The sequence below is a fragment of the Acinetobacter sp. NIPH 1852 genome (assembly GCF_022549455.1).
In the GTDB taxonomy this organism is placed as follows: domain Bacteria; phylum Pseudomonadota; class Gammaproteobacteria; order Pseudomonadales; family Moraxellaceae; genus Acinetobacter.
On record NZ_JAKZGG010000009.1, the window covers coordinates 1 to 57,671 of the forward strand.

Sequence of the window (57,671 nt, forward strand, 5' to 3'; positions counted from 1 at the left end):
CTTCGAGTAATTTCTACCATCTAATCAATGAAAATAATTTCGATCGATTAACCAGTAAAAATCCACACAAGTTGTTCTTCTTCAATTCTTAATGATCTTCTCGATGATTCGTCACCATCAAGCTAGGTCGGCTATATTACTCTTAATCTCTTAAAAGTCAACAGGCAATTTAGATATTTTTAAAACTTATTCTCAAACACAAGATTTAAATCTTTCAATCCAAACCCTTGTTTCTCAACCAGTTTTTATCTGCATCACCGCCGATGGATGTGCATTCTACAGCATTTCTAACTCCACACAACCCTTTTTTTTAACTTATTGTGACGAGTGTCTATTTCTTGCACAAATAAGGCTGAAAATGTGGGATTTGATCTAATATTTGCTCTGTTTTACTCTTTTCTTGCCAATGCAAAGGACGGCAATCAATATATTCACAATACCCCGTGCCTTCGTATGATTCATTTTTCCAAATTAACTGATAGTGAAAACTTCCCACATAACCTGCGGCTAAACCAAATTTATAATCGCCTCGACTTTGTGCTTTCAGGTGAAAAGTAACTTGATTATTTTCCTGACATTGCCAAATAAACTCTCGCGCCAAATACATATCACGCCCATTTGGTGTTTGGATTTTAGGATAAACCCGTGTTACATCAAAAATAACGTGCTGATCATAAAGTATGGTCTGTTGTTGGTCGTGCTGGATTTCAATTCTTGAAAAAATGATGTTATTCCATTGATTCCTTAACTCAGACAGTATGATTTGAAGATCTGAACGAATTTGAATAATTTGATAAGTAAAAAAATGAAAGGCGATAAATGGCAAATAAACTGCTCTGGCATGCTTCAGAATACCTTGTGCTTCTATTTGATATTTTTGTTCTTTATAGGTAATTTCACCTTCACACTGGCACCTTGCATACCAATAGTCAGCGACACCCCATTGCAAAGCCGAATGATTTTCGATTTCAGTGTAGGTATTTACTTTTAACTGACAACTTAATTCTTCATCAAATCGTTTAAAATAATAATTGGGTGATTCGACTTGGATATCGTCAATATCAAGAAATTGATAGCGATCAATTTCAAATTGGCATTGCTCTTTGGCACTATAACTTTTGAGATGTCCAACTGTTGCTACACTGCTGCTCACTAATACCGTTGCCGTATCAATCGCTGTTGTGGTGATCGCACTGGCGTTATAGCAAATCGGAATACGTGGCTGACCAATTAAACTAATGAAATTCAGATAATGAAAAGGTGCAGGCAGATTCGGCAGAATCAACGCCTGATAAACGATTTTAAATAAACCTTTGGGCGGATAGAAAGTTAAAGCATCTGACTTATTGAGGTTCAGTTGCTTTAATTGATTGTTACTCATCAACATTGGCATACTGAACCTCCCGATTTTAAGTTGTTATTTTTGAGTCATTCTTTTTCGCAAATAAAGTCGTTACAAACCCTGAGAGCACATATAGGATACATACAATCAAGATACCTACTGGAATGTTGTACGTGATCGCAGCAAAAATCAAGACTACAGGCAACATCACGACAAATGGTACGCGTTTACGATCCATTTGTTTAAATGAGTAATACTTGATATTTGAAATCATCAACAACCCAATCCCTACCATAACGACAGAGTTAATAACTTGAATCACAATATCTTTTAAATCAAAAATAAATGGATAATCACGTCCGACCCAAACCAGTGAAATCACAGTGACCGCAGCAAGTGGGCTAGCGATACCAATAAAGTAACGTTTATCCACCACACCAATTTGCACATTGAAACGTGCCAAGCGGAATGCCGCACATGCGGTATAGATAAAGCAACACGCTAAACCAATACGTCCTAAATCATGTAAGCTCCAGCTATACATTAAGATTGCAGGTGCAACCCCAAAAGCCAGCAGATCAGATAATGAATCATATTGTTCGCCGAAGGCACTCTGTGCACCAATCGCACGCGCCACTCGACCATCTAACCCATCAAGCAATGCAGCGAGGAAAATCGCATAGATCGCTTGATTAAAGTTTCCATTCATACTCGCAATGATTGAGTAAAAACCAGATAGAAGCGCCGCTGTTGTAATTAGGTTTGGCCATAGGTAAATACCACGACGTTTTACTTTTTGCCCTTCGTGCGTATGCTCTTCTTCTTCCACTTCAAATGTAATGCGATCAAAAGAACGCCCATCTTTATTTGAATCAGAATCAGGTTTAGGAGAATTTGTCATTATTTTCAATTCCTCGACAATATTTTGACGTCGGCGGGTTACTCACCCACCAACCAACGTACTGCAGCATGACCACCATTTTCACTCATACGCAAATGTGGAAATAACCATTGTAAAGCCTGATCAGCGTCTTCTGAGAATTTCCACGGCGGGTTAATCACCAGTAAGCCACAACCATTTAATCCCACTGGCGTATCATCAGGCCATACACAAATTTCGCAGACCAATTGACGACGGATCCCAGTTTTAAACATTTTCTTTTCAAAACGGTCGATCATGGCACGATCTTTAATTGGATACCAAACCGCAAATACACCTGTTGGCCACTTGCTATGCGCGACTTGTAAAAGTTCAACCAATTGCGGAAAGTCTTTACGCTCTAATTCGTATGGTGGATCGATCATCACCAATCCACGCTTTTCTTTAGGGGGAATAACCCCAAATAAGCCTTCATAAGCATCACGCTCATGTAAGCCCATGCGTTTATCATGAATATGATGACGTAACTCGGCAAATACATCGCGCTGCATTTCAAATACAGTCGCTTTATCAATATCTCGCATTGCCTGTAAAGCAAACCAAGGTGAACCCGGGTAACTCCCCTTACCTTCCTGCTCGCGTATCTTGCCAACTAATTTTAAAAACTCCTGAATAGACTCAGGTGCTTGGCGCTTTTCCATCTCGCTTAATTGCACTAAACGATGAATTCCTGTGAGGAACTCGCCTGATTTTTGTGATGGTGCAAGTGATAAATTATATTTACCCGCCCCACCATGGGTGTCGATATACCGATATGGTTTATCTTTAGCATTTAAACGAGTAAGCAGTTGAAGCAAAAGTACATGCTTCATAACATCGGCAAAGTTACCTGCATGGAAATGGTGACGGTAATTCATGTTGACAATTATTCCTCAATTCAAAGGATAGTTTATCATGAAAATAAAGGCTATTCTTTAACGTTGATGTGATCATCTAAAATTGTGCTGTAATCAAATGAATGTTAACTGGAACTGTATGCAATTCACCTCGCTTCCTACATCTTGGAATATTGATCAAATTTTAGATGATTTAAATACGTCTGGATTTGCTTTGGTGGACGATGTATACCCACATGAATATGTGCGAGATCTGGTTCAAGAATGTAGTTCAAATTTGGAAGCATTTCGAGCAGCAGGTATACAAAATGGTGTCGTCAGCCATATTCGAAGTGATCACATTTTGTGGATTGATGATCAACTCCCAATTGCTGAAAAGCATATCAACACTTTAGAAAACTTATCGCAGGCATTGAATCAAGCATTCTATTTGGGGATTAAAGAAGTCGAAGCTCATTTTGCTTGTTATAACGCAGGTGAGTTTTACGCATTGCATCGCGACAATCCTCAACAAAAGAATGATCGTATGATTTCAACCGTTTTTTACTTACACGAAAGCTGGCAAGAAGATTGGGGTGGTCAGTTACGACTCCAAGATAAAAATGATCAGTGGCACATCATCCAACCTGTATCAAACCGCCTTGTCATCTTCCAAAGTGATTTATTACATGAAGTGTTGCGGTCAAAGCAACAGCGCTTATCCATTACAGCGTGGCTACGGAGTAGTAATTCGATTTGGAATGGATAGCCCCGCTGAAATACACACGTAAAGTAAGGTTGTGAAGTTTATGGTATATCAACCTTTAAATTGCGACAAATAGCCTTATATATCTAAGCATAACTGACGATTTTGGATCAATGAATGACGAATGAAACCAAAGATGTAATTGCTCGTATTGGTGAAACAGATCAACTCTATCTATCGAGTGACACACCAGAGCTGGCTTTAGAGCGTGCTGACTTGCGCTTGCAATTGGTCATGCTGAGCCATATTCGTCAGGAACAAGTGCATTTTTTACAAGAAGCCATTGTCCTGCTTGAACAGGCACGTATTGCAAATGATGAAATGTCCCTGAGCTTGTATTTGAATTTGTCTTTATATTTAGCCAAAGCATATATGATGTACTTTGAACTGACCAAAGAGCAGCGCTTTGCTTTAATTACCCAGCAAATTTTAAAACCTTTGGCACATAACCATCATGTGGATATTTATTTCTTTTTGGCCTATGCCTCAACCGCTAAAAAAGAAAATGCTTTAACTCAACACTGGTTGAAAAAATATGTGTCATGTATCGACTATGATTTAGCGTTATTACAAGAACATTCAGCATTTAAGTTAATCCGTCAGGAAGACTGGTTTAAAGCTCTCATACGAAATAAAGCTCACTAGGGTCTGTTGACATTTCACCTTACGAGCTACAGCTCTCATTGCGACAGTGGACATTTTTTAGATGGTACAAGGCATGTTTTGCGAAATTTAGTCATTCTAAATGATGAGAAACACTGTTTCGCAAGATAACGCAGTATGAGGAACAACGTTCCGCAAGTAAAATGTCCCTGTCCCATAGGGTTATGGCTAAAACTTCCCCAAACTTCGTTATGAAACTTGACAAGGGGATCGCCATTGCCTGCGCTTCATGCCTTGTTTGAGTCGTTTTTGCCTATAACGCAATGCATGGCTGAAATGTCAACAGACCCTAATCATGTGAGCTTTGTTTTTTGATTTTTTAATGTGTACTATCAAGGTGTAGTTGTTGATTCAGTTCATCAATCACGATCGCCCACTCATCATCTTTATCAATATGACTTTTTAAGAAATCTCTTTGTCCTGCACTCCAAAACTCAGCTTCATGCAGTCTTTGTCCAGCACTGAGTTGATGCGTTTGGACAAAACGTTCAATTGCGGCTTCATCAGCGCCAAGTCCTAGCTGTTCAAACAATAATTCTAATGTCGGTTGTTGCTCAAACATTTTTCTTCTCCTTTAATCTTCTATATCCAATTTAACAACAAACAAGAAGTCGTTGCAGAAAAGACATTTATTTTCTTGTTGCTTTTTGTGTTTATCATTTTTAACGCATAAAAAAACGCCTTCAAATGAAGGCGTTCTCAAACTTATCTAAAAATAGATAAATTATTTTAACATGTCAGCAATTGCCGCACGTTCATCTTCAAGTTCTTGAAGTGTGATGTTCATACGCTCACGGCTGAATTCATCAATTTCAAGACCTTCAACACGTGTGTATTCGCCATTTTCACAAGTTACTGGCACACCGTACATTACGCCTTCTGGAATACCATAAGAACCGTCAGATGGGATACCCATAGTTACCCATTTGCCGTTTGTACCCAACGCCCAGTCACGCATATGATCGATTGCAGCATTAGCAGCTGAAGCAGCTGAAGACAAACCACGTGCTTCGATGATCGCAGCACCACGTTTACCAACTGTTGGAAGGAATGTATCTTTATTCCATTCTGCATCGTTGATTTTGTCTTTTAAGCTTTCGCCATTTGCAGTTGCAAAACGGTAGTCGGCATACATTGTTGGAGAGTGGTTACCCCAAACTGTTAATTTTTCAATATCAGAAACTGCAACACCCGCTTTTTGAGCAATTTGAGTCAACGCACGGTTGTGGTCAAGACGTAGCATTGCTGTAAAGTTTTTCGCTGGAAGATCTGGAGCAGATTTCATTGCGATATAAGCATTGGTGTTTGCAGGGTTACCCACAACCAATACTTTAACATCACGGCTCGCAACTTCGTTTAGTGCTTGACCTTGACCAATGAAGATTTCACCGTTGACTTTTAACAAGTCAGCACGTTCCATACCTGGACCACGTGGACGAGAACCAACTAACAAAGCATAGTCTGCATCTTTGAATGCAACTTTAGGATCATCAGTCCCGATCATGCCTGCCAATAATGGGAAAGCACAGTCATCAAGTTCCATCATCACGCCTTTAAGCGCTTGTTGAGCTTTCTCAAAAGGAACTTCAAGCAATTGTAAAATTACAGGTTGATCTTTACCTAGCATTTCACCGCTTGCAATACGGAATAATAAGCTATAACCAATTTGACCTGCAGCGCCTGTAACGGCAACACGAACGGGTTGCTTCATGTGATATTCTCCAATGAGGTGCGTTAGCACGATTGAGTTCAGTTGTGACTCAATCGAATTATCATAAACGGCAAAGATTGTACTCTAAAGCAGCATCTTATGCATGTAAAAGAGAATGATTTCAACAAAAGTCTGATAGAAAATACAAATCAAGCCAGTCAAAAAGTTAATAACTGCCTTTAATCGTAAATTCATTTGGGCATCCTGTCACAACATGGCTAGCACATTGTTTATATTGCCCATTTTTCTGATAACAGACGCGTATTTCCGTTAAAATCGAATCTGATTTTGAGGATTGACAGCTAAAGCGAATACCATTCGCTGGTAAGGATGGATTTAATTTGGTGAATTGCTGTCTAAGACTTTCTTTCTGAACCGCAATTGTATTTGGACTGGTTAGATCTGCTGGAACTTTTAAGCGCTCTGCAAAGTTAATAATCGTCCTAAAATATTGACTGGCATTCATCGGAACGCAGCCCCCTACACTCTGCCAAAGCTGTACACGTTCATTTTCGTTTGGCATCACACGTGCAACCACGGTTGCTTGCAGCGGTGAAAACTGAGCAGATGATTTCGTTTCACAATTACGATTTACAGGAACTTCTGGAAGTAGACTTGAAATTGTAAGCGAATACCCCTCTAGACATTTACGTTGTTTTTGTTTTGAAGAATCTAAGGCACAAACAGCAGGCGTCATTTGCACATGCAAGATATAGCCAGCAATATTCGGGCGATCTGCTGCATACAATGGCGTGCCAAATGACAAGATGATGCAACAGAGCAATGCCTGCCCCAATTTTGTCAACCGCCTTTCAAGTAAATCTATCGATTTCATCAAATGCCAAAACTTCATGATTTCAAATTAAACATCCAATTGTATTTTTAAGGGGTATTGCGTACAGGAATCGCCCCCATCCTTTTTTCTAGGGATTGAGGACCCTGTCCAAGCACCACACCATAATGTGTTGCATTGGTCATGACATGTTTAACGTAGTCACGTGTCTCCAATAATGGAATGCTTTCTGTGTATTGATCCGCAGCAATGGTTTGACCATCAGGTTGCCAACGTCGCGCACGATTCGGACCTGCGTTATAACCTGCTGTTGCCAGCACTGCATTCCCACTCAGTTGCCCTTGAATCATAGAAAGATAATAGGTGCCGTAACGAATGTTGGTATTCATTTCACTTAATGCTGCGGGGTTATAGGTTTCACCCATTTGACGCGCAATTAACTTCGCTGTATTTGGCATGATTTGCATTAAGCCACCTGCGCCAACATGCGAGCGAGCTGAAGTGACAAAACGACTTTCTTGACGCATCAGACCATAAGCCCAAGCAGGATCAACGCCAGCATTGTAGCTATGACTGCTCACATTACTACGATGCGGGGTAGTATAACGATAGGTATCATTATGTTTCGATGTGGTTCGATCAGCCGCATAAATCGCTCGATCATACCAACCCATATCATGTGCGCGTTTTGCCGCTGCCAATAATAGGCCATCATCTTGTTGCAAATAGGCTTGTCGAACAGCCCAATTCCATTCTCTATTGGTATACGTTGCAGGTGCATTGACATCTCTTAATGTAAATGCTCGCTTAAAATGAATATTTTGGTTGAGTCGTTGAATATCTTGTGAACTTGGTTGTTCATCGTATGGCTTATGATTATACCGTTCGCCTAAACGATCTTTGGCAAGTAAATTATGATAGTCATCACCAGCTTGAGCCAGTCTACGATAAATCTGCTGGGCTGCTTGTTTAGATGCTGCATCTGAACGTTGCTCAGACGCTCGAGCCAGCCAATATTGCCAACGATCTTCTTGCTTCTGGGTTACCGACATCGCATCAATCGCACGAATCAGACTTTCCCATGAACCAAATCGAATCGACTGACGCGCATAAATTTCCGCTTCTTCAGGACTAAATGGATAACCATAACTTTGATCGAAAGCATTCAGCACGCTACGATTAAAACCATTTTTCATGACCGTAGTACCGCCGACATAGCCCACTGTACGATACAAATACTGTTGTACTGCAGGTGGCGTGTCTTGAACAGCACGTGGAAGATTGGCCAATGCATTGGTTAGGTCATTATCCGCAAGCCGCCCGATAGCGAAAATGAGATAAGCATAATCAGCATCATTGCTTTTGGTCGCACTCCATAAATACTCTAATGGATTGGCTTGAATCTGATTGAACTGTGCTAAAGATAAACTCAATCCAAGTGCTTGTGCAGTTGCGATAGCTGGCCCTGACTGCCCTGCACGTAACTGTCCCCACAATCTTTGCTGACGATCTTGTGCGGTCATTAATGGACTAGAAAGCATCATTCGACCTAAACCATTGCATGATTCAGGTTGAGAATTTGTGGTCAACCAAATGTCTTTATATTCAGCAAAAACTAAACTGTCTCCAGTTCTCGCTCTGACTTGCGCGATGGCACAGCTTTCTGCTTGGTCAGGATTGGTCACATAACTTAATACGGGTTTAGCTTCAGCAAAACTCGCAAGTTTAACTTTTTCCTCAACATAATCTGCTGCCAACTTTTCTGCCATCGCAGATTGCGGATAGCGTTGAGCAAAACTAATAACGGCAGATGCAGGCTGAAAACCAAGATTGGTATTTAATTTCCAGTATTCTGGATAATAGCCCAATACATCATTTTGCATTTGCTCTTGAAATTGATCGAGCATCGCAATGTTACTGGCATTGGCGGCACGTAAAGCATCATTAAACTGTGCATCTAAAGCATAGACGGATGAACACGCTAGCAAGCCACCCATTGCGATAAAACGGCGGAAGTTGTTCTTGTTGTTCACTTTATTACTTTCCATCGTTATAAAATCACCTTGCTTTTTCATCGTCATCAATCAATATGCCCAATTCACCCAACGGTGATAGTGTAATAAGTCTAGCTTTCCTCTATTGTTGTGTTATGTAACTTACTGATTCATATTCATTAACGCTTATACAATTTTCATCACAAACTGTCTTTTTTTGTCAGTTTTTTATTCTCTCCGCACATACAAAAATACTGCTATAATCCGCGCTTTGTTCAAACTCACCTTGTTCAGGAGCCTGCATGACGGTTCAAACATTCATTCCAAGTGCTTTAAAAGCTGCCTCAGAAAACACTGTTACCCAGCCAATGCACACCACTGATGTTTCAATTAAAAAACTTTATATTGAAACGCAAGGGTGTCAGATGAATGAGTATGACAGTCACCGTATGGCAGATTTACTCGGCGATTCACACGGTTATGTACTGACCACTGATCCCAAAGAAGCTGACATTTTACTGATGAACACTTGTTCTATTCGTGAAAAAGCTCAAGAAAAGGTTTTTAGCGGATTGGGACGTTGGCGCAAACTCAAAGAACAGAATCCAGATCTCGTGATTGGTGTTGGTGGCTGTGTTGCATCGCAAGAAGGCGACAACATTCAGAAACGCGCACCTTATGTCGATATGGTCTTTGGTCCACAGACCCTCCATCGGTTACCGCAAATGCTTGATCAGCATCAGGCCCAAATCGAAAAACCGAAAAAAGATAAAATTAAACTGGTTGATATTTCTTTCCCAGATATTGAAAAGTTCGACTTTCTACCAGAACCACGCGTGGAAGGCTTTAAAGCTTTCGTGTCGATCATGGAAGGTTGTTCTAAATACTGTTCATTTTGTGTCGTTCCTTATACTCGTGGTGAAGAAGTTTCTCGCCCACTGGATGATGTCTTGGCGGAAATTGCAGGACTCGCAGAAAAAGGTGTACGTGAGATCAGCTTGCTTGGTCAAAATGTCAATGGTTATCGTGGTGAAACATTTGAGGGTGATATCTGTACGTTCCCAGAACTACTTCGCCTAGTGGCTGAAATCCCTGGAATTGGACGTTTGCGTTATACCACCTCTCACCCACTTGAATTTTCTGATGAACTGATTCAATGCTACCGCGACTTACCACAAATGGTGTCGCATTTGCATTTACCTGTACAAAGCGGTTCAAACGATGTACTCCAAGCCATGAAACGTAATCACACCATTGATGTGTATATTGATAAAATCGCCAAACTCCGTAAAGTCCGTCCAGATATGCACTTATCCAGTGACTTTATTATTGGTTTCCCAGGTGAAACTGATGCGCACTTTGCTGAAACCTTACAGTTTATTAAAGACTTAGATTTTGACCACTCTTATAGTTTTGTGTATTCAAAACGTCCGGGCACACCTGCTTCTGACCTCGCTGATGACACACCTGATCAAGTGAAAAAAGATCGTTTAGCACAAGTGCAGCAAGTGATTAAAAAATCGAGCATAGATAAAACCGATGCCATGCTGGGTAAAATCGAACGTGTGCTGATTGAAAAAGTATCTGATAAAGATCCAAATGTATTAATGGGAACAGCTGACAATACTCGTTTGGTTGCCTTTATCGGTGATGCAACTTGGGTTGGACGTTTCGCAGAAATTGAGATTACTGAAATTAAAACTTTAAATTTAGTTTATGGTGAACTCTTGAATCTTGAACCTGACGTGGCGTAATGTAGAGGCATTCTCATAAGTCAATAAGAGGGTTTCTCTTGACTGCAGCGATTCGACGTACAGTAACGTTCCCTGAGATTTCAATGGAACGCTTAAAAAGCATGCTCGGTGCGTATAACGGGCATTTAAAACAAATCGAACAACGTTTAGATGTCAAAATTACTCACCGAGGCGATGCTTTCTACCTCGACGGTGAGATTGAAACGGTCGAACGAGCCGAAGCATTATTGCAACGGCTCTATGCGGAGTCTGAAACATCACAACAAGTCAGTGCTGATTTACTCCATCTTATGATCCAATCCTCCCAAACCGACCGAGACTTCGAATTGGTCGGTGAAGGAGTAGATCAAGATGAGACCCCCTTAGATGTCTATTTCCAGACCCGTAAAGGCCGAATTAATCCTCGCGGCACAAACCAAAAACGCTATGTGCAACGTATCCTACAAAGTGATATTTCGTTCGGTATTGGTCCAGCAGGTACAGGTAAAACTTACCTAGCTGTTGCTGCTGCCGTCGATATGCTTGAACGTAATGAAATCCAACGTATCTTATTGGTTCGTCCTGCTGTCGAAGCAGGTGAGAAACTTGGTTTTTTACCCGGTGATTTAACCCAAAAAATTGATCCATATTTACGCCCACTTTATGACGCTTTATATGAAATGCTTGGCTTCGAGAAAGTCGCCAAACTGATCGAGCGTCAAGTGATTGAGGTTGCCCCGCTTGCTTATATGCGTGGTCGTACCTTAAATCACTCTTTTGTGATTTTAGATGAAGCGCAAAACACCACGCCTGAACAAATGAAGATGTTCCTCACTCGTTTAGGCTTTGGTTCTCGTGCTGTAATTACGGGTGATGTCACGCAAGTCGATTTGCCGCGTGGTCAGCAATCTGGTTTAGCACAAGCTTTGCGTGTCCTAGAAAATGTACATGAAATCCATATCACACGTTTCCACTCTCGTGATGTGGTTCGTCATCAATTGGTACAAAAGATTGTTGAAGCTTACGAAGGCTGGGACAGTGAGCAACAGCGTTTATCCGCTGAAGCCCGTGCCGAACGTAAAGCCAAACAAGAAGCGCTGATTGCAGAGAATGACTCCGCAGCAGATGCACAACACATTTAAGAAAAACCTCACCCCTGCTTTATAACAGTGGGGGTGAGGACGATTAATTAAGGATCTATTTTTGAAAATCAATCTAAGTCTTCAACAAGACTTTCAAACGGCTGAACTCCCCCTAAAACGTGGTCAAATCAAAAAACAGCTCGAAACAGCATTACGTCATGTTGGTTTCGAGGTTGACTGCGAAATAGGCATTGCTTGTGTTGATATTGCTGAAAGCCATGAGCTGAATTTGCAATATCGTGAAAAAGACAAACCGACCAATGTACTGTCTTTTCCAAGTGATATCCCAGAAGAAATGCTTAACCTACTGGATGCAGAGCCTCTGGGTGATTTGGTTATTTGTATTCCTGTGGTTTTACAAGAAGCCACTGAGCAACAAAAAACACCGAACCAACATTTCACTCACCTACTTGTTCATGGTGTTTTACATTTATTGGGTTACGATCACGAAACCAATGAAACAGATGCTGAAGAAATGGAAGCTTTGGAAATCGCGATTCTTAAAAAGCTCGGGGTTGCAAACCCATACCAAGCCGATGAGATCTGAGTAAAGTATCTATGTATATCGTCATTTTTAAAGCCACGATTAAACAACTTGATGCAACTTATTCAGAAATGGCGCAAAAGCTAAGAAATAAAGCTTTAACGGAATTTAACTGTGTAAAGTTTGAAGCATGTAGTGAAAATGGCTTTGAAATTGCGCTTTCATACTGGAATTGCTTGGAAGATATAAAGCTCTGGCAACAAGATGCAGAACATCAAGTTGCTCAGCATCTAGGTAAAGCAAAGTGGTATCAAAGCTTTAGTGTTGAGATCTGCAAAGTAGAACGCTCATACTCAGCTTAAAATGGATTGTGGATAATGAATAACTTATCCACATACACAATAAAAAACGGCTTTCATTAAGCCGTTTTTTTTATTTCATCCGATATTTAGAACTGATAACGTAGCGTTAAGGTTGCATTACGTGGCGCGCCATGAGTGATTTGCCCATACGCTGGAAATACACCGTAATAATCTTTATCAAATACATTATTGATATTTAATTGGGCTGAGAAGTCTTTATTGATTTTATATTTAGCCATTAAATTAACTAAAGCATATGAGCCTTGCACTATCTTAGGATCTGCACCAGCAGGGAGATTCTTTGCAACAAGATAAGTATCACTCTGCCAATTAATACCACCACCAATACTTAACGCATCCCATTTATTTGGAAGTTGGTAAGTGGTATAGGTTTGAATCAATTTACGCGGTAATTCCGTGTTGATATCGTCTCCTTTTGCATCGGAAGCCTCATACTGACTATATCCTGCTGTTAGATTCCAATTCGGTGTGATCTGACCACTAATCTCAAGCTCAAAACCTTTGCTTTCAGCACCTTTTGCAGCACGGTAATATGTTTCTAAAACCTTTGTTTCACCTATCTTTCGCTCTATCTGCCCCGCAGCCTGTGCCAAATTATCCTGTTTAATATTAAAAATCGCCACAGTCCCATTTAACCGATGATCAAACCATGATGATTTCAAACCAATTTCAGTACTATTACCTTTAATCGGATCAAGGTAGTTATCACTAAAATCTTTTTGACTTTGTGGTTGAAAGATACTGGTATAGCTGGCATAAGCTGAATAGTTTGGATTGATATCATAAATTATTCCGGCATAAGGAATAAACTCATGATCGTGCTTAATACTGCTATTTTTTAAAGTCAGCTTTTTCTCATAATCTGTAACACGCCCCCCCACAATGAGTTTAAGTGGATCAAGTAAAGATAATTGTGCTGCAGCAAAAACTGCATTTTGCTTTACTGTGTATTTTTCTGAAGGTGCCCAATCCCCCCATATTGGCTCAACCAGAGACGTATTCCAACGATATATACTTTCTATAGGTTGTGTCATAGTGCCTGTGCGACCAAGTGCGGTAAAATCTTGATTTGAATATTGATAGCCTGCGACAACCTTATGATCTCGACCAAATAAATCAAATCGACCATCAATCTGCAATGCAAGATTGTCTTGATCAACATTTACATCGTAGGAACCCGCAAAACCAGATAAACCCAAGCCTGTTTGCCGATTCGGATAACCTGAGACATAAAACAGTTTAGAATCGGCTTCTCGTTTACCATGCGCATAAGAAAGCTTTACATTCCAGTTGTCATTAATTTGTTGCGTAAGGTCCGCAAACCAATTTGTATATTTAACCTGCCAACGCGTCCAATCTTGACTTGTTGTCGTTTTTTTCGATAGGTTTGTACGTGTGCCATCACTAAAATAAACAGGTAAGCCGCCCCACATTGGTCCACGCGGGTCATCTTCTTGATAACTTACTCCGACGGATAGCAAAGTAGAATCTGTTAAATCAGCTTCGCCTGTAAGTAATAAGCTTAAACGTTCTTTACTTAACAGATCAGTAAAACTATCCCCTTCCTCATATTTTGCAACTGCTCGCCCACGCAATGTTCCAGAATCATTTAAACTATTTGCAATATCGCCCATGACACTATAATTGTTCCAACTGCCACCACTCACTTCAATATTGGCAGCAGGAACTTTACTCGTTGCACGTTTACGTACCATATTAATTGCAGCTGATGGATTCCCCGTACCAGTCGTTAAACCGGTTGCACCACGGACAACATCAATATGATCATAAGCCGCTGTACTAGCGAAAATCTCACCCGAAGACCAAGGCAAGCTATACGTTGTCGGAATACCATCAATAATATAATTATCTACAACGAAGCCACGAGAATATATCCCACCACGATTGGTCTCATAACGATTTACAGTCAGACCTGTAACATTTTCAGCTACATCAACCAGTGTAGTTAAGCCTTGATCTTGCATACGTTGCTGAGTGATGACAGATACTGATTGAGGAATTTCTTTTAACTTCAAATTCAAAGGTAGTGCTGTCGATGCTGTTTCAGCTGTATAAGATGCAGAAGCTTTATCACCCTCTGCTTTTACTATAATTGTTGGCAACTGAGCACTTTCATTATTTGATTCAGCAAAAGCCAGTGAAGGTAATAACACTGTCGCCATTGCTAGTGCAAGTGGGTGCGCTTTAAAAATGCTTAACGCCGAATATTGATGCATGAAAATATGTCCTTATTAAAGGTATAGAGCACTTGGAGAGATGCATCACCTTCCCCCGAAACTTTAAAGAAGGATGCATTTACGCCCTAAAGGAAATGAACAGAAAATATCATGCAAATGATAATCGTTTTTATTATCAATTCAAGGGTCATCTATCAAAAGTGACTCTTTGTTTTTTTAAGTTTTGGAACGAAATAAAGAATCTATAAGACACAACCTACTTTTTTTAATTAATTTTTTTCATTAGGATTCCTATCAAAAGCACATTTAATTAATGCACTTCAAACTCGGCATCTACGGGATCAAAACGCCATGTACGAATGATACGTAATTCTGAAATCTCTTTCATACCCGCATCAAAAGCACCAAATGGTGCTCCACGACGAACCGAAGCGCGCGCAGCTTCATCCAAAATCGAGTGTCCAGAACTCTCAATTAAACGAATGGCACGAATACCACCCTGCGCATTTAAAATCACCATTAAGCGAACTTCACCCGCTAAACGCTGTTGCTTCGCTGCATCTGGATAATAGCGATTGCCATACAATTCTACCTTTTGGCGGAACTTATCCAAATATGCCGCTGATGCATCTTGTTTGGCCTGAATACCATCAATGGTTTTAATGCGTTGTTTACGGCTGAAATTTTGTTGTCGTTGTAAATATTGCGCTTCTAAGCTTGCCACCATCGCTGCTTTTGCTTGGAACTGACTTTGCAATTCTTCTAAAGCTTTTTTACGCTCACTTTGCTCTGCTTGTTTCTGCCAACTGAGCACTGTCATAAGCACTTTTTCTTCAAATTTTAGCTCTCGCTTTTGTTGTATAGTTTCAAGGCTCTCCAGTTCGTTTTCACCTGCTGTTGCATCAGTTTGCATCGGTGATGGCATATCACTCGACATACGATGGGCTTTGTGAAAGTCACCTGAACCGGTTTGATCAGCTTGCGCTAAAAAATCTGCATCTTTGACTTTTTCTTGACTTAAGCGAACCGAAACCGCGATTTCTTTGGTCGAAGTATCCGATGGAGATGGCATCGCAAACTGAGTCACCAGCACACCGCCATGTAACAGCATCGCTAAAGCAACAGCCCCAACGAAAATTGGGTCTTGCCACCAATGATGAGACAACTCAGTACGAAAATTTATTTTATTCCACATGGTATTTAAGCGACAAAAAGTCGCATCCCCAACGGCACTCACCGTATAAAAACCAAACCAATATTCAAAAGTTAAGAAAAATGTGATCCACTTATGGTTGCAGTGTTTCCATACCTTCATTTTATGAAAATGTAGCAATTAATTTTGCTACACTGCAAGCTACAAATTTAATTTTATTTTTAGGTAGGGTCTGTTGACATCTCACAGATGCTTGCGACAGCGGACATTTTTTGGACGATACAAGGCATGACTTATGAAATTTAGCATTTCTAAATGCGTAAGTCATAACGTAGTAGCGGCAAAAAATGTCCCTGTCCCGAAGGGTTATCGCTAAAACTGCCTCAAACCTCGTTATGAAACTTGACAAGGGGATCACCATTGCCTACGTTTCATGCCTTGTTTGTGTTGTTTTAGCCTATAACGCAATGTATGGCTGAAATGTGAACAGACCCTAAAAAAGATGGCGAATAAACCATTCACTTTCTGGAACAACTTTTATGCAAACGCTACTCTCATCCGTCGTTAAACGTCTACGTAAAGTTTACCAAAAAGCCGAAGAATTCATCGAAGAAGAAAGAGAATTTCCACTTTCACAAGTATTTGTGAATGCAACCATGGAGCGTTACGTCACAGAAAATGTAGAGATCATGCAAGACCTACATGCAGATCTGTATGATGGTTGGCTACGTTTATACACTACATTGGATGTTAAAGGTTTACACACCACACTTTCTGTAGACTTAAAACTGATTCAGATGGAAATGAATCAACATGTACAATTAATGGTGTTTGAGCAAATTAGTAATACCCAAGTCATCGAAGCAAAATTTAAAAATATCTTCCAAAAATGGGGCTTCTATATTGCCATTTGGTACTATCAAAAATTCAAAGAAGAAGATCCTCTAGGCAAGATTTTAGCGCATTTTGAAATTGTGACCGTCAAAGATGATTTGCTATATCTTGATTTAAATCGCTGGTTTGGTAAAAAACCAAGCATTATCGAAACACTCAGTAAAGTTCACGTCAATCGTGCTCGGGTTCGCCCAGCAGAACTCATTGTATGGGGCAATGTCAATCTTGCTGCAATGTTATATCCATCGGATGATGATCGCTTTGATGATGAGGATATAGAAGACACCACGGTGACGCCCATCCTGCAAAAAAACTTAAAGAAAAAATAAGATTCACTCGAAATCAGGCAAGTAACCTCTAGGTTCTTGCCGCCAATAAAACATATAACACCATGATCTATACGAAAATTAACAAGTGCTGAGTAAAAAGCCTGATTTTTTCTTCACAATCTACAGGCATAATAATTATAAATCCTCCTGATAAGCGAGTGATGCATGATGTATTTATTCAAAGGACATCGTATTATGACAAAGAAATTATCGAAAGTTCTTGGTATCACCACCGTAAGCTCCGCTGCAATCTTGTGTGCAAGCTTATCGAGCCATGCTTTGGCAATGACACCCTTCCAAGCAAGCTATCAATTTAGCTACAACAATAAAAACCTAGGTTCAGCTACTCGTACCTTGTCTCAACAAGGCAACAACTGGACTTATCAATTTACAGCGAAAGCGGGTGGCATTGCTTCAGCGTCTGAAACCAGTCAGTTTGGTTTTGTAGACAATAAAATTATTTCTCAGAAATTTAGCCGCAGTAGCAAAATTTTAATCCACAACAATACAATGAGTATTAACTTCAACCCCAGCAGCAAAGTCATCAATACCAAAAAAGATGATAAATCTCGCTCATTTGCATGGCAAGCAGGCGCATTAGATGAACTCAATGCTGAACTGCAAATCCGTGAAGATTTGAAAAATAATACCCTCAGAACCAAATACCAAATCGCCGATGCAAAAGCATTGGATGATCGTCGCTTTGTAAGACAAGGAACCGAAACGATCAAGACCAATTACGGTACCTTTAATACGATTAAAGTCGTGATGCAACACGACAAGCCTGAACGCAATACCGTATTTTGGTTAGCACCACAACTTGACTATCTTCCAGTAAAAATGGCGCACAATGATGGCAAATCATCTTATGGGCTATTATTAACGGGCTATTCAGGTAAATCCAATTAATCGCTAAAGCAACCAGATATCGCAAACTTATGTGAAATATCACCAAACTCTGTAATTTTGGCTTGCAATTTTTTCGATGCTTTCTAAAATATGCCTTTGCTTGAAAAAGCATCCGTTTTAGAGGATTCTCCCGTGTACGCTTTAGAACAGAAAATCTTAAATGAAGGTATCGTTCTATCTGATCAAGTCTTAAAAGTTGATGCTTTCTTAAATCACCAAATCGACCCTGTGCTTATGCAGTTGATTGGTAAAGAGTTTGCTGCTCGCTTTAAAGACGCAGGTATTACCAAAATCATTACCATCGAAGCATCAGGGATTGCACCAGCAATCATGGCTGGACTAGAACTCGGTGTACCTGTGATTTTCGCTCGTAAATACCAATCATTAACGCTTAAAGATGATCTTTACCGTTCTAAAGTGTTTTCATTTACCAAACAAACTGAAAGTACTATTGCGATTTCAAACAAGCACATCAACTCAAGTGATAAAGCACTGGTGATTGATGACTTCTTGGCAAATGGTCAAGCTGCACTTGGTCTGATTGATTTGATCCATCAAGCCAATGCTGAAGTGGTCGGTGTTGGTATCGTGATTGAGAAATCATTCCAAGTCGGTCGTGATTTACTCATTGAAAAAGGCTATCGTGTTGAATCTTTGGCGCGAGTTAAATCTTTAGTCGATGGCAAAGTAACTTTTGTAACTGAATAAGATTGATCACCAATTTAAAGAGCGCCTTTGTGCGCTCTTTTCTATTTTTAAGAATCCAAATATCATAGATTCGTGTCATCGTTAGAATAATCAAGTATTATTCTCTATCAAGTAAACTGAACCCATCTAATCAGTTCAACATGTAAGTTCACACAAGATTTTAGAGAAAGTTATGCGCACATACTTAGACCTTTTACAACATATTCTCGACAATGGCGGCGACAAAGGAGACCGCACAGGAACTGGGACACGTTCAGTATTTGGTCATCAAATGCGCTTTGACCTCTCCAAAGGTTTCCCCTTATTAACCACCAAGAAAGTCCACTTTCGTTCGATTGTGATTGAACTACTTTGGTTTCTTAAGGGCGACACCAATGTTCAATATCTAAAAGACCACAAAGTCTCAATTTGGGATGAATGGGCAACCGCAGAACAAACTGCTCGTTTTGGTCGTCCTGAAGGCGAACTCGGTCCTGTTTATGGACACCAATGGCGCAACTTTGGCGCGACTCAAAATGACGACGGTAGCTATCAGCAAAATGGTTTTGATCAAATCAAATGGTTAGTAAATGAAATCAAAACCAATCCAAATTCACGTCGTTTAATCGTGTCTGGATGGAATCCAAACGAGGCTGGGAAAGTCGCACTCCCTCCTTGTCATACCCTGTTCCAATTTTTTGTACAAGATAACAAACTGTCATGTCAGCTCTATCAACGTAGTGCCGATGTCTTCTTAGGTGTGCCATTTAATATTGCCAGCTATGCCCTACTCACTCATATGATTGCGCAGGTGTGTGGCTTAGAGGTTGGTGATTTTGTCTGGACAGGTGGTGATACTCATCTATATGCCAATCATTTTGAACAAGCGCAATTACAGCTTTCTCGTGAGCCATTAGCTTTGTGTCAATTAAAACTCAATCCAGAGATCAACGATATTTTCGACTTTAAATTTGAGGATATTGAAATTGTAGGCTATGAATCACATCCTGCAATTAAAGCACCTGTCGCAGTTTAATTATCTTAAGAGAGAACACCAGATGGCATGGCAAGGAACTGAAGTTGTACACGTTGTGGCAATGGACCAAAAAAACTGTATTGGTAAAGGCAATGCACTACCGTGGCATATTTCTGCCGATCTTAAGCATTTCAAAGCCATTACCCAAGGCGGCGTAGTGATCATGGGCCGCAAGACGCTTGAATCCATGGGACGAGCGCTGCCAAATCGCGTGAACTGGGTGATTACTCGTGACCCATCTTGGCAGTTTGATGGGGTTAAGGTTGCGCATAGCATCAAAGATGCATTAAATGCTGCACTTACAGACGTACAACACTCTGAAAAAGCATCCTTATTTATTATTGGGGGTGGAGAGATTTTTAACCAAACACTTGCGATTGCCGATCGTCTGGAACTCACGCATGTGGATTTGGATGTACAAGGCGATGCACATTATCCAAAAATCTCTGAGGACTTTCATAAAGTAAACTCAGAACAGCATATTGATGAAAAATCAAATATCACCTTTGAGTTTGCAACTTATCAAAAATAAAAAATGGATCGCGAATTGTTATGCATGACATTGGATCACGTGAGTTTTTCATTGCGTTAGGAATTGGACTATTACATAGTACTTTTACCCTATTCGTGATCCTTTCAAGTGCATGGTTGTGCCTAGCGCTCTGGATTCAACAACCCCTTGGCAGTGTCTTTAGTCGTCTGATCATACTGCTTTGGGTCTTATTTGCACTGAGCTTAATTGGTTTTTATATCAGTGGTCACATTTTCAGTCGACGGACTGACATTATCCTCTATTGTTGTGCATTTGCTTGTTCACTGCTTTGGTATTTCTCATTAGATGCAAGACAAGATCGTGAATGGGATCCTGAGGTTGCAGAACAACTCAGTTATGAAAAACATGGTGATATTGTCACGCTACATCATGTTCGCAATTTTAACTGGCATGCCGACGGCAGTTATGATGTTCGCTGGGAAGACCGCACTGTTGACCTGAGTAAAATTACTGGCATCAATGTCATTGCTTCATATTGGATGGGACCACAGATTGCTCACACACTGGTTAGTTTCGATTTCGCAGACCAAAAACCATTGGTCTTCTCGATTGAAATCCGCAAAGAAAAAGGCGAATCATTTTCAGCAATTGGCGGTTTCTTTCGTAAATATGAGCTGAGCCTAATCGCCTCTGATGAAAAAGATATTGTGTATACACGAAGTAATATTCGTAATGAACAAGTCTATCTATTCCCCATCAAAATGCCTGCTGATGAGCGCAAGGCTTTATTTATTGAATATCTAAATAAAGCAGATGAATTGCGTGCTGAAGCAAAATGGTACAACACGCTAACCAGTAACTGTACCACCCTCATTTTTGACATGGCACAGGCCATCAACCCACACAGATTGCCGAAAGATTACCGCCTTTTGGCTTCGGGCTATTTACCCAATTATTTACATGATCTGAAAGCACTTAATCAAAACTACAGTATGAAAGAGTGGTATCAACTGGCTCATATCAACCCTCGTTCAGAACAATACGCTAAACAACCCAATCAAAGTAGCGAGTTTTTTTCGGCCGTTATTCGTACTGGCCTGCCTAAAACTGAATAAACCTCATACTAGTTATATTAGAAATAAATTAATATTTACAAAAGAATACGCTACATACCATCCTTCTACATCAATATTGATTTAAATCATAGCCATATAAACACAACGACTTGGATTTCAATTTTTATGTTAAAAACATTGTTAACTTCTAGTACTTTGGCGGTTGCGGTTGTCATGTCTGGTTGTGCAGGCACTGAATCGCTGCATACCTCATCCAATGCATCTCAAAAAGAAAGTATCGGCTTATATAACCACACTTGGGTCGCGACACAGATTAATGGTGTTGAGATCGAAAGCAATGCGCTCTCTGGTAAACAACCATCGATCCAATTGGATGCTCAAGCAAAGCGTTTCTCTGGTGCGGATGGCTGTAACAAGATTTTTGGTAGCTTTGAAAGTAATGCCAAGCAGTTACAATTCGGTCCAATTGCATCGACCAAAATGGCTTGTATTGGCAACGACAATGCGACTCTTTCTCGTCAATATTCCGACGCCTTAACCAATACTGCAAGCTATAAGATCAAAGGACACGAACTTCAATTCTTAGACAGTTCTGGCAAAGCCCTCGTCAGTTTCGTGACAGTGACTCAGCCATTGCCTTAATGCTTTATCATAAAAAAGTAAAAGTTCGTTTCAAACACGGGCTTTTACTTTTTGAGCACTTGGTTTACTTTAGACACATTCTTAAAAAATAAAAATTGGGGAACTTTATGCAACAGGCACTGTTTGGTGGTGGATGTTTTTGGTGTGTAGAAGCTGTATTTCTACAACTCAGAGGTGTTGAAAAAGCGGTCAGCGGTTATGCTGGCGGAATTGTTCAACACCCAAGTTATGAGCAAGTCTGTCAGGGTACGACACAACATGCTGAAGTTGTCTTAATTGATTTTGATGAACAACAAATCAGCTATGCTCAACTTTTAAATGTATTCTTTACCACGCACGACCCAACCACATTGAACCGTCAAGGCAACGATATCGGTACACAATACCGTTCTGTTATTTATTACTTTAATGATGAACAGAAACAACTCGCAGAGCAGGTGATTCAAAGTTTGGAAGATGAAAGCTTAAATATTGTCACTGAACTGAGTCCTGCCCCGATCTTTTATCCTGCTGAAGATGAGCATCAAAATTTTTATGCGCGCAATCCCTCACAAGGCTATTGCAACTTTAGCATTCCGCCGAAGCTCTCTAAATTGCGGGCAAAGTTTATGGATTTACTCAAAACCGAGTAGACATAAAAAAAGCAACGCTTGGCGTTGCTTTCAATTTTTTATCAGGCTGAATTAAATTAATTTTCACTAACAAAAGCAATATCACTTAAGCCTGCTTCACTGGCACGAGACATCACTTGCGCAACTGTATCGTATTTTGATTCTTTGTCTGCGCGTAATTGTACAGTCGGTTTATTCTCTGCTTGACCTGCCTCTTGGAAACGCTGTTCTAGCTCATCTAAACTAATAATTTGCGTATCCCAAGCCACCGCACCACTCGCATTAATACTAATGGTAATTGCTTTTGGTGGCGGATCTATAATTTCAGCCGTTGTCTTTGGTAAGCTTAATGGAATTGATGGGCTAGCAACCGTTGCCGTGACTAAAAAGATAATCATCAATACCAACATAATATCGATCAGAGGAATGAGGTTCATCTCATTCATGCCACTGTCGTGATCTTCACCCAATTGAAAGCCCATTTTAAGCTTGACCTCCAACTAAACTTTGTTGAGTCGCTTTAGTTTCAGTCTTTGCGGTGCTTTCTTGCTGCAACATGGTATCAATCAACAAGCCATGAGCCTGATCTTGTAAATCATGTGCCAAACCACGATTGAAACGCATACAGATGTTGTAAGCCAATACCGCAGGAATCGCAACCGCAAGACCTAGACCCGTCATGATCAACGCCTCACCGACAGGAATCGCAACTTGTGCTAAACCAGCCTGACCGCTTTTACCGACCGCCACAAGTGCATGGAAGATTCCCCACACTGTACCAAACAAACCAACGAACGGTGCAAGTGAAGCAATTGTCCCAAGTACTGATACGCCTTTTTCTGCTTGTGATTTCTCAGCAGAAATTTGGCGCAGTAGGGCTTGTTCAGCGACTGCTTTACGCTGCTCAAAGGTTAATGGTTGTAACTTCGCTTTAAGCGTCGTCAAAGCCTGAGCAAGCTGAGCATAAGCCTGTTGTTTTAATTGGCGTGTTCCTAAAATACGTAGAATAAAAATCGTCCACGTCGCAATCGACATTGCAAGAAGAATGAAATACAGCGTCTTACTCACTGCATCTGCATGTTGCCAATAAACTGAAAAGTTCATACTCGAACTCCTAATTAAAGTTAGCCGTTAAGGCTTAAATCTTTTAAAGGGTTAAATCTAATGGTAGCTCTGCTTTAATCGGATAAGCAACGCCATTTTCCATATACGGTTTGAATCTTCCACTTCGAACCTGCCTTACCAGCTTTTCATCTAATGCAGGTAATCCGGTACTACGTACAATACGAACACTAGTAATCTTTCCTTTCTCATCTGCTTCAATCGCGACCACAGCAGACCGTGGTTGGTTTTCCATGTCTTTTGCAGTTGCTGTTGGCTTCGGTGTACGACTCCATTGGATACCAGCACCACCAATTGATACACTTTTTGGTGATGGATCAGCAGCAGCTTGAGGTTTAGCGGCTTCTTGAACAGGTTTTGGTTTTTCAACCACCTTTTCCGTTACAGTTGTACTAACAACTGTCGTTTCAATCTTCGTTTCAACTTTTGGTTCGGTTTTTTGAATCACTTGCTTAGGTGCTTCAGCTTTTACTTGCTGCACTTTTTCAATTTTCTTCGGTGGTGGAGGTAATGGTTTTTCAACGATTTTAACCTCTTTCACTTCTTTCTTAGGTTCAGGCTTTGGTGTCTCTTTAGGTTTAGGGAGTTCAGCTTTTGGAGGTTCTTTAATTTTAACGAATTTAACCTTAAGCGGCTCTTTTTCGATTGGTTTCAACTCAATCGTTTTGATGTGGCTAACCGCCCACAAAACTCCCACATGTCCAATCACAACTGCAACTAAGGCAGTGATGATTTTCTTTTTCATCGGGCTTGACGTGTTGAATGCTGCAGGAGATGGACTCATAAAAATCAAAGTACCTAATAGACGGTATTCGTAAAAAAACGATCATACACATCGGATAGAACAATTAAAGTGCTGCAATAATAAATGAGAAGTGTTTTCATTTGCAACTATTTTTTTGTGAATATGACTTAAATGAATAACTCAACCCACTTAAAAAGCAATATTATAACATAACAGTACCGTGTGGTAAAAAAACATGCCGATCGGCATGTTCTTTCTTATGACATAGAGCTTTAGGTCTATTAGAAAACGACGGTCTTATTTCCATCGACAATAATACGGTCTTCTAAATGCCATTTGACTGCACGTGCCAATACATTACGTTCAACATCTTCGCCTAACTCACGTAATTGTTCAACGTTATAATCATGGCTCACACGCTCAACATCCTGCTCAATAATTGGCCCTTGGTCCAAGTCTGCAGTGACATAATGCGCGGTTGCACCAATCAATTTCACACCCTTTTCATACGCTTGCTTATATGGGTTCGCACCAACAAAAGCAGGCAAGAATGAATGATGAATGTTGATGATCTTCATTTCCCATTTCGCGACGAAGTCTTCACTCAAAATTTGCATATAACGTGCTAAAACAAGTAAATCATTGCCTTGCATCATCTCATTGATTTGCGCATAAGCTTCTGTTTTATTGTCTTTGGTCACTTTTATCACGGTAAATGGAATACCAAAATTCTCAACCGCTTCTCGCAAATCTTCATGATTTGAAATCACATGGGTAATTTCACACTCCAATGAACCACGCGCATGACGCCATAACAGCTCAAGCAAAGCATGGTCAACTTTAGAGACTAAAATCCCGACTTTTTTCAATTCATTTACAAAGGCGAGTTTCCATTGCATCCCATAACGTTCAGCAACATTCGCAGCAAAAGTTTGCATCAAAGCTTCTTTGCGAGACTGCAAATGATCCAACTCAAACTCAACACGCATAAAATAACGTCCGCCTTGAGCTTCTGTTGCGTACTGATCAAGTGCGGTAATGTTTGCTCCCTGATGATACAAAAAGCTCGATACAGCTTGCACGATGCCCGGCTTGTCTTCACAAGTAATCAGTAGTCGTGCTGTATGGGCAGTAGTCGTGTTCATGTGGTTAATATCACTTATTCAAATCAAATTAAAATCAAGCCGAGCATTCTAACGCTTTTTTGTCACGGACTAAATAGCTGTCGCCTACCCGCCATCATTTTTAAGCATTGACAAGCTTGCAAAAAGATCAGAGGGACCAAGCGATTGAAGTAACAGCTCATAAGTCTGACGACTTTCACCCATTAAATAAGGCCCTTCTAAAAACAACATTTGTCGTAATGCTTGCCATACCCACTTTTCTTCTAAGTGGTTGTTGTCACTAATATGACCTGACATATAGAGGAAATTGGTCCAGTTGGTCAGCACGATCCATAAGTTGATAATCAACGCTTCAATTTCAGAATCAGTCATTTTCATCAACCCAGCATCAACGAATGCACGATAGATTCTTTGCCCTTGTTGCATGACCTGCCCCGCAAAACGCGGATAAATTTTTCTAAAATCATCATTATTTTCAACAAGATGATAAACATCACGATGAATGAAACGATAAGCCCAAAGTTGATTACTTAATACCTGAAAATAACTAATTTTGTCATTGGCATTGAGTTGACGATCATCAGGTAACGCCAACATACCTAAGGTCTCAGCCTGATATTGCAGCGCAAGTTCCTTAATGATTTCTTGCTTATTACGAAAGTGATAATACAAATTGCCTGGACTAATACCGAGTTCAGCCGCGATGTGATTGGTCGTGACGGAACGCTCGCCACGCTCATTAAATAGCTGCAAACTGATCTGCAAAATTTTGTCTTTAGTTTTGTTCGGTTTAGCATTCGACATCGTTTTTAACCATCTATAAGATTATCAATGAGTTATAAAACAAACCCACAAGGCGACTTGACACTTTAGAGTATTTACTCTAAAAATGAAAAAGTAAATAAGTTTTCTTTTGGTCTACTCCTATGAACAGTCAAACAAAAACAACCGCAATGACACCTCATGTTGATGTAAAACGGCTACATGATTTGCTTGAACAGCAAAGAGTTGCTTACCAACGTCATCCTGTCCCAAGCGCAAAAGAACGTATTGAGCGCTTGGCTCGACTTAAAAACATTTTGGTAAAGTACCAAGATGAATTTGCGAATGCAATTAGTCAAGATTATGGCAATCGTGCCATTATGGAAACCAAAATTGGTGAAGTTCTTACCTGCTTAGAACATATTAAATACTATAGCAAGAACTTGACCGAATGGATGAAACCATCTAAACGACATATCAGCATGTTACACCAACCAGCTAAAGGCTGGGTACAATATCAGCCCTTAGGCGTCATTGGTGTTATTGCACCATGGAACTATCCACTATTGCTCTCCGTTGGCCCACTGATTTGTGCATTGGCTGCGGGCAATCATGCCATGATTAAAATTTCTAGTGCATCATCAAACTTTGGTTATGCGCTCGAAAATGCGCTTTCAGAAGCCTTCCCTCAAGAATTAGTTGCCGTTGTAAATGGTGGCGGTCCTATTTCAGATGCATTTAGTCATCTTGCATTCGACAAACTGATTTTTACTGGCTCGACCTCTGTCGGTAAAACGGTCATGGCCGCTGCTGCTCAGAACCTTGTTCCGGTTATTTTGGAACTGGGAGGTAAGTCTCCAGCACTCGTTCACTCATCCATGAATATTCGTGATGTCGCTCAACGCGTTGCGGTTGGAAAGCTTTGGAATGCAGGTCAAACCTGCGTTGCACCAGATTATATGTTCTTGCCTAAAGGTAAGACGGCTGAATTCACGAAGCATTATCAAGACTTTGTAAATAGCATGTATCCAACTTTGGCTGACAACAATGACTACACCTCGATTGTCAATGACAAACAATATAACCGTCTACAAGGTTATCTTGAGGATGCACAAAAGCAAGGTGCTCATATTGTTGAGTTAAACAGCAAGAACGAGTCTTTAACTGAAGCTCGTAAAATAGCACCGACTTTATTGACTGGTGTCAGCACTGACATGGAAATTATGAAGAATGAGATCTTTGGTCCAATTCTGCCTATTTTAGAATATGAACACATCGAAGATGCGCTTCAATTCATTAATAGTCGTCCTCGTCCATTGGCTTTCTATTATTTCGATGTTGACAGTGCGCGTGCAGAATATGTTGCGGGGCGTACTCATTCAGGACATTTTGGTATTAACCAAGTTTTAACTCATGTCGCTCAAGATGACTTGCCATTTGGTGGTGTCGGTGCATCAGGTATGGGCAAATATCATGGTAAGGAAGGATTCTTTAGCTTCTCACACGAACGCTCGATGATGTCTAATCCTGTAAGCCCTAAACTTTATAGTTTAAAATTCATTCTGCCGCCATATAATAAAGCGGCGCACAAACTGCTTTTGAAAACACTATTTCGCTAGGCTGATCAAGGCATGACCTATCAAACAAGTTCATGCCTTGTTTTTACCAATTTCGCTTGTCTTTTAATCGTATTTTTGGTATAAAACGCCCCTTGAATGATTTCATCCGTTTACTTGAATGGCTAGTTGCACGAAACAGTGCTATAAAACTAGCAATGGAGTTCACCATGTCTAAGGTTTGCCAAGTTACCGGCAAGCGTCCTATCGTTGGTAACAACGTATCGCACGCAAACAACAAAACCAAACGCCGGTTCGAGCCGAACCTGCACCACCACCGTTTCTGGTTAGAAAGCGAAAAACGTTTTGTACGTCTTCGTTTAACCACTAAAGGTATGCGTATTATTGATAAATTGGGTATTGAGAAAGTTGTTGCTGATCTCCGTGCTCAAGGTCAAAAGATCTAAGGAGTCTGAACAATGCGTGATAAAATCCGTCTCGTTTCTACCGCTGGTACTGGTTATTTCTATACCACGACTAAGAACAAACGTACAATGCCGGAAAAAATGGAAATCAAAAAATTTGATCCAAAAATCCGTCAACACGTAATCTTCAAAGAAGCTAAAATTAAATAATTTTGGTTTCTTTAAAAAAACGACTTCTTTTGAGGTCGTTTTTTTTTGCTCTAAAAAAAGTAGCAGCCCCACAGTCAAATGCGCTTATAGCAACATAATCGAGATTTACATGATTTTTTTTGATAATTAAAAAAATTGTCATCAACAATTTCTATTTTACTTGTTACAATTTATTCGATTTCTTGTTGGCATGTTTTATGCTGATTTATTTATACCTTAACCGCAACGATTAAGGAGTTCTAATGCCACATGATGTTGGTTTAATTATATTACTTGCTGTTGGTTTTGGTTTTGCGCTTATTTTTGGCTACATCGCAGCACGTTTACGCTTACCTCCTTTAATTGGTTATCTCATTGCGGGCATTATTATTAGCCCAAACACCCCAGGTTTTGTGGGTGATATCAAACTTGCCAATCAGTTGGCTGAACTTGGTGTCATGTTTCTCATGTTTGGCGTGGGCATGCATTTTTCCATCAAAGACTTACTTCAAGTCCGCCGTATTGCCATACCTGGTGCAATTCTGCAAATCAGCGTCGCAACCTTACTTGGTGTGGGTGTCTCCATGCTTTGGGGATGGAGCTTTGGTTCGGCCCTCGTCTTTGGTTTAAGTTTATCTTGTGCCAGCACTGTAGTATTGCTCAAGGCACTGGGTGATCGAGGCTTACTTGAGTCTGTTAACGGTAAAATCGCTGTTGGCTGGCTCTTGGTTGAAGATCTGGTCATGGTGTTGGCATTGGTGCTTTTACCCGCTATCGCCGTGCTACTGGGTGGACACGCTTTACATGGTACAGATACATCGCAAAGTATTTGGATGACCATTGGCATTACTTTATTAAAAGTCGTTGGTTTTATCGCCTTTATGTTAATCGTGGGCAAACGTCTTGTTCCCATGATTATACAGTTTGTCGCTCGTCTCGGTTCACGTGAGTTATTTACTTTAACCGTTGTGGCAGCTGCGGTCTCTATTGCTTATGGTTCTTATGCTGTTTTTGGCGTTTCGATGGCGCTTGGTGCATTCTTCGCAGGTATGGTAGTCAAAGAGTCCGACTTTAGTCATCGAGCGGAAGAAGAAACCCTACCCTTACGTGAAATCTTTGCGATTTTATTCTTCGTATCGGTCGGGATGCTATTTGATCCAAGTATCTTGCTAGAAGAGCCATTACATATTCTGGCTGTGGTTGCGATTATTATGGTGGGTAAAACATTGGCAGCGATTGCCTTGGTTTTATTCTTCCGTTATCCAATCAATACCGCTTTAACTGTCGGTGCAAGTCTCGCTCAGATTGGCGAGTTCTCATTTATTTTAGCCACGATGGGGGTCGCCCTCGGTTTACTAACGCTAGAGGCTCAAAATCTGATTCTGGCAGGGGCACTATTTTCCATCACCTTGAACTCATTTATTTTCTCTGCTATCGAACCAACACAACAGTGGATTCGCCAACGTTCGCATCTGGCACGCCTATTAGAGCGCAGTAGTGATCCACTGGCGATGCTACCTGATGAGGTCGATCAAGACTATTTACGCGATCAAGTGGTGATTATTGGTTATGGTGGGGTCGGTCGTCGCATTAGTGACAATCTAATACAACAAAATATCAAAGTAGTGATCGCCGAAGAAAACCGTGAGATCGTGGAACGATTGCGTACTCAAGGGATCGCTGCGGTCAGCGGTGAAGCAACCGAACCAAATGTTTTGATTCAGGCACATATTCAGCATGCACGTTTATTGGTTATTTCCCCAATGGATATTTTGGATATTCATCGGATCGTCGACATTTCCAAACAGTTAAATCCTGAAATCCAAGTCTTGATTTGTGCTGAAAGCAAGGAAGAAGCGGCGGTGATTCGAGAGGAAAATATCGGTGAAGTCTTCTATGCGAAAGAGGAAATGGCAAAGAATATGAGCCATCTCATTCTAAGTCGTATCGAGCTGGCACACCAATCCACTGGCTATTAAACGCTTTAGATACCATAAAAAAAAGCGTACTCTCAAGTACGCTTTTTTGCTTATAAATATTAGCTTAAATGAGGTGGCTGCTCATCCATAACTTCCGCTTGCCACTGGTTCATTTGCTTTTCTAGCAAACCAAATAAAGCCGCTTGAATCATATGTTGCGCGACTGCTGGTGTTTGATCGCCAAGAATTTCTTTCACTTCGTCACTAAATTGAATCTTTACTAAAGGCTCTTGTTCAGAACCGGCATTACGTAACGCGAGCTCACCACCTTCGAGTTGAACCAATTCTAGCACCGCTTCTTGGTTACCAAATAATTCTTTTAACTGCTGCATTGACATATATATTCTCCATGCTTCAATCATGGTGGCAAAGCACGTGTGCACTTTGCGATCTCACGTCTTATTTATATAAGTGCTGTTTGCATGAATTTCAAGTATCTCACTGGTTTAACTTAGAACTCAACCATTTCGTTACGAAAACCATCAATTAAGTGACTTAACTCGCGATGCCATTCACGTAAAATTTTGGCATCAGGCAACCATGCTTGTGGGCTTTGGGTGACTTTGATGATCAAATTGGATGAGGTTTCATTCTCAGGCTCTGGCGAAGTCGGCTCTGGCGCATATTGGCACATCCGATAAGCACGTTTTAATTCAGCCACAAAACCATCTTTTGCCAAATGTTGTAAGACTGAAATTTCTGGAGAGACCTGCCCCTTATCCGCCATATGCGCTTCAATGGATTTAAAGGTCGGTTGTAAATCATTGAGACGGTAGTAACGCACCAATTCTTGCAAGAACGCTAAAATCGCCCCATGCAAATGAAATACCGCAGCTTCACGATAAGCCTGTGCTTGTTGAATATGCTCAGTTTGCTCTGCCTGTTGACATGCAAGTCGAGCAAAATAAAGTTTTTGATTGGTACGATCGGCATGGTAGCGAGCAACACGAGACATCTTAAATCCCTATTTTATTTCATATAAATCATGAGCAATTGTAAAGCGAATTGACGATTAAACAAATAGTGATCATCACAACAATTCGACAGGATAAATTCTACGCTTTGCAATACATGCTACAGGTGTAGCAAAAGGACGAACATTGCTGATCACCCAAGCATAATAACCTTCAGCCCAACGAGATGCCTGTGCTGCTTCAACTTCATGTTGTTGCCAAGCATGCACAGATTCAATGTCAACCAAAGCAACCGCTCTGCCGATTTCCTCATCGCCATCTTTCAACAGATAGCTTTGGTTTTCTACGATAACGAGATTTCTGAGCGGCAATTCCTCAGGTAACCATGAGCGAACTTCTAAAGTTTTAAGCCCTTGTGCAATTCGCTCACCATGAGGCGCAACAATAGATAAAGCTGCATATTGCTTCAGCATTGAGAGTTAAGCTTTATCGTCTGCAGCTTTCACTCGGATACCCACACCTTTAACGCGTAAGGTATTTAAACCTTTAATCGCCTTGACACCCTCTCTTGGATTGGTCATTTCTACAAAGCCAAAACCTTTAGATTTTCCTGTTGCCTCGTCCTTCACCACGACACAAGATTCGACTTTGCCATACTGTTTGAATAACTCAAGGACTTCTGCATCGGTCACGGAACGATCTAAATTACGAACTAAAATTTTCATGCTAAAACCTAAAAAATGATTCATTTTTAAAGAAATGAATCAAAATAATTGAATACATCTAGTTTAATCGAGATCAATACCAAAACCTAAACTTATTGCTGAGTTACGTTGCCAATTACTTTTATTAAATGTCGAAGGAACTTGACGATGAATCTGCACATCTAGCAAATGTTGAGGTAAATCATTAAGAAAATAGCTTTCTACTTTCCGCCCTAGCTCATCATATTGATCTTGTGACCATAGATTTAAATTTTGTTTGGTCAAAATCAATTCATTTTCGGCACGTGTAAGTGCCACATAGAGCACACGGCGCTCCTCTTCTACATCATCAAAATCACCTTGCGCCCGTGCGTGCGGATATTGATTCGGCGAAACATGCGGAACATAACACACTTTTTGTTCCGTCCCTTTGGCGGAATGAATCGTAATCAAAGTCACTAGATCTTGATCAGGGGTTTTATCTATTTCGGAAACAGAAATAGGATCAAGCACATATTCTTCCAAGAACTCGCCCAGCAACTGATGTTTCCGTGCCAGTTGTTTTACCAGATCAAAATCTTTAACCCGACGACTCCAATCTTTATTTTTATAGTTATTTTCTAATTGTTCACTCAACGCATCCAGTGCCAAGCCAATACAGGCTTCAACATGCTGCTGCAATACATCGAGTTGCTTCAAAATTAAAATTGCGTGTTGTGGCACTTTGCCATGTCGCTCTAAACGCTGACAACGCGCATCAATATCTGCGAGTTGGATCAACTCTTGCGCCAATTTACTCGCACCAACATCGCCAACACCATCCCATAAGGTCAGAAATCGCATCCAAGCCAAATCATCCTGCGGATTGACACTGACCCGAAGAAAACTTAATACATCTTTGACATGTGCGGATTCGAGTAGTTTCACCCCACCAATAAAGCGATACGGAATATTGGCAGCAATTAAAGCCCCTTCTAAATATCGACCACTAAACCCAGAACGAAGTAAAACCATGTGTTCAGCCCACGCTGCACCTTGGTAATGTCGTTGATTTAAATCTTGAATAATCCAATTGGATTCTTCAAATTCATTGCCTAAAATATGTAATTGTGGCTTCAACCCTTTACCACGATAAGCCAACAAGTGTTTGTCATAACGAATCTGACTTTGCTCTAATAACCAATTAGATAAATCTAAAATTTCCTGCGTTGAACGATAATTCATTGCCAAAGTGAGCACCTCAGCGTCAGGCACTCGTTCTTTAAAATGATGAATATTTTCAAAATCTGCACCACGGAAACCATAAATCGACTGAGCATCATCCCCTACGCAGAACAGTTTCACTTTTCCAACTAAGGGTTGCAGCAAAGCCCATTGCAGTGGATTGGTATCCTGCATCTCATCAACCAATAAAGCAGAACAGAAGCCTGTCATCCATTTCACCAACTCAGGTGAGTTTTGTAAGTGCACTGCGACAATCGATAAAATATCATCATAATCAAGAAAGTTTCGTGCTTGCTTACGCTGTTCATAAGCTTGCATCAGTTCAGCAATTTGCGTTTTATATTCGACTGCCTGGGGAAGCTGTTGGATCAGTGCATCAGAAAGTTTGGTTTTTGTATTACGCGCATAGGAATACAAGTCACAAAGTTCAGCCGCTTTGGGTAACACATTGCCCTTATCTTTGCCTCGCAATAAACGAAACATCAACAACTGGTCATCACGATCGATAATACTGAATTGCGTTAAACCAAACGCTCTAGGATTACGGCGAAGTAAATACATGCAAAAAGTATGAAATGTTGATGCCCGTAAACCCTTGGCTTGTGCGCCCATATGCTGCTCCACACGGGTAACGATTTCACTTGCTGCACGACGAGTAAAGGTCAATATCTGAATCTGTTGTGCTGCTAAGCCCTGATCGATCAAATACGCTGCTCTAGCCACAATGGTTTTGGTCTTCCCACAACCCGCCCCTGCTAAAACCAAGCAGTTTTGTGCATCCGTCGTTGCGGCTTGTTTCTGTTGGGGATTCAGTTCATCAATTAGCTTAGCAAGCGTCATAAAATCGGTCAGTTTAAATTGAAGTGGTATTTTAGCAGACTAAAGGAAATGAAACATTTCACGCTACAAAAACAAAAAGAGCATGTTCAACACATGCTCCTAATACCCAAATCACTCAGTTCAAACAGCAGTCGAGCTATGCGGGAGTTGCTTAATTGCACCAGCAAAGGTCAGATAATTGATGCCTTGAAATAAGATATCAATCGCAAGGAACATACCGAGCACCCAGAAAGGTGAACTTGGCGAGGATAAGATCAAAACCCCAGTGAATAAAGTCACAATACCTGAAAAAAGCACCCAGCCCCAACCCGACATCGGTCTAAGGATAAAGGCGTTCACGGTCCGAATAATCCCTGCAATAATTAAAGCAATTGCTAAAAAACTAGTCAGAACCACGGCGGTAATCACAGGTGTGGTAAATGCAAAATAACCTGCGATGAGATACAACACACCAAACAATGCCCACAACCAGCGTGTACCACCTTTGAAGACCATAAATGCGGCAAGAAAATGTAAAGCCCCGCCCAACATCATGAGTACACCGAATAAAAGAACGGCTGAGAGCGTTGCGAAAGGCAAAGCAGCCAAAAGAACCAGACCAATAATAATCAATACCACGCCCAATAACAGATACCATTTACGATCAGCGTGTAGCTGATTGCGAATCAGGTCGTTACCCACTGTTTTCATCATTATTTACTCTTTTATCATCAAGTTTATATTTATATTCTGAGCGTCTTTTATCCGGACTTCTGTATAAGGCATGTTGACAATTCATGATGTAATGTCAGGGAAACTGGTGTTTTATTTCATCATTTTTATTTAAGGAGTGTTTTGTTTATATGTGGGTAAATCGAGACTTATCCACACATTGTCCTCGCCATCCTTTTAAAGCCCCAACTTTACTTGATCCAACCTATTTCTTTTGCCGTAAGCATACTCATCATCGTTTGCTCTAGATCATTTGGCATTTTACTTTTGTGTTCTGAAAGTGGAATACGCCCACCCATAATCTCAGCCTTGGTTTGTGGGTACAATGGCTTCTGATCTGCTTGTGCATAACCAATGGGGAAAATGGGCTCACCCGTATCTAAAGCATATTTATCGGTGGCACCAAATCCATGAAGTAACTCATGTACAAGGACCACATTATTTTGATCTACTTGTTTCTGTGATGCAAACAGATTCACTGAACCAATTCGACCACGTTGCAATGCAGTAGAATGCTTTAACATATTGGTTTGCTTTGGATCATAAAAATTCAAATACAAGGTTAAACTTGGATAACCATCAATCGATTGACGTTGTTTCCATGCATAAAACCGAAACTTCAAACTCCATAAAATATTTTTGAAGATACTCTGCTGCCCTGACATTGCGGGAGGTGTATGGTAAAGCTCACGCCCAATTTGCAGCATAAAATAACTGCTTTGCCCCCGATAGTGCTGACTATTGCGCTCTAAATACTGTTTGACGTCAGCAAAATCATCTAACTGTAATCGCTGAATATAATGTTGAGTCGTTTCTAATCCATCGGCATTAATTGGGTGAAGTAGAATGATAATCGGCTGATTCCAATCTTGATTTTGATCTCGATAAGCATTCACCGCAACCACCAAGAGCACCATCAATAAACAAGCCACTCGAATATTTTTCCACATTGCTTAACCCCAAGTAGAATTCAATTATTGCTTTTATTTGTTCTATAAAAAATGCTAGCAAATCGCTAGCATTTTTTATTTTATCAATGATTAAGCTTCAACCCATTTCCCATTTTGGAAAACTAAACTCCACTTGGTTTGTTTACCTTCTAGGGTTTCTGAACCCACGTATTGCACTTGATTCTTACGGCTAAATTTGACCACCGTTGGATTTCCTTCAGGATCTACATCAGGTGCTTGCAATAAGAATTGATACTTCTCGTCCAACTGCTCAGCCACGCTACGTAACTCAGCCACTTTTGGTGCACGAGTTTCACGAATTTTCGGGAATTTACTTGCTGCCAAGAACAACCCTGCTGCACCATCACGTAACACGAAGAAATCATCATGTTTGGTTGAACGCAAATGTTCCATCTTGATCGGATCAACACGAGGCGGCGCAGGCTGACCACTCTTTAATACTTTACGGGTATTGTCACAGCTTGAACACGCAAAATACGGACCGAAGCGACCTGTTTTAAGCTGCATCTCACCATCACATTTATCACATGGAATGGTTGGACCGTCATAACCTTTGATCTTGAACTGACCTTCCTCAAGCTCATAACCATCACAGTCTGGGTTGTTACCACAAACATGTAACTTACGCCCACCATCAATCACATAGCTATCCATGGCAGTGCCACACTTCGGACAACGATGTTTTGACATCAAGTCTGCTGTTTCAGCGCCATCATCATCGGACAGCACAGCTAAAGACTCAACAGGTGTCAGATTCAATGTACCTTTACAGCGTTCTTTAGGCGGCAGGTTATACCCCGAACAACCGAGGAATACCCCAGTTGTACCAGTACGCACTTGCATCGGACGAGAACATTCAGGGCACTGCACGTCAGCCACTTCGACAGGCTGATTACGGCGCATACCGCTTTCGCCTTGTGCATTGGTTAAGCGCTTTTTGAAATCGCCATAGAATTCATCCAGTAGCTCTTTCCAGTTCCGATCACCCATTGCCACTTTATCAAGTTGCCCTTCTAAATCTGCGGTAAACGCATAATTCATGAGGTTGTTAAAGCTTTCATCGAGGCGATCTGTAACGATCTCACCCATCTTCTCAGCAAACAGACGACGGTTTTCAAGTTTGACATAACCACGATCTTGAATGGTCGAGATAATCGCAGCATAAGTCGATGGACGACCAATGCCACGTTTTTCTAACTCTTTAACCAATGATGCTTCTGTAAAACGTGCAGGCGGCTTGGTAAAATGCTGGCTTGGATCAAGTTGTTCTAATTTCAGCACTTCCCCGACTTTAACAGCAGGAAGTAATACATCATCATCGGATTTATTGGCACCGCGGACTTTGGTAAAACCATCAAAGACTAAAGTACGACCTTTGGCTTTAAGCTCTACATTTGCCGCTTCAACAGTTAAAGTTGAAGATAAATATTCGGCTGGTGTCATTTGACACGCAACAAATTGACGCCAAATCAAATCATATAAACGCTGAGCATCACGCTCTACACCAGCAAGTTTATCGCCAGTTAATACCACATCAGATGGACGAATCGCCTCATGCGCTTCTTGTGCACCCGCTTTATTGCCATAGCGATTTGGCTTTTCAGGCACATATCGATCGCCAAAGGTCTGCTGAATATGGTTACGTACCATATTGACTGCGTCATCACTCAAAAAAGTCGAGTCAGTACGCATATAGGTAATAAAACCACCTTCATATAACCGTTGCGCCAGCATCATGGTTTTTTTGACTGAGAAACCTAAGCGTGTGCTTGCTGCTTGTTGTAAGGTCGAAGTGATATAAGGCGCACTTGGATTAACTTTGGTTGGTTTGTCTTCACGCAATGCAACTTTATATTCAGCATCTTTTAATACACTGAGCAAAGCATCAGTTTGCGCTTTATTTTTAAGCTTGAGCGTTTTACCTGCTTGTCTCACCGCTTCTAAGCGAATGTCATCTTTTTTCGATTTAGTATCTGCAAAGACTTGCCAATATTCTTCTGGGATAAATGCGCGAATTTCACGTTCACGCTCGACGACCAGCTTAACCGCAACTGACTGAACACGTCCTGCCGATAAACCACGGGCAATCTTTTCCCATAACAACGGCGAAACCATAAAGCCAACCACACGGTCGAGAAAACGACGTGCTTGTTGTGCATTAACGCGGTTTAAGTCCAAGCGTGTCGGCTGCTTAAATGCTTCTTGAATGGCGTTTTTGGTAATTTCGTTAAAGACCACACGATGGTAACGGCTATCATCGCCACCGATGACTTCTCTTAAATGCCAAGCAATCGCTTCCCCTTCTCTATCCAAATCCGTTGCGAGATAGATTGCATCAGCATCTTTGGCGAGTTTTTTCAGTTCGGCAACGACATTTTCTTTACCGGGTAACACTTCATAGTGTGCAACCCAATCATGTTCTGGGTCGACACCCATACGATTAATCAGTGCTGATTGTGCTTTCTCAGCCTTTTGTTCATCGGTGAGTTTAACGCGGGTAACAGGCTTCTTTTCAGTTGCCTTACTTCCCCCACCTGTCGGTAAATCACGTACGTGACCTACTGATGATTTCACGATAAATTGTGAACCTAAATATTTATTAATGGTTTTCGCTTTTGCAGGCGACTCCACAATCACTAAGGCACGTTTAGTTGCAGCAGAGGTTGAAGCTGCTGTGCTTTTTGCAGCAGAGCGTGGAGTATTCGCCATAATGAACCATTTTTCCTGTGGTAAATCAAATAATTAGATTTTAGCTAATTCGTGTAAATAAGTTTTCATATCTTCAAGTTGTGTGGCTCTGAGATCAACTTCTTCATCCCAGTACATGCCGACACAGTTCGCCTGCATATCAATAGCATAAACTCCTTTTAATGCAATAGCTAAGTCATTAAATTTCTGCTCACCTTGCACGACTTGGAGTTTCCCATCGATCACTCTGGCCCGCATAAGTGGCAATCGAGCATCTGGGATCAATACACTATAATAAGTCACCATACTGGCACGATTTTCGGTCGCCATTGGAATCTTGGTCCACTCTGGCGCAACGATGACGCGCGGATGCAATCCCATTTTTCGCGCTTGGTCACGCATTATACCGAGTGCTTTTTCTCGAGGGCTAACACGCAAACCAAAAATCGAGCCAAGTACAAACAGTACAATCGCTACCGTGATCCAAATTCCAACATTACTCATTAAAGTCGCCCAAAACGTCCTTTTATTAGCGTTACATAAGTTTGAGTTAAAAGGCAAGTTTTCCTTACAGTATGTGTTCAGGATGCCTATTTCAATCAATAATGCGGTGGTTTATCGCTCATTGGATCAAAAGTCGCAATGCCCTCTGACAAATCCGATGCTTCTATGCGACGATACAAGAACTGCATTTGTTTTTTTAAATCTGCAATTTCTTGTGTCTGAATCACCAATTGTTGGTTCAGTTGTTCAACTAAATCGTCTAAAAATGCAATTCGGACTTGCAAATCTTCAATGGGTGCGGACAATGACGCTTGATCATCAAAATTTTGTTGTTTAGTCATTTCAGACCTCATCTGAGCTTTTAGGAAACATTATGGCCTATATTACTTTAAGGGATGTCCACCTCGCATTTGGTGGGCCTGCCCTACTCGATGGCGCACACTTTAACCTAGAACGTGGCGAGCGAGTCTGTTTAATCGGTCGTAATGGTGAAGGTAAGTCTACTTTACTTAAACTGATTGAGGGAAGCTTATTGCCCGATAGCGGCGAAGTTTCGATTCAAAATGGTTTAACTGTTTCGATGTTAGCCCAAGATGTACCTATGGATTCAGGCAAGGTCGCTGACATTGTAGCTGACGGTGCAGGCGAAGCAGCAGCGGTACTCAAAGCCTATCACGAAGCCAGCGATAGCTGTGTACTGGGTGATATGGATGCCTGCGATCGGATGGGCATGTTACAGCATAAGCTTGATCAGTTAGATGGTTGGGCGCTGGAAAATAAAGTGAACTCTATTCTGAGTAAAATGGGACTGGATCCACATGCGGATTTGGCAGATTTATCGGGTGGTCGTAAACGTCGTGTGTTATTGGCACGTGCGCTGTTAACCCAGCCTGATGTGCTGTTACTCGACGAACCAACCAACCATTTAGATGTTGAAAGTATTGAATGGTTAGAGAAATTCTTGCTTGACCAAAATAATCTAACCCTGCTGTTCATTTCGCATGACCGTTCATTTGTTGACAGCATTGCCACTCGTATTGTGGAGCTTGACCGTGGCACATTACGCAGCTATGACGGTAACTACTCTCGCTATTTAGAGCTTAAAGCACAGCAAATGGAAGCAGAGGAAAAACAAAATGCATTATTTGACAAAAAGTTAGCTGAAGAAGAAACCTGGATTCGCCAAGGCATTAAAGCACGTCGTACCCGTAATGAAGGTCGTGTTCGTGCGTTGAAAGATTTACGTGAACAATCTAAAGCGCGTCGCTCGCAACAAGGCAAAGTCAGCATGGCAACTCAGGACGCGAACCGTTCTGGCAAGTTGGTATTTGATATTGAACATCTCAGTGTCACTTTTGGCGACAACGCACCGATTATTAAAGACTTCTCAGCATTGGTCTTACGTGGTGACCGTATTGGTTTGGTCGGTGACAATGGTGTCGGTAAAACCACACTTATCAAAGCGATTTTAGGCGCAATCGAGCATGGTGGTTCAGTTAAAACAGGCACACAACTCGAAGTTGCTTATTTTGACCAGTTACGTAACGCCTTAGATCTTGAAAAGTCAGTCATGGCAAACGTTTCAGAAGGTTCTGACTTTGTTGATGTGAATGGCAATCGTCGTCATATCTATAGCTATTTACAAGACTTTTTATTCTCACCAGAACGTGCCCGCACACCTGTAAAAGCGCTCTCTGGCGGTGAACGAAACCGTATCTTGTTGGCAAAATTATTGCTTAAGCCATCGAACTTAATCGTGATGGATGAGCCAACCAATGACTTAGATATGGTCACGCTTGAATTGCTTGAAGAAATGCTTTCTGATTATAAAGGCACACTCTTATTGATCTCGCATGACCGTGCCTTTATGGACAATGTCGTGACATCTACTTGGGTGTTTGATGGTAAAGGTCATATTGATGAGTATGTTGGTGGGTATCAAGACTATTTAGAGCAGCGCCCTGATCAAACTGTAGTTGACCAGAAAAGTGATGTTAAAAAAGCTCAAGCCAAGGCTGAAGCGGCAACTGCACCAAAGAAAGTCAAACTCAGTTATAAAGATCAGCGTGAGTTAGAGCAACTTCCAGCAGAAATGGAAAAACTAGAGGCCGAACAAACTGAACTTTCAGAAAAGCTAGCTGATGGATCATGGTTTCTTCGTGATGCCAATGCAGCGACATTGGCAAGCCAACGTCTCGCAACAATTGAAGAATTGTTGTTAGAAAAGTTAGAGCGTTGGGATATCTTAGAAAATATGTCAAAAGGCAATTAAGCTAAACTCACTGAGCATCTATTCTTTAGAGAGTAGATGCTCACTCAATTTAATTAAACACAATTCCTTTGGCTATAAACTCACTTGCAATCGATTGGTAAATTCTAAAATTTTCATCATCAAAACACACACAAACCCACTTCATGTTACACTTTTCAAAAATTCAACTTAATTCACATATCAAAGTTCTATGAGCCAACAACAGTCTTATATTCCTGGCGAATTTCGATGGGAATTTTTATTACCAAAATATTGGAAGAATTGGATTGGCATTTTCTTTCTCGTGTTATTAGCAATCCTTCCTTGGGCAATACAATGGCGCTTGGCACATGGCTTGGCGCATATATGTTGGTCTTTACTCCGATCACGTCGTAAAACCACGCTAAGGAATTTGGAAGTATGTTTCCCTGAATGGTCGTCAGCGGAAGTTGAAAGCAATGCAAAAAAAGTCTTCATTGACATGATGCTTGGCATGTTTGAAACCCTGAATGCGTGGTATAGCCCCAAATGGTTTAAAAATCGTCACCATATTGAAGGTCTAGAACACATTCAAAATGCCCAAGCACAAGGTCATGGCGTACTATTGCTAGGCACGCACAGTACCCTACTCGATGCAGGAGGTTATCTGTGTTCACAATACTTTGAACCAGATGTGGTTTATCGCCCACAAGATAATCCGATGCTGGATATGTTTATTTATCGATGTCGAGCCACGATTTATAATCATCAAATTGATCACGATGATATGCGTGGACTCATTCGCAGACTCAAAAATGGCGGTGCGATTTGGTATAGCCCCGACCAAGATTTTGGTTTAAAACAAGGGGTAATGGCTCCTTTCTTTGGCGTACCCGCAGCAACCGTCACTGCCCATCGTCGTTTATTAAAAATTTCTAACGCTGTGGCAATCCCGCTTTATTTTTATCGCTACGGTGATATACGCAACCCAAAATATAAAGTGTTGATTGAACCTATTGTGGAAAATATGCCAAGCGAAGATGAAGTTGTTGATGCGATTCGTGTCAATAAAATTATTGAAGCACAACTCAGAATCGCGCCAACACAATGGATGTGGTTCCATCGTCGTTTTAAAACACGTGCTGAAGGGTATGAGCAGATTTATTAAAAATTAAAACCCGAGTTCTGCATCCTGCAAAACTCGGGCAAATGAGGTTGTGCTTTCGCTCTGTTTTTTATTATCTTGCTTCCATCGCATGCATCATATCCATGATGACTTTTTCCATCTCAGCGTTGCTATCCTTAAGCGGAAATCCATTCCTGCATCCTTGTGCTGATGTATTTAGAATAAACCTTTTAATCTTGTAGGACTATTCGCTACAGACCTAAATCATTGTACGATATTGCTTACACCGTTCATTGTTTATCTGGCGTCGCCATCATCGCCTTATGTGGTTGGGCAAGCTCATCTACCACCGCCTTTTCTTCTCGCTCCGCCTTTTCTATTCCCTCTTGAATTGCTTGCTGTGCTTCTTCTTCATCGGCTTGCGTTTGCTCCAACTCTTGCTGCTGTTGCTCAAAAATCCGCCCCGTCTGCAATACAACATAGACAGGAAAGTGATCTGAACCAATATAAGGTAATCGCTTCATATCGACCAAACCAAAATCAGCACTATGGAAAATATGATCCAAAGACCACCGTAATAATGAATAATCAGCATGGAAAGTATTCATAAAGTAGCGACCTACTCGTGGATCGAGTAAACCACTGATACGCTGAAACAAGCGAGTTGTTCTTGACCAAGCCACGTCATTTAAATCCCCCATCACAATACAGCTTTGATCTAAGTCTTTAATTCGATCACCTACAATTAAAAGCTCAGCATCTCTCAAGGTCGAATCTTTGGCTTCAGTAGGGCTAGGTGGTTTAGGATGTAAACAATATAGTTGAACCTGAACCCCTGAACGTAACTGTAAAGTTGCATGAATCGATGGAATTTCATCACTTAAAATAAATTTAACTTCAGTGTTATTTAACGGCAAACGGCTATATAGATGCATGCCATAAAGATTATCCAACGGCACTGCCACTCGATAGGGATAATCTTCCTCTATCGGCTTTAATGCATCTTGCCAAGCAATATCTGACTCAAGTGTTAACACAACATCCGGTTTTAAATTTTCAATCTGTTGCAGTAATAAGTGATATTTATCATTGGGTGTTAAGACATTGGCAACAAGTAAAGAAATTTGCTGTTCAGGATTTAATTGATCCTGACCCACCTGTTGAACTTGTTTCTTCCATATCGGGGTATAAGGCAACACCATTTTTAATTGATAGGCGACTGCTGCGATCACACCTAAAAGTAATATTTCTCTTTGTAAAGTCCACTCAGCGGGTATAAAAAGCAAAGCAACTAAAGTCGCTATTCCAAACGCTAAGATCTGTAATCGAGGAAAGTCTGCCCCCCTAAACCACCATTCATCACGGGGAATCAAGGACCATACACTTAACCAAATAACCAATACTGCGCAAATCTCAATCCATATCATGTTCATTTTACTCTTGGAGATTTCGTGGATTTTCAATAAAGTTACGGCTTTATCAATTTTTCATCTAACACAAACAAATAATTCCACACAATAAATCAACTGTTTTATTCATGTAACACTTGCAGTTGCGTTCACTTTTGATACACTCAAGCCCCTTAAAAGTTTTTACATACCGAGGCAAATGACATGAAAGTAGGTCTGGTCGGTTGGCGTGGGATGGTTGGTTCTGTCCTGATGCAACGTATGGTTGAAGAGAATGATTTTGCTCACATTGAGCCATTCTACTTCTCTACCAGTAATGCAGGTGGCGAAGCTCCTTCATTTGGTGGTAAGACTGCCCCAGCACTTATGGATGCAACAGACATTAGCAGTCTGAAGCAAATGGATGTCATTTTAACCTGTCAAGGTGGTGACTACACCTCTGAAGTTTTTCCAAAACTGAAAGCAGAAGGTTGGAACGGTTACTGGATTGATGCAGCATCAACCCTGCGTATGGCTGATGATGCCATCATTGTACTTGATCCTGTCAATTTAAATGTGATCAAAGATGGTTTAGTCAATGGCACTAAAACCTTCGTTGGTGGTAACTGTACTGTTTCTTTAATGTTGATGGGCTTAGGTTCACTGTTCCAAAATAATTTGGTGGAATGGGCAACCTCGATGACGTATCAAGCAGCATCTGGTGCTGGTGCACAGAATATGCGTGAACTGATCACGGGTATGGGTTATTTGTATAACAACACCAAAACATTATTAGATGATCCAAAATCTGCGATTCTAGATATTGACCGTCAAATCGCTGACTTACAACGTGGCGACGATTTCCCTAAAGCAAACTTTGGCGTGCCATTGGCGGGTTCATTGATTCCATATATCGACAAACAACTCGAAAGTGGTCAATCAAAAGAAGAGTGGAAAGGTCAAGTCGAAACCAACAAGATTTTGGGTAATCAGCAAATCGTTCCAATTGATGGTCACTGTGTTCGTATCGGTGCAATGCGTTGCCATTCTCAAGCCATCACATTGAAACTCAAAAAAGATGTGCCACTTGATGAAATCGAAGAGATGATTCGCAACTCAAGCCAATGGGCGAAAGTTGTTCCGAATACTCGTGAAGCGTCGATGACTGATCTTACTCCTGTAGCGGTAACGGGTACTTTAACAGTTCCTGTCGGCCGTCTACGTAAACTCAATATGGGTAAAGAGTATTTAGGCGCATTTACAGTAGGCGATCAACTCCTTTGGGGTGCGGCAGAGCCATTGCGTCGTATGCTACGTATTTTAGTTGAATACAAGAACGCCTAAGCAAAATAACACCAAAAACCAAAAGCCGATCACACTTGATCGGCTTTTTATTATTATTAAATATGAACAATTTACAATTCATTTACATCACGGTAATGTATACTCAGACCTTGTTGATCTTTCACCATGGCTGAAATATCAGCAGGCTTTATGACCTAACTAAAACATCACTTTTCATGGATCGAGATGACTGTTAATAACAAATTAAAAATTGCCATTTTAGCCATTTTATCTTCGCAACAACTTTATGCGATTACCTTTGACCCACTGCAAATCAAGTCTGCACCGGGTGAGTTACTTTATGCAGAAATGAGCTTCCATCAAGCAGATCGAAATTCTAAATTTGACGTAAGTCTAGCCACACCAGAGGATTTACGCATGATGGGGGCTATGCATCAACCTCCGTCACAACTCAATTTTTTTACACGTCACAATAATCGAGGTGAAGGAGTCATTGTCATTACTTCATCACGCCCGATGATTGATCCTGAACTGAATATTATCCTTAAAATTAAAGAAGGCGAATCTGCACACTTAAAGCATATTCGACAACCGATACGTAAAAATACAATAACTGCATCAGAGACCAAAACCAGTAGTGAGAAATCACTGACACCCAAGTTTATTGTCAGTGAAAAAGATATTGCCTTAAATCTACCTGAAAGCACACGCTATATCGCAAGCACCCAACCTGATTTAAAACATGAAAAACTGCTGAATGTACCCTTTGCACTTCCGCCGGTATTGAATATTTCAGAAACCCGCGTTGCTACAACCACCAATACCACAGTGCAGCCAATCGAACAAACTACGAATACTCAAGTGGCCTCCGTTGCTTCCACAGCCCAAGACCAACAAGCAACAGCCGTGAAGCATGACAGCACAACATTCGCATCAGAAAATCAAACAGTAAGTACTCCAGCGCAAATGAAGCCTATAATCTCTGAGAGCGAGCTGAAGGGCACGGAGATTGAAAATGCGCAACAAAACAGTAAAACTCAACACCAAGCTAAAAATACCACTCCACCAGCAAAGAAAAAAACCGCAGCAGACCATTCAACACTCGTAAATAACCAAAAGCATGTAGTTCAACGCAATGAATCATTGTGGAGTATTGCTCAGCGGATTTCTGCTGAAACCCAACAACCCCTCCCACAAGTAATGAAACAGATTAAAGCACAAAATGAACATGCCTTTATCGGAGGAAGTGCCAGCCGACTTAGACAAGGCTCACATTTAAACTTCGATCTTAATTCAATCCCTGCTCGCAAAAATCAAAATGCCGATCCAGTTGCAGCAAAAACTTTAGCTGCACCTGCCGAAAAATCCAAATATCGCTTACAACAAGCAGAAATGTCTTTGGTCGCTGAAAGCAATCAAGATTCGAGCACAGGAAGTGCCAAAAAAGACACATTACAACAGAAAACCAGCGCTGACTTATCATTAAAAGTTATGACAGCACGGGAAAAAACCGTTACATTACAAAGAAACGTAACACAGTTGGAATTGGCCTTACGCCAGAAGGATCAACGGATTCAGCTTTTAAATGCTCGACTTGCTGAGCTGCAAGATCAACTGAAAGCGCAGCAGGAAACTAAAAAACCAACACGCTGAGTTATGGAAGAAGATTCTCAAAGATTTGGATAAAAGCGGTTCTATTTTTTAAGGGGTATGGATCATGTCAACGATAATAATTGTATTGCTCGTCATCGTATTGGTCGTTGCGATCGTTTTAAAGAAACGTGAGAACACTCAAAATCATGCGGCATCCAAGAAAAGTGCCAGCAAGACAGCAAAGAAAGCAGCGACGCGCACTGCACTCGCACGTGAAGAACGAGAGTCTGCCCCTCCAGCAACGACTGCAATTTCAGAAAGCTTGCGTCAAAAACTTACGCAACAAATTCAAAGCGGTAACTATCAATCTGCCGAAGCACAAATCAATCAAGCTTTAAAGCAAGACAACTCCCAACATGAGCTTTATCTATTTTTACTTGATATCCATTTAGCACAAAAGGATGACTTTGCGATTGATCAATTGATCAAGCATGTACACGCACTAAAGCTCGCGGATATTGCACAAGCCGCTGAAGCAAAAAATCAAGAACGCATCAAAAATTCGCAATCATTTGATAGTATCGATTTCAAATCGCATTCAACACCATCATTTGTTGAAACAGCAGAAATACCAAATAAAACGGCCGACTTTGATGCATTAGTCCAAACATCGGCTAAACCGACTTTTGAGGATATACAATCTGAATACACTGCTCCTGCTGAGCAAGAGAAACCTGTTGAAGCAGCGGCACAGGTTCAAGCTTTAGATTTCGACTTTTCCTTTGAACAGAAAGAAACCGTCAAACCGACGACTGAGCTACAACAGCAACCTACTTTAGACTTTTCATCCGCCTCAGCACCTGCGACTGAAGCATTATCGGGCAATGACGCAAAACCTGAATTAGATTTTAATTTCTCTAATTTAGATGCAACATCTAGCCAGAGTGAAATCAAAAATGACAATATCACCGAAACGTCTGGCTTAGATTTCAATATTGATCAACCACAACATCATAGTGAAAAACAAGCAGCGACTGAAAAAACTGAGTTTTCTTTTGACCTTGCAGAACCTACCACAGCTACTGAACCAAGCCTAGAAGTCGCTGAGCCGATTCCACAAACACCAACTGTAGAACTCAACGATCCTTTAGCTCAATCATTCCCAGATTTACAACAGTTAGATGAAGCTCAACTTAACTTAGATCTAGCTGAACAATATATTGAGCTTGGTGCTTATGCATCTGCCCGTGAACTATTACAAAACCATCAGCTTCAACTCAACCAAGAACAACAACAACGTTCAGAAAAATTACTCAATAAAATAGCGTCTTGAAGCGTATCGGTCTAATATAAGCAGTCTCTATGACTGCTTTTTTATGATGAAAAACTTTTTATTATGCAAAAGATCGCTTTAATTTATATGGGTGGAACTTTTGGCTGTGTGGGTGAACCACTGATGCCAATGCCAGAACAAAAATTTTTACCAGCACTCAAAAAAGTGATTCCACCTCACTTAGATGTAGAGTGTTTTGCCGCACCCAGTATTCAAGATAGTAGCGCATGTACAGCGACTGATTGGTTGCAGTTAGTACAACAAATTCAACAGTTACAACTCAAAAATTATCAGCATTTCGTGATTATTCATGGCACTGATACTTTAAGCTATGCGGCAGCAACGCTTGCACGCTTTTTGGGGCATTCTTGCCACGCGATTATTACGGGCAGCCAATACCCCTTACTCAATATTGAAGGCAATGATACCAGAGAGTTTACAGATGCATTGAGCAACTTATCTCTTGCACTTGAGCAAGTCATACAACGGCCTGCAGGGGTTTATCTGGCATTCCATCATCAAGTTTTCCACGCACAAACGACATTAAAGGTACACACCACTGAACTTGATGCTTTTGCAGGTAAAGATGCAAATCAAACCTGTAAAACGACGGCTGATTATTTTATTGTTCAAAATGAACATATTGAACAAGCCGCACAACTCAGTATGCTCAATCTTATGCTACAACCGATTGGCAAAGAGCAACTGTTATCGCAGTTAAATAATATCTTGGCTGCACCACCAAATTTCCTCGTGTTACAAGGATTCGGCACTGGCAATATCGCAGTGAATGATGAGATTTTAGCGTTATTTGACGCACTCTATCACAAACAATGCCTTTCAATTATCAGCACTCAAGTGACCTTTGGACAGCTTGATCAGCGCTATGCGGTGAGTGCTTGGATTAAATCAGCTAAAGTTTTGATCAATGATTGTCACTGCCATGCTGATTTATATGCAAAAGTGCTGCAAATGTATTTAAAATACCCGACCCATGATCAATGGTTTGAGCATTGGCAGCAACACTAATCTTGAGGTTAAGACATGCAACGTTATGCAATCGGTATTGAATTTTGCGGTACTCAATACCGTGGTTGGCAAACCCAACAAGCGGGCATTGCAAGTGTTCAAGAAACCATTGAAAAAGTCCTCAGCAAAGTCGCCAACGAAACCATTATTTTACATGGTGCAGGACGTACCGATGCAGGCGTACATGCCACTAATATGGTGGCACACTTTGATACTGAAGCCATCCGCCCTGAACGTGGTTGGATCATGGGTGCAAATAGTCAACTTCCTAAAGATATTTCGATTCAATGGATCAAATGTATGGATGAAAATTTCCATGCACGTTTTAAAGCAATTGCGCGACGTTATCGCTATGTTGTTTATAACGCTCCAATGCGACCTGCGCTACTACACAAACAAGTCACTCATCTCTATCAAAACTTAGATGTGAAAAAAATGATCGCTGCCGCAGCAAAGTTTGAAGGCACTCATAATTTTGAATCTTTCCGCGCCGCAGCATGTCAGTCCAATCAACCCGTGCGTCATGTCAAACATTGTCGTCTGTTTGAACATGGTCGCTACCTCGTACTCGATATTCAAGCCGATGGTTTTTTACATCATATGGTCCGAAATATTATGGGATGTTTGCTTGAAATCGGACAAGGGCTCTATGAAATTGAACATATTGACACCATGTTTGCTGCTGAAGATCGCAAGGCGGCTGGTGTGACAGCACCAGCGGATGGGCTTTATTTTATTCAGGCATATTATCCAGAGCACTTTGACTTACCACAGCCGCCACTGGGACCGCAATGGTTAAACTTGGCTGAATAAAAAAAGCCTTATCTTTCGAGATAAGGCTTCGTTGAATCAGTTTAAATCACTGGCGCTGTTTACGTTTACGATATTCCACTGGGGTTTCGTTGGTCCAACGTTTAAATGCACGATAGAAAGTACTTGGTTCAGAGAAACCTGTTAAATACACAATACGCTCAACACTTTCAGTGGTATTTGCGAGTAATTTTTTCGCTAGACGACAGCGATAATCTGAAAGAATTTGCTGAAAACTGGTATTTGCTTCGCTGAGCTGTGTTCTTAGGCGGCGCGGTGTAATATTGAGTTGCGCTGCAACAGTTTCCAAGGTCGTCTCACCGCTTTCCAAGGTCGAACCAATCGCACGACGAACTTCACCAACGAGATCATAGCGTGCAAGCTCTTGTAATTTTTCAATGGCAAGCTGTTCATGCAATTGTAGTAGCTCTGGTTCAGCTTGCCACAAAGGATAATCTAACACCGCAGCATCAAAATAAAGTCGGGTCTCTTTTTGCCCTAAGCTAACGGGGCAGCCAAATACTCTAAAATATTCGTCATCCTCAGCCCCTTCACTGAAATTAAAATCAATATAAATTGGCTGAAATTGACCTTCAGTAATAAACTTAAAGAAACGTAAAATACCAGAAAATACACATTCAGAAAAATGACGATTAACAAATTGGTCAGGCCATAATTGTTCACCGTTACTTAAATAACAGCGCCCATCTTCAACAATAAGTTTCGCATCAAAAGCATCACTAATCAGACGTTGGTAAGCCAGTGCTCGCTTTAAGCCCTCACCAAAGGTTTCACTACTGATAAATAAATGCTCAATCACTTGACCACGATATAGCGGTAAATATTCCCCTAAATGCAGCCCGATATCTTGATCATTACTCACATCCCGAGCAGCAATCCAAAATGCATGCTGTGCACTTAATGGCGTTCTCGCATTGGTATCAACTTGATTGAGTGCAACCCCTGCCTTTGTTAAAATCTCTTCGGTTGGTAATCCTGCTTTACGAATTGCCTGATAACCAAAGCGCAATACAACCGATGCATCTGTTAACTGACCCACGCAGTGCCCTTCCCTGTAGATACTTTATTGTGACAATGAACAATAAATTTAGATTAACGTTGATTGACCAAACTGACAACACTATTCTGCTTCTTTTGTTAAAAAAAATTTATAAATTGTCTGACAGTTCTTTTGATTAATATCTGACAGCCTTGCTTAGCTTATATCTTGTAAATTTTAAATAAATTGACTATAATTTGCGCCTTTCCAATTTGATCTCAGGTAGGCTATGGCCAATAAAGAGGAACTCATTGAGTTCGAAGGCGTTGTCACCGAAACGCTTCCTAATACGATGTTCCGTGTACGTTTAGAAAACGGTCACGAAGTTATTGCTCACATTTCTGGTAAAATGCGTAAACACTATATCCGTATTTTGACAGGTGACAGTGTAAAAGTTGAAATGACACCTTATGATTTGACAAAGGGTCGTATCACTTATCGTGCGCGCTAAGAATTAGTGAATGCAAAAAAGCCACATCTCGTGGCTTTTTTTACAAGCTATAAGAAGCGAATGCGCTATTTAACGGTCTAGCAATGACTTAAATGTTTAAGATATCCTCAGCGATATATTAGTATTGCTGTAATATAATATCGTCTCCAGAACGGATAGATTTAAATACGTCTCTCGCGCTCGCTGATCAAATATAAAAATTATTTATTCCAAAAATAAGGAAATAGTCACAATGCATTATAAATTTTTTATTATTTTCTTCGCATTACTATTACAAGGTTGCGCAACACCGGGATGGCAATCTGTTCAACTGCAAGATTACTTACAGCCTTATATTGGGCAGTCTGCCGATGACATTCAAAACAAGATCAATTTGAACGATTTAGGCTTTCAAACGTTAAAACAACCTAAAAAAACTGATCGTTCTTTGATTTTCACCGTACTGCGTCCAATCAACATTCCAGTGCCGATGCCACAATCATTTGGTGAATCTGGTTCAGGCATAGGGAGTTCTGCACGTATAGGTGCGGTTCAAACGGGTCAACAATCCTACGATGTGAATTTTTATTGTCATATTATTTTTGAGTTAGATCAGCAACAGATTGCGCGTTCAATTCGCTATGAAGGCAAAGCGTGCTAAATCAATATACCAAATAAAAAACGCAGCCTTTTTAGCTGCGTTTTTTCAATATAGACTCTAGCTCAGTGCTGAAACAACCGCCTCACCCATCGCATCTGTCCCCACTTTGGTCATGCCTTCAGACATAATATCCGCGGTACGTAAACCTTGATCTAATACTTGACCAACAGCATCTTCAATCGCTTTGGCTGCTGCTTCTTCACGGAAGGTATAACGCAACATCATCGCAACTGAAAGCACAGTGGCAAGTGGATTTGCGACATTTTGACCTGCGATATCTGGTGCAGAACCATGACATGGTTCGTACATGCCTTTACCCTTTTCATCCAATGATGCTGAAGGCAACATACCGATTGAGCCCGTCAACATTGCTGCTTCATCCGACAAAATATCGCCAAATAAATTGCCTGTGACAATCACATCAAACTGTTTAGGTGCACGGACCAATTGCATCGCAGCATTATCGACATACATGTGCGATAACTGAATATTTGAATATTGCGCTTGCTGTAAATCGGTTACTGTTTGCTTCCACAACTCGGTCACTTCAAGCACATTGGCTTTATCGACTGAACACACTTTACCACCACGTAAGCCAGCCAGCTCAAACGCGACTTTAGCAATACGCTTGATTTCGCTTTCGGAATAAACGTCAGTGTTGTAGCCTTGTTTTTCACCGTTTTCGAGTTCACGGATACCACGTGGCTGACCGAAATAAATACCACCTGTCAGCTCACGCACAATCAGAATATCTAAACCTGCAACAATTTCTGGTTTTAAGCTTGAAGCGTCAGCCAATTGTGGATACAAAATCGCTGGACGCAAATTGGCAAATAAATTCAGCTCACTGCGGATTTTGAGTAAACCACGTTCAGGACGAATCGAACGTTCGATGCTGTCCCATTTAGGACCACCTACAGCACCTAATAAAATTGCATCTGCTTTTTTGGCTTGTTCACTGGTCACAGCTGGATAGGGTTCGCCATGTGCATCAATTGCTGAACCACCGAGCAAACCATGTTTCCATGTCAAACCTAGATTAAATTTATGATTGACCTTGGTTAAAACTTTTTCAGCAGCGCCCACGATTTCAGGGCCAATACCATCACCCGCTAAAATTAAAATATGTTTAGACATCTATTTTTCCAGTTTGATATAAGCAGTTTACACTGCAAGCCAATTAAACTCTTCTTTCAACAAACTCGCCTAAGCCTTTACGGACATCATAAGATCGGCAAAAACGGCGAATCGTGCGTTGTTCCTGCTGCAAATCAACACATAGCGGGTCAGGTGCAGAGACATTTAATAAACTCCCCGAACCAGATGGCCTATCTCTATACATTTTAAAGGTATAGTTTAAATAAGGCTTGAATTCATGAATGACATGAAAAGTCTCCGCACGATCTAAAGAGATTGGATAAAAGCGAATCACGACCTCATATTCTTTGGCAGGAACACTCAGATAGACTTGTTGTTTTCGACTAAAAACCGAACCTTGTAGTCTCACAATGCCTCGCTCCATCGCCTCTCGACTGATGCGATGCGAGGTCGCATTAATCACCTCAGTATCATCGATACGTGCAAATTCACAATTTTCTACGCCTGAACAATATAAAGTTGCGTTATTCGCTCTCTGCTCTAAAGTATTTTGAGCAATACGAACTTGATCAACCACATTTTGTGTATTCTGACAGGCAGTTAAAGTCGTACCAACACATAAACACAGCAAAATATTGCGTGCTAATATCCTTCTCATTGTTCGGGCCCAGTCCTCATGTCATATCAACATGCAAGCAAATTAATCTTTGTTTGCATGTTAACAAGAGTTGTATCGCTACGCCATGATTATGTTCAAATTGTATTCAAACAATTAGGCTTTGATTTCATCAAATACCCAAGGACGCACTTGTTTGGCTTTCGCTTCAAAATCTCGAATCTCATCAGCCACTTGTAAAGTTAAACCAATGTCATCTAAACCATTCAGCAAACAATGTTTGCGGAATGGATCAATTTCAAAATTGAAGGCTTCACCTGTTGGCGTACGTACTTGTTGTGCTTCCAAATCAATGGTCAATTGATAACCTTCTTCAGCACATTCTTTGAATAACTGATCCACAATCTCTTCAGACAAGATCACAGGCAACATGCCATTTTTAAAACAGTTATTAAAGAAAATATCTGCAAAGCTTGGCGCAATCACGGTACGAAAACCATATTCATTGAGTGCCCAAGGCGCATGTTCACGACTTGAACCACAACCAAAATTGGTACGCGCTAGCAAAATCGTTGAACCTTGATAACGAGGCTGATTCAAGACAAAATCAGGGTTTTTAGGACGTTTACTAATGTCTTGACCTAAATAGCCTTCATCTAAATAGCGTAATTCATCAAATAAGTTATCGCCGAAGCCAGTGCGCTTAATTGATTTTAAAAACTGTTTCGGAATAATTAAATCAGTATCCACATTGGCACGATCTAAAGGTGCAACAATACCTTGTTCTACAGTATATTTTTCCATGATTTTGCTCCCTTAGAATGAACGAACATCAACGAAGTGACCTGCAATCGCTGCCGCAGCTGCCATCGCTGGACTGACTAAATGGGTACGCCCACCATTGCCCTGACGACCTTCAAAGTTGCGATTTGAGGTTGATGCACAATGCTCACCTGGTTGTAACTTATCAGCATTCATTGCCAAACACATTGAGCAACCCGGTTCACGCCATTCAAAACCTGCTTCCAAGAAAATTTGATCCAAACCTTCTTGCTCTGCCTGCTGTTTAACCAAACCAGAACCCGGAACGATCATCGCCTGTTTAATACTTGAAGCGACTTTACGACCTTTCACGACTTCGGCAGCGGCACGAATATCTTCAATACGTGAGTTGGTACATGAACCAATAAAGACACGATCCAATTGGATATCAGACAAAGCCTGACCTGCGTTTAAGCCCATATATTGATAAGCACGTGTCCAATCATTACGCTGTACATCATCTTTGGCTTGTTCTAAAGTCGGTACTGCTTGCGTAACTGGGATTACCATTTCTGGAGAGGTTCCCCAAGACACTTGCGGCTCGATCTCTGCGCCATTCAATACAACGACCGCATCAAACTCAGCGTCTTCATCAGAATGTAAAGTGTTCCAATATTCTACCGCTTGTTCCCACTGTTCGCCTTTAGGTGCATAGTTACGATCCTTTACGTAGGCAATAGTCTTGTCATCCACTGCGACCATACCCACACGTGCACCCGCTTCGATTGCCATATTGCACACTGTCATACGGCCTTCAATCGACATATCACGGAACACTTGTCCGCCAAACTCGATTGCATAACCTGTACCACCAGCCGTACCAATCTTACCGATGATGGCCAAAACCACATCTTTCGATGTCACGCCTTTGCCCAATACACCGTCTACACGGACTAACATATTTTTAGATTTTTTCTGTACTAAGCATTGTGTTGCCAATACATGTTCAACTTCTGATGTCCCAATCCCATGTGCCAAACAACCAAAAGCACCATGCGTTGCCGTATGCGAGTCACCACAAACCACGGTCATACCCGGTAAAGTTAAACCTTGCTCTGGGCCTACAACATGCGCAATCCCTTGGCGAATGTCATTAATCCCAAATTCAACGATATTAAATGTTTTACAGTTATCGTCTAAGGTTTGCACTTGGATACGAGAGGTTTCGTCCTCAATTCCTGCAATCCCCTGTTCACGCTCTTTTTTAGAGGTTGGAACGTTGTGGTCAGGTGTTGCGACATTGGCACTTAAACGCCATGGTTGACGCCCAGCAAGTTGTAAACCCTCAAATGCTTGAGGACTGGTGACTTCATGCAATAAGTGACGATCAATATAAATTAAGCATGAACCATCATCACGTTGCGTTACTAAATGGTCATCCCATAATTTGTCATACAATGTTTTGCCTGCCATGTCGTCGCTCTCCATCGTGCTTGCCATAGGACTGGGTAACTAAATCTTAGATTGATTATAACAATGGTTTTACATAAATCTAATTTATCATTTTTATAAATTAACAAACTTTTTGGAATGACTTAAGACTTCCTTGATAAAATTTAATGTACTTTAAATACATCAATCATGAGATAAAATGGCTATCTATCTAATAACTCATAAAAAAATATAGTTAACCAAAAAATAACTAATTTTGTATAATTCCTCAGAAATTTATAAAGCAACTCACGCCTTTCGGATACAAAATCAATGCAAAAACTTATATTCCCATCTATTTTTATATTCGTCTCTCTCTTCACTGGATGTGCAAGCACCCCAACTCAGAAACTTAATGTAAATACTGTAAAAGCATCAAATCCAACATCCTTGATTATCTCCAAAAGAGAAAAACCATCTTTCTTAGCAACTACGGCATTAAATGTACAGTTTGCTCTTCTTGGACTGGCTGCTCAGATATCTAGTGGCAACAAGATCATCAACGAAAATCAGGTAGAAGATCCTGCGATCTATATAGCGAATGAACTAGCGAAAACACTAGAGAGCCAACTAGGGATAACGCATATCACAACAAGCACATCAACGACCACAACGAATAATATTAAAACACTTGCTGAACAGCACAAAGAGGCAGATATTCTACTCGATGTTCAAACAACGTACTGGCAGTCTATTTACTACACTTCAGATTGGAATAACTATCGAGTTGTATACGCTGCAAAACTAAGATTGATTGATACTAAGAATAAAAAAGTCATTGCTGAAAGCATTTGTTCAAAAAAACAAGACGACAAAAAAAATTCACCATCTTATGACCAATTAATTGCAAATAATGCTGCTGTGTTAAAGGCTGCTCTTAAATCACATGCGGATGAATGTATCAGTGAATTTAAAACAAATGCTTTAGGTTCAATCTAAAATTTCATAAGCTCATCCATAAAAGTAGTCATTCAATTAAAAACGCTTCGACATGCTCAGCGTAATGTCCCCAGAGCATGTCGAAGGGAAGCGATCACATATATTCAATTTGGAGAGTGAGTTTATGCGCAAAAAATGGGATAAAAAGTCGTGTAGTTTTTGAAATTTGTCCAAGTAAAGTGACGCTTTAATTTATGAGTAAGTATATTAAAGTATCCAACTAGAATAAGAATGGGTGTTCAAGTTGTTGTTGATTTTACAGCACCAGTAAAAGATACATTCACAAATCCAATCACCATAAATCAAAATTTCTTTTTTACATTACAAGTGATAATGATTATTATTTAAATAATTAAGTTTTACGATGGTGCTTACAATGGCGAATATTCAACAATTCGTGATAAACAATCAACGGACGCTCAAAAAGACCTTGAGTTACTACATCTTACATATTAGTGTTGCTATGCTAGTCGCTTATGCGATTACTGGAAACTTACTCGTGTCCGCAACCTTGAGCTTACTTGAACCAACCGTACAGGCATTTGCTT

59 protein-coding genes (1 of these 59 running past the window's edge) are annotated in these 57,671 nt (G+C 40.8%); 29 read left to right on the forward strand and 30 right to left on the reverse strand.

Annotated features, from left to right (window positions below; translation table 11 throughout):
- Window positions 1–331: 331 nt before the first annotated feature.
- The 3 genes from MMO38_RS08685 to rlmJ are packed head-to-tail and all read right to left on the reverse strand — an operon-like array spanning window position 332 to window position 3,139.
- A complete protein-coding gene (locus tag MMO38_RS08685; protein WP_241323265.1) occupies window positions 332–1,393 on the reverse strand; it encodes a DUF6670 family protein in 1,062 nt (353 codons plus the stop codon).
- Window positions 1,394–1,409: 16 nt separating this feature from the next.
- On the reverse strand, window positions 1,410–2,243 hold the full coding sequence (pssA, locus tag MMO38_RS08690) for a CDP-diacylglycerol--serine O-phosphatidyltransferase (RefSeq protein WP_004668642.1): 834 nt from the start codon (window positions 2,241–2,243) through the stop codon (window positions 1,410–1,412).
- 38 nt (window positions 2,244–2,281) lie between these two features.
- Window positions 2,282–3,139, reverse strand: coding sequence for a 23S rRNA (adenine(2030)-N(6))-methyltransferase RlmJ (gene rlmJ, locus MMO38_RS08695; protein WP_241323266.1), 858 nt, complete (start codon window positions 3,137–3,139; stop codon window positions 2,282–2,284).
- A 118-nt stretch (window positions 3,140–3,257) separates the two neighbouring features.
- Here rlmJ and MMO38_RS08700 point away from each other — a divergent pair, with 118 nt between their 5' ends.
- Complete coding sequence (locus tag MMO38_RS08700) at window positions 3,258–3,866, forward strand: 2OG-Fe(II) oxygenase (protein WP_004668640.1); 609 nt, start codon at window positions 3,258–3,260, stop codon at window positions 3,864–3,866.
- A 114-nt stretch (window positions 3,867–3,980) separates the two neighbouring features.
- Window positions 3,981–4,508, forward strand: coding sequence for a hypothetical protein (locus MMO38_RS08705; RefSeq protein ID WP_241323267.1), 528 nt, complete (start codon window positions 3,981–3,983; stop codon window positions 4,506–4,508).
- A gap of 337 nt (window positions 4,509–4,845) precedes the next feature.
- On the opposite strand, the gene MMO38_RS08710 is transcribed toward MMO38_RS08705, so the two are convergent.
- The 4 genes from MMO38_RS08710 to MMO38_RS08725 form a co-directional block, all read right to left on the reverse strand.
- Window positions 4,846–5,088: a DUF2789 family protein gene (locus MMO38_RS08710; protein WP_005195028.1), complete on the reverse strand. Its 243-nt coding sequence runs from the start codon at window positions 5,086–5,088 to the stop codon at window positions 4,846–4,848.
- A 162-nt stretch (window positions 5,089–5,250) separates the two neighbouring features.
- Window positions 5,251–6,237, reverse strand: a complete 987-nt coding sequence (locus MMO38_RS08715; protein WP_004668635.1) for a malate dehydrogenase — start codon at window positions 6,235–6,237, stop codon at window positions 5,251–5,253.
- A gap of 166 nt (window positions 6,238–6,403) precedes the next feature.
- Window positions 6,404–7,072 (reverse strand): ribonuclease I, encoded by a 669-nt coding sequence (locus MMO38_RS08720; RefSeq protein ID WP_241323268.1) that lies wholly within the window; start codon window positions 7,070–7,072, stop codon window positions 6,404–6,406.
- A 47-nt stretch (window positions 7,073–7,119) separates the two neighbouring features.
- Entirely contained in the window at window positions 7,120–9,078 is a 1,959-nt protein-coding gene (locus MMO38_RS08725) for a lytic transglycosylase domain-containing protein (protein WP_241323269.1), read from the reverse strand.
- A gap of 248 nt (window positions 9,079–9,326) precedes the next feature.
- Between MMO38_RS08725 and miaB the strand changes: the two genes are divergently transcribed.
- The 4 genes from miaB to MMO38_RS08745 all read left to right on the forward strand — a co-directional run bounded on the left by miaB (window position 9,327) and on the right by MMO38_RS08745 (window position 12,745).
- Window positions 9,327–10,778, forward strand: a complete 1,452-nt coding sequence (gene miaB / locus MMO38_RS08730; RefSeq protein ID WP_004668629.1) for a tRNA (N6-isopentenyl adenosine(37)-C2)-methylthiotransferase MiaB — start codon at window positions 9,327–9,329, stop codon at window positions 10,776–10,778.
- Between the two features lie 38 nt (window positions 10,779–10,816).
- Entirely contained in the window at window positions 10,817–11,899 is a 1,083-nt protein-coding gene (locus MMO38_RS08735) for a PhoH family protein (protein WP_241323270.1), read from the forward strand.
- Between the two features lie 61 nt (window positions 11,900–11,960).
- Window positions 11,961–12,446, forward strand: a complete 486-nt coding sequence (ybeY, locus tag MMO38_RS08740) for an rRNA maturation RNase YbeY (RefSeq protein ID WP_130161995.1) — start codon at window positions 11,961–11,963, stop codon at window positions 12,444–12,446.
- A gap of 11 nt (window positions 12,447–12,457) precedes the next feature.
- Window positions 12,458–12,745, forward strand: coding sequence for an antibiotic biosynthesis monooxygenase (locus MMO38_RS08745; RefSeq protein WP_241323271.1), 288 nt, complete (start codon window positions 12,458–12,460; stop codon window positions 12,743–12,745).
- 86 nt (window positions 12,746–12,831) lie between these two features.
- On the opposite strand, the gene MMO38_RS08750 is transcribed toward MMO38_RS08745, so the two are convergent.
- Both MMO38_RS08750 and MMO38_RS08755 read right to left on the reverse strand, forming a co-directional pair.
- Window positions 12,832–15,003 carry a TonB-dependent siderophore receptor gene (locus MMO38_RS08750; RefSeq protein WP_241323272.1) on the reverse strand — a complete coding sequence of 724 codons (2,172 nt, stop codon included), beginning with the start codon at window positions 15,001–15,003 and terminating at the stop codon, window positions 12,832–12,834.
- A gap of 271 nt (window positions 15,004–15,274) precedes the next feature.
- Window positions 15,275–16,159, reverse strand: coding sequence for an energy transducer TonB (locus MMO38_RS08755; protein WP_241323350.1), 885 nt, complete (start codon window positions 16,157–16,159; stop codon window positions 15,275–15,277).
- A gap of 497 nt (window positions 16,160–16,656) precedes the next feature.
- On the opposite strand from MMO38_RS08755, the gene MMO38_RS08760 reads away from it, so the two are divergent.
- From MMO38_RS08760 to msrA, 8 genes are all read left to right on the forward strand, one after another.
- On the forward strand, window positions 16,657–17,340 hold the full coding sequence (locus tag MMO38_RS08760) for a hypothetical protein (protein ID WP_004668618.1): 684 nt from the start codon (window positions 16,657–16,659) through the stop codon (window positions 17,338–17,340).
- Between the two features lie 195 nt (window positions 17,341–17,535).
- Window positions 17,536–18,249, forward strand: a complete 714-nt coding sequence (locus MMO38_RS08765; RefSeq protein ID WP_241323273.1) for a DUF3108 domain-containing protein — start codon at window positions 17,536–17,538, stop codon at window positions 18,247–18,249.
- A gap of 132 nt (window positions 18,250–18,381) precedes the next feature.
- Window positions 18,382–18,957 carry a xanthine phosphoribosyltransferase gene (locus MMO38_RS08770; RefSeq protein ID WP_034594882.1) on the forward strand — a complete coding sequence of 192 codons (576 nt, stop codon included), beginning with the start codon at window positions 18,382–18,384 and terminating at the stop codon, window positions 18,955–18,957.
- Window positions 18,958–19,129: 172 nt separating this feature from the next.
- A complete protein-coding gene (thyA, locus tag MMO38_RS08775; protein WP_241323274.1) occupies window positions 19,130–19,972 on the forward strand; it encodes a thymidylate synthase in 843 nt (280 codons plus the stop codon).
- A gap of 22 nt (window positions 19,973–19,994) precedes the next feature.
- The gene (locus MMO38_RS08780) at window positions 19,995–20,504 is read left to right on the forward strand and encodes a dihydrofolate reductase (RefSeq protein ID WP_004668576.1); all 510 of its coding nucleotides are present in this window, start codon (window positions 19,995–19,997) and stop codon (window positions 20,502–20,504) included.
- Window positions 20,505–20,524: 20 nt separating this feature from the next.
- Window positions 20,525–21,580: a DUF4105 domain-containing protein gene (locus MMO38_RS08785; protein WP_241323275.1), complete on the forward strand. Its 1,056-nt coding sequence runs from the start codon at window positions 20,525–20,527 to the stop codon at window positions 21,578–21,580.
- A gap of 126 nt (window positions 21,581–21,706) precedes the next feature.
- Window positions 21,707–22,183 (forward strand): META domain-containing protein, encoded by a 477-nt coding sequence (locus MMO38_RS08790; protein ID WP_241323276.1) that lies wholly within the window; start codon window positions 21,707–21,709, stop codon window positions 22,181–22,183.
- 107 nt (window positions 22,184–22,290) lie between these two features.
- Window positions 22,291–22,815, forward strand: a complete 525-nt coding sequence (msrA, locus tag MMO38_RS08795; protein WP_241323277.1) for a peptide-methionine (S)-S-oxide reductase MsrA — start codon at window positions 22,291–22,293, stop codon at window positions 22,813–22,815.
- Window positions 22,816–22,871: 56 nt separating this feature from the next.
- Here msrA and MMO38_RS08800 read toward each other — a convergent pair whose 3' ends face one another.
- From MMO38_RS08800 to MMO38_RS08820, 5 genes are all read right to left on the reverse strand, one after another.
- The gene (locus tag MMO38_RS08800) at window positions 22,872–23,276 is read right to left on the reverse strand and encodes a biopolymer transporter ExbD (protein ID WP_004668571.1); all 405 of its coding nucleotides are present in this window, start codon (window positions 23,274–23,276) and stop codon (window positions 22,872–22,874) included.
- Window position 23,277: 1 nt separating this feature from the next.
- A complete protein-coding gene (locus MMO38_RS08805; RefSeq protein ID WP_004668569.1) occupies window positions 23,278–23,898 on the reverse strand; it encodes a MotA/TolQ/ExbB proton channel family protein in 621 nt (206 codons plus the stop codon).
- 43 nt (window positions 23,899–23,941) lie between these two features.
- A complete protein-coding gene (locus MMO38_RS08810) occupies window positions 23,942–24,700 on the reverse strand; it encodes a TonB family protein (protein ID WP_005194992.1) in 759 nt (252 codons plus the stop codon).
- A gap of 242 nt (window positions 24,701–24,942) precedes the next feature.
- Window positions 24,943–25,806, reverse strand: a complete 864-nt coding sequence (gene purU / locus MMO38_RS08815; RefSeq protein WP_241323278.1) for a formyltetrahydrofolate deformylase — start codon at window positions 25,804–25,806, stop codon at window positions 24,943–24,945.
- An 84-nt stretch (window positions 25,807–25,890) separates the two neighbouring features.
- A complete protein-coding gene (locus tag MMO38_RS08820) occupies window positions 25,891–26,589 on the reverse strand; it encodes a TetR/AcrR family transcriptional regulator (RefSeq protein WP_004668564.1) in 699 nt (232 codons plus the stop codon).
- 122 nt (window positions 26,590–26,711) lie between these two features.
- Between MMO38_RS08820 and MMO38_RS08825 the strand changes: the two genes are divergently transcribed.
- The 4 genes from MMO38_RS08825 (at window position 26,712) to MMO38_RS08840 (ending at window position 30,696) form a co-directional block, all read left to right on the forward strand.
- Entirely contained in the window at window positions 26,712–28,166 is a 1,455-nt protein-coding gene (locus tag MMO38_RS08825; protein ID WP_241323279.1) for a coniferyl aldehyde dehydrogenase, read from the forward strand.
- 167 nt (window positions 28,167–28,333) lie between these two features.
- Window positions 28,334–28,570 carry a 50S ribosomal protein L28 gene (rpmB, locus tag MMO38_RS08830; RefSeq protein ID WP_004649871.1) on the forward strand — a complete coding sequence of 79 codons (237 nt, stop codon included), beginning with the start codon at window positions 28,334–28,336 and terminating at the stop codon, window positions 28,568–28,570.
- 12 nt (window positions 28,571–28,582) lie between these two features.
- A complete protein-coding gene (gene rpmG / locus MMO38_RS08835; RefSeq protein ID WP_003654787.1) occupies window positions 28,583–28,738 on the forward strand; it encodes a 50S ribosomal protein L33 in 156 nt (51 codons plus the stop codon).
- Between the two features lie 242 nt (window positions 28,739–28,980).
- A complete protein-coding gene (locus MMO38_RS08840; RefSeq protein WP_005194989.1) occupies window positions 28,981–30,696 on the forward strand; it encodes a cation:proton antiporter in 1,716 nt (571 codons plus the stop codon).
- Between the two features lie 59 nt (window positions 30,697–30,755).
- Here MMO38_RS08840 and MMO38_RS08845 read toward each other — a convergent pair whose 3' ends face one another.
- From MMO38_RS08845 to MMO38_RS08890, 10 genes are all read right to left on the reverse strand, one after another.
- Window positions 30,756–31,034 carry a hypothetical protein gene (locus tag MMO38_RS08845; protein WP_004668558.1) on the reverse strand — a complete coding sequence of 93 codons (279 nt, stop codon included), beginning with the start codon at window positions 31,032–31,034 and terminating at the stop codon, window positions 30,756–30,758.
- Window positions 31,035–31,147: 113 nt separating this feature from the next.
- On the reverse strand, window positions 31,148–31,651 hold the full coding sequence (locus MMO38_RS08850; RefSeq protein ID WP_005194988.1) for a DUF6586 family protein: 504 nt from the start codon (window positions 31,649–31,651) through the stop codon (window positions 31,148–31,150).
- 75 nt (window positions 31,652–31,726) lie between these two features.
- On the reverse strand, window positions 31,727–32,083 hold the full coding sequence (locus tag MMO38_RS08855) for an ASCH domain-containing protein (protein WP_241323280.1): 357 nt from the start codon (window positions 32,081–32,083) through the stop codon (window positions 31,727–31,729).
- Window positions 32,084–32,089: 6 nt separating this feature from the next.
- Window positions 32,090–32,335, reverse strand: coding sequence for an RNA-binding protein (locus tag MMO38_RS08860; protein ID WP_004668553.1), 246 nt, complete (start codon window positions 32,333–32,335; stop codon window positions 32,090–32,092).
- Window positions 32,336–32,398: 63 nt separating this feature from the next.
- On the reverse strand, window positions 32,399–34,378 hold the full coding sequence (locus MMO38_RS08865; RefSeq protein ID WP_241323281.1) for an ATP-dependent helicase: 1,980 nt from the start codon (window positions 34,376–34,378) through the stop codon (window positions 32,399–32,401).
- Window positions 34,379–34,498: 120 nt separating this feature from the next.
- On the reverse strand, window positions 34,499–35,071 hold the full coding sequence (locus MMO38_RS08870; protein WP_241323282.1) for an HdeD family acid-resistance protein: 573 nt from the start codon (window positions 35,069–35,071) through the stop codon (window positions 34,499–34,501).
- Between the two features lie 209 nt (window positions 35,072–35,280).
- A complete protein-coding gene (locus MMO38_RS08875) occupies window positions 35,281–36,039 on the reverse strand; it encodes a hypothetical protein (RefSeq protein WP_241323283.1) in 759 nt (252 codons plus the stop codon).
- Between the two features lie 90 nt (window positions 36,040–36,129).
- A complete protein-coding gene (gene topA / locus MMO38_RS08880; protein WP_241323284.1) occupies window positions 36,130–38,769 on the reverse strand; it encodes a type I DNA topoisomerase in 2,640 nt (879 codons plus the stop codon).
- A 33-nt stretch (window positions 38,770–38,802) separates the two neighbouring features.
- Window positions 38,803–39,252 (reverse strand): ammonium transporter, encoded by a 450-nt coding sequence (locus MMO38_RS08885; protein ID WP_241323285.1) that lies wholly within the window; start codon window positions 39,250–39,252, stop codon window positions 38,803–38,805.
- A gap of 95 nt (window positions 39,253–39,347) precedes the next feature.
- Window positions 39,348–39,593 (reverse strand): SlyX family protein, encoded by a 246-nt coding sequence (locus MMO38_RS08890; RefSeq protein WP_004668540.1) that lies wholly within the window; start codon window positions 39,591–39,593, stop codon window positions 39,348–39,350.
- Window positions 39,594–39,625: 32 nt separating this feature from the next.
- Between MMO38_RS08890 and MMO38_RS08895 the strand changes: the two genes are divergently transcribed.
- Together MMO38_RS08895 and MMO38_RS08900 are read left to right on the forward strand one after the other, a co-directional pair.
- Complete coding sequence (locus MMO38_RS08895) at window positions 39,626–41,524, forward strand: ATP-binding cassette domain-containing protein (protein ID WP_005194976.1); 1,899 nt, start codon at window positions 39,626–39,628, stop codon at window positions 41,522–41,524.
- A gap of 190 nt (window positions 41,525–41,714) precedes the next feature.
- Window positions 41,715–42,650 (forward strand): lauroyl acyltransferase, encoded by a 936-nt coding sequence (locus tag MMO38_RS08900; RefSeq protein WP_241323286.1) that lies wholly within the window; start codon window positions 41,715–41,717, stop codon window positions 42,648–42,650.
- 248 nt (window positions 42,651–42,898) lie between these two features.
- Here the strand turns inward: MMO38_RS08900 and MMO38_RS08905 are convergent, their stop codons facing one another.
- A complete protein-coding gene (locus MMO38_RS08905) occupies window positions 42,899–44,035 on the reverse strand; it encodes an endonuclease/exonuclease/phosphatase family protein (RefSeq protein WP_241323287.1) in 1,137 nt (378 codons plus the stop codon).
- Between the two features lie 186 nt (window positions 44,036–44,221).
- Here MMO38_RS08905 and asd point away from each other — a divergent pair, with 186 nt between their 5' ends.
- From asd to truA, 5 genes are all read left to right on the forward strand, one after another.
- On the forward strand, window positions 44,222–45,340 hold the full coding sequence (asd, locus tag MMO38_RS08910; protein ID WP_004668535.1) for an aspartate-semialdehyde dehydrogenase: 1,119 nt from the start codon (window positions 44,222–44,224) through the stop codon (window positions 45,338–45,340).
- 186 nt (window positions 45,341–45,526) lie between these two features.
- A complete protein-coding gene (locus MMO38_RS08915; RefSeq protein ID WP_241323288.1) occupies window positions 45,527–46,954 on the forward strand; it encodes a FimV domain-containing protein in 1,428 nt (475 codons plus the stop codon).
- 64 nt (window positions 46,955–47,018) lie between these two features.
- The gene (locus MMO38_RS08920; RefSeq protein WP_241323289.1) at window positions 47,019–48,227 is read left to right on the forward strand and encodes a FimV domain-containing protein; all 1,209 of its coding nucleotides are present in this window, start codon (window positions 47,019–47,021) and stop codon (window positions 48,225–48,227) included.
- Window positions 48,228–48,290: 63 nt separating this feature from the next.
- Window positions 48,291–49,256 carry an asparaginase domain-containing protein gene (locus MMO38_RS08925; RefSeq protein ID WP_241323290.1) on the forward strand — a complete coding sequence of 322 codons (966 nt, stop codon included), beginning with the start codon at window positions 48,291–48,293 and terminating at the stop codon, window positions 49,254–49,256.
- A 15-nt stretch (window positions 49,257–49,271) separates the two neighbouring features.
- Complete coding sequence (truA, locus tag MMO38_RS08930) at window positions 49,272–50,069, forward strand: tRNA pseudouridine(38-40) synthase TruA (protein ID WP_004668529.1); 798 nt, start codon at window positions 49,272–49,274, stop codon at window positions 50,067–50,069.
- Window positions 50,070–50,115: 46 nt separating this feature from the next.
- On the opposite strand, the gene MMO38_RS08935 is transcribed toward truA, so the two are convergent.
- Window positions 50,116–51,126 (reverse strand): AraC family transcriptional regulator, encoded by a 1,011-nt coding sequence (locus MMO38_RS08935; protein ID WP_004668526.1) that lies wholly within the window; start codon window positions 51,124–51,126, stop codon window positions 50,116–50,118.
- A gap of 229 nt (window positions 51,127–51,355) precedes the next feature.
- On the opposite strand from MMO38_RS08935, the gene infA reads away from it, so the two are divergent.
- Both infA and MMO38_RS08945 read left to right on the forward strand, forming a co-directional pair.
- Window positions 51,356–51,577 carry a translation initiation factor IF-1 gene (gene infA / locus MMO38_RS08940; protein ID WP_001284370.1) on the forward strand — a complete coding sequence of 74 codons (222 nt, stop codon included), beginning with the start codon at window positions 51,356–51,358 and terminating at the stop codon, window positions 51,575–51,577.
- A 232-nt stretch (window positions 51,578–51,809) separates the two neighbouring features.
- Entirely contained in the window at window positions 51,810–52,217 is a 408-nt protein-coding gene (locus MMO38_RS08945) for a hypothetical protein (protein ID WP_241323291.1), read from the forward strand.
- Window positions 52,218–52,274: 57 nt separating this feature from the next.
- Here the strand turns inward: MMO38_RS08945 and leuB are convergent, their stop codons facing one another.
- The 4 genes from leuB to leuC all read right to left on the reverse strand — a co-directional run bounded on the left by leuB (window position 52,275) and on the right by leuC (window position 56,166).
- Window positions 52,275–53,354 (reverse strand): 3-isopropylmalate dehydrogenase, encoded by a 1,080-nt coding sequence (gene leuB / locus MMO38_RS08950; RefSeq protein ID WP_241323292.1) that lies wholly within the window; start codon window positions 53,352–53,354, stop codon window positions 52,275–52,277.
- 43 nt (window positions 53,355–53,397) lie between these two features.
- The gene (locus tag MMO38_RS08955; RefSeq protein ID WP_004668520.1) at window positions 53,398–53,973 is read right to left on the reverse strand and encodes a hypothetical protein; all 576 of its coding nucleotides are present in this window, start codon (window positions 53,971–53,973) and stop codon (window positions 53,398–53,400) included.
- 114 nt (window positions 53,974–54,087) lie between these two features.
- On the reverse strand, window positions 54,088–54,735 hold the full coding sequence (leuD, locus tag MMO38_RS08960) for a 3-isopropylmalate dehydratase small subunit (RefSeq protein WP_241323293.1): 648 nt from the start codon (window positions 54,733–54,735) through the stop codon (window positions 54,088–54,090).
- A gap of 12 nt (window positions 54,736–54,747) precedes the next feature.
- Window positions 54,748–56,166: a 3-isopropylmalate dehydratase large subunit gene (leuC, locus tag MMO38_RS08965; protein WP_130161955.1), complete on the reverse strand. Its 1,419-nt coding sequence runs from the start codon at window positions 56,164–56,166 to the stop codon at window positions 54,748–54,750.
- A 291-nt stretch (window positions 56,167–56,457) separates the two neighbouring features.
- Between leuC and MMO38_RS08970 the strand changes: the two genes are divergently transcribed.
- Window positions 56,458–57,123 carry a hypothetical protein gene (locus MMO38_RS08970; RefSeq protein WP_241323294.1) on the forward strand — a complete coding sequence of 222 codons (666 nt, stop codon included), beginning with the start codon at window positions 56,458–56,460 and terminating at the stop codon, window positions 57,121–57,123.
- 376 nt (window positions 57,124–57,499) lie between these two features.
- On the forward strand, window positions 57,500–57,671 hold the 5' portion of the coding sequence (locus MMO38_RS08975; protein ID WP_212749344.1) for a DUF2061 domain-containing protein. The gene runs 38 nt beyond the window's last position; 172 of the gene's 210 nt are visible here — the first part of the coding sequence; the start codon lies at window positions 57,500–57,502; its stop codon lies off the right edge, out of view.

What these genes read in the sequence shown, in the direction of transcription:
- MMO38_RS08785 (WP_241323275.1), top strand. Translation starts at nt 20,525, where the DNA reads ATGCATGACATTGGATCACGTGAGTTTTTCATTGCGTTAGGAATTGGA.
- MMO38_RS08790 (WP_241323276.1), top strand. Translation starts at nt 21,707, where the DNA reads ATGTTAAAAACATTGTTAACTTCTAGTACTTTGGCGGTTGCGGTTGTC.
- MMO38_RS08865 (WP_241323281.1), bottom strand. Translation starts at nt 34,378, where the DNA reads ATGACGCTTGCTAAGCTAATTGATGAACTGAATCCCCAACAGAAACAA.
- MMO38_RS08810 (WP_005194992.1), bottom strand. Translation starts at nt 24,700, where the DNA reads ATGAGTCCATCTCCTGCAGCATTCAACACGTCAAGCCCGATGAAAAAG.
- leuD (WP_241323293.1), bottom strand. Translation starts at nt 54,735, where the DNA reads ATGGAAAAATATACTGTAGAACAAGGTATTGTTGCACCTTTAGATCGT.
- MMO38_RS08685 (WP_241323265.1), bottom strand. Translation starts at nt 1,393, where the DNA reads ATGCCAATGTTGATGAGTAACAATCAATTAAAGCAACTGAACCTCAAT.
- MMO38_RS08845 (WP_004668558.1), bottom strand. Translation starts at nt 31,034, where the DNA reads ATGTCAATGCAGCAGTTAAAAGAATTATTTGGTAACCAAGAAGCGGTG.
- leuC (WP_130161955.1), bottom strand. Translation starts at nt 56,166, where the DNA reads ATGGCAGGCAAAACATTGTATGACAAATTATGGGATGACCATTTAGTA.
- MMO38_RS08725 (WP_241323269.1), bottom strand. Translation starts at nt 9,078, where the DNA reads ATGGAAAGTAATAAAGTGAACAACAAGAACAACTTCCGCCGTTTTATC.
- MMO38_RS08885 (WP_241323285.1), bottom strand. Translation starts at nt 39,252, where the DNA reads ATGAGTAATGTTGGAATTTGGATCACGGTAGCGATTGTACTGTTTGTA.
- MMO38_RS08820 (WP_004668564.1), bottom strand. Translation starts at nt 26,589, where the DNA reads ATGTCGAATGCTAAACCGAACAAAACTAAAGACAAAATTTTGCAGATC.
- MMO38_RS08745 (WP_241323271.1), top strand. Translation starts at nt 12,458, where the DNA reads ATGTATATCGTCATTTTTAAAGCCACGATTAAACAACTTGATGCAACT.
- MMO38_RS08705 (WP_241323267.1), top strand. Translation starts at nt 3,981, where the DNA reads ATGACGAATGAAACCAAAGATGTAATTGCTCGTATTGGTGAAACAGAT.
- MMO38_RS08945 (WP_241323291.1), top strand. Translation starts at nt 51,810, where the DNA reads ATGCATTATAAATTTTTTATTATTTTCTTCGCATTACTATTACAAGGT.
- infA (WP_001284370.1), top strand. Translation starts at nt 51,356, where the DNA reads ATGGCCAATAAAGAGGAACTCATTGAGTTCGAAGGCGTTGTCACCGAA.
- MMO38_RS08780 (WP_004668576.1), top strand. Translation starts at nt 19,995, where the DNA reads ATGGCATGGCAAGGAACTGAAGTTGTACACGTTGTGGCAATGGACCAA.
- asd (WP_004668535.1), top strand. Translation starts at nt 44,222, where the DNA reads ATGAAAGTAGGTCTGGTCGGTTGGCGTGGGATGGTTGGTTCTGTCCTG.
- MMO38_RS08850 (WP_005194988.1), bottom strand. Translation starts at nt 31,651, where the DNA reads ATGTCTCGTGTTGCTCGCTACCATGCCGATCGTACCAATCAAAAACTT.
- rlmJ (WP_241323266.1), bottom strand. Translation starts at nt 3,139, where the DNA reads ATGAATTACCGTCACCATTTCCATGCAGGTAACTTTGCCGATGTTATG.
- thyA (WP_241323274.1), top strand. Translation starts at nt 19,130, where the DNA reads ATGCGCACATACTTAGACCTTTTACAACATATTCTCGACAATGGCGGC.
- MMO38_RS08710 (WP_005195028.1), bottom strand. Translation starts at nt 5,088, where the DNA reads ATGTTTGAGCAACAACCGACATTAGAATTATTGTTTGAACAGCTAGGA.
- msrA (WP_241323277.1), top strand. Translation starts at nt 22,291, where the DNA reads ATGCAACAGGCACTGTTTGGTGGTGGATGTTTTTGGTGTGTAGAAGCT.
- MMO38_RS08895 (WP_005194976.1), top strand. Translation starts at nt 39,626, where the DNA reads ATGGCCTATATTACTTTAAGGGATGTCCACCTCGCATTTGGTGGGCCT.
- MMO38_RS08970 (WP_241323294.1), top strand. Translation starts at nt 56,458, where the DNA reads ATGCAAAAACTTATATTCCCATCTATTTTTATATTCGTCTCTCTCTTC.
- MMO38_RS08840 (WP_005194989.1), top strand. Translation starts at nt 28,981, where the DNA reads ATGCCACATGATGTTGGTTTAATTATATTACTTGCTGTTGGTTTTGGT.
- truA (WP_004668529.1), top strand. Translation starts at nt 49,272, where the DNA reads ATGCAACGTTATGCAATCGGTATTGAATTTTGCGGTACTCAATACCGT.
- MMO38_RS08900 (WP_241323286.1), top strand. Translation starts at nt 41,715, where the DNA reads ATGAGCCAACAACAGTCTTATATTCCTGGCGAATTTCGATGGGAATTT.
- MMO38_RS08870 (WP_241323282.1), bottom strand. Translation starts at nt 35,071, where the DNA reads ATGATGAAAACAGTGGGTAACGACCTGATTCGCAATCAGCTACACGCT.
- rpmB (WP_004649871.1), top strand. Translation starts at nt 28,334, where the DNA reads ATGTCTAAGGTTTGCCAAGTTACCGGCAAGCGTCCTATCGTTGGTAAC.
- MMO38_RS08925 (WP_241323290.1), top strand. Translation starts at nt 48,291, where the DNA reads ATGCAAAAGATCGCTTTAATTTATATGGGTGGAACTTTTGGCTGTGTG.
- MMO38_RS08805 (WP_004668569.1), bottom strand. Translation starts at nt 23,898, where the DNA reads ATGAACTTTTCAGTTTATTGGCAACATGCAGATGCAGTGAGTAAGACG.
- MMO38_RS08755 (WP_241323350.1), bottom strand. Translation starts at nt 16,159, where the DNA reads ATGTGGAATAAAATAAATTTTCGTACTGAGTTGTCTCATCATTGGTGG.
- MMO38_RS08855 (WP_241323280.1), bottom strand. Translation starts at nt 32,083, where the DNA reads ATGCTGAAGCAATATGCAGCTTTATCTATTGTTGCGCCTCATGGTGAG.
- purU (WP_241323278.1), bottom strand. Translation starts at nt 25,806, where the DNA reads ATGAACACGACTACTGCCCATACAGCACGACTACTGATTACTTGTGAA.
- MMO38_RS08800 (WP_004668571.1), bottom strand. Translation starts at nt 23,276, where the DNA reads ATGGGCTTTCAATTGGGTGAAGATCACGACAGTGGCATGAATGAGATG.
- MMO38_RS08760 (WP_004668618.1), top strand. Translation starts at nt 16,657, where the DNA reads ATGCAAACGCTACTCTCATCCGTCGTTAAACGTCTACGTAAAGTTTAC.
- MMO38_RS08765 (WP_241323273.1), top strand. Translation starts at nt 17,536, where the DNA reads ATGACAAAGAAATTATCGAAAGTTCTTGGTATCACCACCGTAAGCTCC.
- MMO38_RS08715 (WP_004668635.1), bottom strand. Translation starts at nt 6,237, where the DNA reads ATGAAGCAACCCGTTCGTGTTGCCGTTACAGGCGCTGCAGGTCAAATT.
- MMO38_RS08860 (WP_004668553.1), bottom strand. Translation starts at nt 32,335, where the DNA reads ATGAAAATTTTAGTTCGTAATTTAGATCGTTCCGTGACCGATGCAGAA.
- MMO38_RS08915 (WP_241323288.1), top strand. Translation starts at nt 45,527, where the DNA reads ATGACTGTTAATAACAAATTAAAAATTGCCATTTTAGCCATTTTATCT.
- MMO38_RS08825 (WP_241323279.1), top strand. Translation starts at nt 26,712, where the DNA reads ATGAACAGTCAAACAAAAACAACCGCAATGACACCTCATGTTGATGTA.
- pssA (WP_004668642.1), bottom strand. Translation starts at nt 2,243, where the DNA reads ATGACAAATTCTCCTAAACCTGATTCTGATTCAAATAAAGATGGGCGT.
- MMO38_RS08700 (WP_004668640.1), top strand. Translation starts at nt 3,258, where the DNA reads ATGCAATTCACCTCGCTTCCTACATCTTGGAATATTGATCAAATTTTA.
- MMO38_RS08955 (WP_004668520.1), bottom strand. Translation starts at nt 53,973, where the DNA reads ATGAGAAGGATATTAGCACGCAATATTTTGCTGTGTTTATGTGTTGGT.
- MMO38_RS08875 (WP_241323283.1), bottom strand. Translation starts at nt 36,039, where the DNA reads ATGTGGAAAAATATTCGAGTGGCTTGTTTATTGATGGTGCTCTTGGTG.
- topA (WP_241323284.1), bottom strand. Translation starts at nt 38,769, where the DNA reads ATGGCGAATACTCCACGCTCTGCTGCAAAAAGCACAGCAGCTTCAACC.
- MMO38_RS08905 (WP_241323287.1), bottom strand. Translation starts at nt 44,035, where the DNA reads ATGATATGGATTGAGATTTGCGCAGTATTGGTTATTTGGTTAAGTGTA.
- miaB (WP_004668629.1), top strand. Translation starts at nt 9,327, where the DNA reads ATGACGGTTCAAACATTCATTCCAAGTGCTTTAAAAGCTGCCTCAGAA.
- leuB (WP_241323292.1), bottom strand. Translation starts at nt 53,354, where the DNA reads ATGTCTAAACATATTTTAATTTTAGCGGGTGATGGTATTGGCCCTGAA.
- MMO38_RS08920 (WP_241323289.1), top strand. Translation starts at nt 47,019, where the DNA reads ATGTCAACGATAATAATTGTATTGCTCGTCATCGTATTGGTCGTTGCG.
- rpmG (WP_003654787.1), top strand. Translation starts at nt 28,583, where the DNA reads ATGCGTGATAAAATCCGTCTCGTTTCTACCGCTGGTACTGGTTATTTC.
- MMO38_RS08890 (WP_004668540.1), bottom strand. Translation starts at nt 39,593, where the DNA reads ATGACTAAACAACAAAATTTTGATGATCAAGCGTCATTGTCCGCACCC.
- MMO38_RS08750 (WP_241323272.1), bottom strand. Translation starts at nt 15,003, where the DNA reads ATGCATCAATATTCGGCGTTAAGCATTTTTAAAGCGCACCCACTTGCA.
- MMO38_RS08720 (WP_241323268.1), bottom strand. Translation starts at nt 7,072, where the DNA reads ATGAAATCGATAGATTTACTTGAAAGGCGGTTGACAAAATTGGGGCAG.